The sequence below is a fragment of the Pseudomonas sp. AAC genome (assembly GCF_000725445.1).
Classification (GTDB): domain Bacteria; phylum Pseudomonadota; class Gammaproteobacteria; order Pseudomonadales; family Pseudomonadaceae; genus Pseudomonas; species Pseudomonas citronellolis.
In genome coordinates this window covers 339,643-397,313 of sequence record NZ_KL647095.1, presented here as the reverse complement: position 1 = coordinate 397,313, position 57,671 = coordinate 339,643, and the positions used below count along the sequence as shown (strand labels likewise).

At 67.7% G+C, this 57,671-nt stretch carries 46 protein-coding genes (2 of these 46 only partly in view); 18 read left to right on the top strand and 28 right to left on the bottom strand.

What is annotated here, in order from left to right:
* Positions 1 to 78: the beginning of a 23S rRNA (adenine(2030)-N(6))-methyltransferase RlmJ gene (locus FG99_RS07360; protein ID WP_043268490.1), read on the bottom strand. 771 nt of this gene lie to the left of the window's left edge; the window shows 78 of its 849 coding nt (coding positions 1-78); the start codon lies at positions 76 to 78; its stop codon lies off the left edge, out of view.
* A gap of 133 nt (positions 79 to 211) precedes the next feature.
* Between FG99_RS07360 and FG99_RS07355 the strand changes: the two genes are divergently transcribed.
* The 8 genes from FG99_RS07355 to FG99_RS07320 all read left to right on the top strand — a co-directional run bounded on the left by FG99_RS07355 (position 212) and on the right by FG99_RS07320 (position 12,898).
* Positions 212 to 2,029 (top strand): acyl-CoA dehydrogenase, encoded by a 1,818-nt coding sequence (locus tag FG99_RS07355; RefSeq protein WP_043268488.1) that lies wholly within the window; start codon positions 212 to 214, stop codon positions 2,027 to 2,029.
* A 581-nt stretch (positions 2,030 to 2,610) separates the two neighbouring features.
* On the top strand, positions 2,611 to 4,353 hold the full coding sequence (locus tag FG99_RS07350; protein ID WP_009613606.1) for a potassium/proton antiporter: 1,743 nt from the start codon (positions 2,611 to 2,613) through the stop codon (positions 4,351 to 4,353).
* Positions 4,354 to 4,485: 132 nt separating this feature from the next.
* Entirely contained in the window at positions 4,486 to 7,854 is a 3,369-nt protein-coding gene (mscK, locus tag FG99_RS07345) for a mechanosensitive channel MscK (protein WP_043268486.1), read from the top strand.
* Positions 7,855 to 7,917: 63 nt separating this feature from the next.
* Positions 7,918 to 9,378, top strand: coding sequence for a protein adenylyltransferase SelO (gene selO / locus FG99_RS07340; protein ID WP_043269114.1), 1,461 nt, complete (start codon positions 7,918 to 7,920; stop codon positions 9,376 to 9,378).
* A 321-nt stretch (positions 9,379 to 9,699) separates the two neighbouring features.
* A complete protein-coding gene (locus FG99_RS07335; protein ID WP_009613618.1) occupies positions 9,700 to 10,977 on the top strand; it encodes a bifunctional O-acetylhomoserine aminocarboxypropyltransferase/cysteine synthase in 1,278 nt (425 codons plus the stop codon).
* A 52-nt stretch (positions 10,978 to 11,029) separates the two neighbouring features.
* Positions 11,030 to 11,464, top strand: coding sequence for a thioredoxin TrxC (gene trxC / locus FG99_RS07330; protein WP_043268484.1), 435 nt, complete (start codon positions 11,030 to 11,032; stop codon positions 11,462 to 11,464).
* 104 nt (positions 11,465 to 11,568) lie between these two features.
* Positions 11,569 to 12,012, top strand: a complete 444-nt coding sequence (locus tag FG99_RS07325) for a PaaI family thioesterase (protein ID WP_043268482.1) — start codon at positions 11,569 to 11,571, stop codon at positions 12,010 to 12,012.
* Positions 12,013 to 12,088: 76 nt separating this feature from the next.
* A complete protein-coding gene (locus tag FG99_RS07320) occupies positions 12,089 to 12,898 on the top strand; it encodes a universal stress protein (protein WP_043268480.1) in 810 nt (269 codons plus the stop codon).
* A 53-nt stretch (positions 12,899 to 12,951) separates the two neighbouring features.
* Here the strand turns inward: FG99_RS07320 and FG99_RS07315 are convergent, their stop codons facing one another.
* Both FG99_RS07315 and FG99_RS07310 read right to left on the bottom strand, forming a co-directional pair.
* Positions 12,952 to 13,719 (bottom strand): ParA family protein, encoded by a 768-nt coding sequence (locus tag FG99_RS07315; RefSeq protein ID WP_009613622.1) that lies wholly within the window; start codon positions 13,717 to 13,719, stop codon positions 12,952 to 12,954.
* 89 nt (positions 13,720 to 13,808) lie between these two features.
* On the bottom strand, positions 13,809 to 14,702 hold the full coding sequence (locus tag FG99_RS07310; protein ID WP_043268478.1) for a LysR family transcriptional regulator: 894 nt from the start codon (positions 14,700 to 14,702) through the stop codon (positions 13,809 to 13,811).
* Positions 14,703 to 14,885: 183 nt separating this feature from the next.
* Between FG99_RS07310 and FG99_RS07305 the strand changes: the two genes are divergently transcribed.
* Both FG99_RS07305 and gabP read left to right on the top strand, forming a co-directional pair.
* Entirely contained in the window at positions 14,886 to 16,208 is a 1,323-nt protein-coding gene (locus tag FG99_RS07305) for an MFS transporter (protein ID WP_009613624.1), read from the top strand.
* Between the two features lie 262 nt (positions 16,209 to 16,470).
* A complete protein-coding gene (gene gabP, locus FG99_RS07300) occupies positions 16,471 to 17,865 on the top strand; it encodes a GABA permease (RefSeq protein WP_043268476.1) in 1,395 nt (464 codons plus the stop codon).
* Positions 17,866 to 18,178: 313 nt separating this feature from the next.
* On the opposite strand, the gene hemE is transcribed toward gabP, so the two are convergent.
* The 11 genes from hemE to FG99_RS07245 all read right to left on the bottom strand — a co-directional run bounded on the left by hemE (position 18,179) and on the right by FG99_RS07245 (position 33,990).
* Positions 18,179 to 19,243, bottom strand: coding sequence for a uroporphyrinogen decarboxylase (hemE, locus tag FG99_RS07295; RefSeq protein WP_043268474.1), 1,065 nt, complete (start codon positions 19,241 to 19,243; stop codon positions 18,179 to 18,181).
* Between the two features lie 286 nt (positions 19,244 to 19,529).
* A complete protein-coding gene (locus FG99_RS07290) occupies positions 19,530 to 20,948 on the bottom strand; it encodes an FAD-dependent oxidoreductase (RefSeq protein WP_009613630.1) in 1,419 nt (472 codons plus the stop codon).
* A gap of 27 nt (positions 20,949 to 20,975) precedes the next feature.
* Complete coding sequence (gene gltB / locus FG99_RS07285) at positions 20,976 to 25,421, bottom strand: glutamate synthase large subunit (RefSeq protein WP_043268472.1); 4,446 nt, start codon at positions 25,419 to 25,421, stop codon at positions 20,976 to 20,978.
* A 219-nt stretch (positions 25,422 to 25,640) separates the two neighbouring features.
* Entirely contained in the window at positions 25,641 to 27,317 is a 1,677-nt protein-coding gene (locus tag FG99_RS07280; RefSeq protein ID WP_043268470.1) for an AAA family ATPase, read from the bottom strand.
* 6 nt (positions 27,318 to 27,323) lie between these two features.
* Positions 27,324 to 28,430, bottom strand: coding sequence for a 3-dehydroquinate synthase (gene aroB, locus FG99_RS07275; RefSeq protein ID WP_009613636.1), 1,107 nt, complete (start codon positions 28,428 to 28,430; stop codon positions 27,324 to 27,326).
* A gap of 51 nt (positions 28,431 to 28,481) precedes the next feature.
* The gene (gene aroK, locus FG99_RS07270) at positions 28,482 to 29,000 is read right to left on the bottom strand and encodes a shikimate kinase AroK (protein ID WP_024128057.1); all 519 of its coding nucleotides are present in this window, start codon (positions 28,998 to 29,000) and stop codon (positions 28,482 to 28,484) included.
* An 8-nt stretch (positions 29,001 to 29,008) separates the two neighbouring features.
* Entirely contained in the window at positions 29,009 to 31,096 is a 2,088-nt protein-coding gene (gene pilQ / locus FG99_RS07265) for a type IV pilus secretin PilQ (protein WP_024128058.1), read from the bottom strand.
* Positions 31,097 to 31,152: 56 nt separating this feature from the next.
* On the bottom strand, positions 31,153 to 31,677 hold the full coding sequence (gene pilP, locus FG99_RS07260) for a type 4a pilus biogenesis lipoprotein PilP (protein ID WP_009613643.1): 525 nt from the start codon (positions 31,675 to 31,677) through the stop codon (positions 31,153 to 31,155).
* On the bottom strand, positions 31,674 to 32,330 hold the full coding sequence (pilO, locus tag FG99_RS07255; RefSeq protein WP_009613645.1) for a type 4a pilus biogenesis protein PilO: 657 nt from the start codon (positions 32,328 to 32,330) through the stop codon (positions 31,674 to 31,676). Before pilO ends, pilP begins: the two co-directional genes overlap by 4 nt.
* Positions 32,327 to 32,926, bottom strand: coding sequence for a type 4a pilus biogenesis protein PilN (pilN, locus tag FG99_RS07250; protein WP_009613648.1), 600 nt, complete (start codon positions 32,924 to 32,926; stop codon positions 32,327 to 32,329). The genes pilO and pilN overlap by 4 nt, the downstream gene beginning before the upstream one ends.
* The gene (locus tag FG99_RS07245; RefSeq protein WP_009613650.1) at positions 32,926 to 33,990 is read right to left on the bottom strand and encodes a pilus assembly protein PilM; all 1,065 of its coding nucleotides are present in this window, start codon (positions 33,988 to 33,990) and stop codon (positions 32,926 to 32,928) included. The genes pilN and FG99_RS07245 overlap by 1 nt, the downstream gene beginning before the upstream one ends.
* 185 nt (positions 33,991 to 34,175) lie before the next feature.
* Between FG99_RS07245 and FG99_RS07240 the strand changes: the two genes are divergently transcribed.
* The gene (locus tag FG99_RS07240) at positions 34,176 to 36,608 is read left to right on the top strand and encodes a penicillin-binding protein 1A (protein ID WP_043268466.1); all 2,433 of its coding nucleotides are present in this window, start codon (positions 34,176 to 34,178) and stop codon (positions 36,606 to 36,608) included.
* Between the two features lie 505 nt (positions 36,609 to 37,113).
* On the opposite strand, the gene FG99_RS07235 is transcribed toward FG99_RS07240, so the two are convergent.
* From FG99_RS07235 to tkt, 8 genes are all read right to left on the bottom strand, one after another.
* Positions 37,114 to 37,605: a M48 metallopeptidase family protein gene (locus FG99_RS07235; RefSeq protein ID WP_043268464.1), complete on the bottom strand. Its 492-nt coding sequence runs from the start codon at positions 37,603 to 37,605 to the stop codon at positions 37,114 to 37,116.
* Between the two features lie 61 nt (positions 37,606 to 37,666).
* Positions 37,667 to 38,437, bottom strand: a complete 771-nt coding sequence (locus FG99_RS07230) for a class I SAM-dependent methyltransferase (protein WP_043268462.1) — start codon at positions 38,435 to 38,437, stop codon at positions 37,667 to 37,669.
* 42 nt (positions 38,438 to 38,479) lie between these two features.
* Positions 38,480 to 38,902, bottom strand: coding sequence for a hypothetical protein (locus FG99_RS07225; protein WP_043268460.1), 423 nt, complete (start codon positions 38,900 to 38,902; stop codon positions 38,480 to 38,482).
* A gap of 67 nt (positions 38,903 to 38,969) precedes the next feature.
* Complete coding sequence (gene fba, locus FG99_RS07220; RefSeq protein ID WP_009613660.1) at positions 38,970 to 40,034, bottom strand: class II fructose-bisphosphate aldolase; 1,065 nt, start codon at positions 40,032 to 40,034, stop codon at positions 38,970 to 38,972.
* A 93-nt stretch (positions 40,035 to 40,127) separates the two neighbouring features.
* Positions 40,128 to 40,469, bottom strand: coding sequence for an MliC family protein (locus FG99_RS07215; protein WP_043268458.1), 342 nt, complete (start codon positions 40,467 to 40,469; stop codon positions 40,128 to 40,130).
* Between the two features lie 105 nt (positions 40,470 to 40,574).
* Positions 40,575 to 41,738 (bottom strand): phosphoglycerate kinase, encoded by a 1,164-nt coding sequence (locus FG99_RS07210; RefSeq protein ID WP_043268456.1) that lies wholly within the window; start codon positions 41,736 to 41,738, stop codon positions 40,575 to 40,577.
* A gap of 27 nt (positions 41,739 to 41,765) precedes the next feature.
* On the bottom strand, positions 41,766 to 42,812 hold the full coding sequence (epd, locus tag FG99_RS07205; protein ID WP_043268454.1) for an erythrose-4-phosphate dehydrogenase: 1,047 nt from the start codon (positions 42,810 to 42,812) through the stop codon (positions 41,766 to 41,768).
* Between the two features lie 111 nt (positions 42,813 to 42,923).
* Entirely contained in the window at positions 42,924 to 44,921 is a 1,998-nt protein-coding gene (tkt, locus tag FG99_RS07200) for a transketolase (protein ID WP_009613669.1), read from the bottom strand.
* Between the two features lie 302 nt (positions 44,922 to 45,223).
* On the opposite strand from tkt, the gene FG99_RS07195 reads away from it, so the two are divergent.
* The 3 genes from FG99_RS07195 (at position 45,224) to ligB (ending at position 49,766) form a co-directional block, all read left to right on the top strand.
* A complete protein-coding gene (locus tag FG99_RS07195; RefSeq protein WP_024128059.1) occupies positions 45,224 to 46,225 on the top strand; it encodes an ArsR/SmtB family transcription factor in 1,002 nt (333 codons plus the stop codon).
* Positions 46,226 to 46,241: 16 nt separating this feature from the next.
* Positions 46,242 to 47,432, top strand: coding sequence for a methionine adenosyltransferase (metK, locus tag FG99_RS07190; protein WP_043268452.1), 1,191 nt, complete (start codon positions 46,242 to 46,244; stop codon positions 47,430 to 47,432).
* Between the two features lie 669 nt (positions 47,433 to 48,101).
* Positions 48,102 to 49,766, top strand: a complete 1,665-nt coding sequence (gene ligB / locus FG99_RS07185; protein ID WP_043268449.1) for an NAD-dependent DNA ligase LigB — start codon at positions 48,102 to 48,104, stop codon at positions 49,764 to 49,766.
* A 4-nt stretch (positions 49,767 to 49,770) separates the two neighbouring features.
* Here the strand turns inward: ligB and FG99_RS07180 are convergent, their stop codons facing one another.
* Positions 49,771 to 51,072 carry a ferredoxin reductase family protein gene (locus FG99_RS07180; RefSeq protein ID WP_043268447.1) on the bottom strand — a complete coding sequence of 434 codons (1,302 nt, stop codon included), beginning with the start codon at positions 51,070 to 51,072 and terminating at the stop codon, positions 49,771 to 49,773.
* A gap of 170 nt (positions 51,073 to 51,242) precedes the next feature.
* Between FG99_RS07180 and FG99_RS07175 the strand changes: the two genes are divergently transcribed.
* Positions 51,243 to 51,986, top strand: coding sequence for a metallophosphoesterase (locus FG99_RS07175; protein ID WP_043268444.1), 744 nt, complete (start codon positions 51,243 to 51,245; stop codon positions 51,984 to 51,986).
* Here the strand turns inward: FG99_RS07175 and FG99_RS07170 are convergent.
* Positions 51,965 to 52,954, bottom strand: a complete 990-nt coding sequence (locus tag FG99_RS07170; RefSeq protein ID WP_043268442.1) for a CE1 family esterase — start codon at positions 52,952 to 52,954, stop codon at positions 51,965 to 51,967. The genes FG99_RS07175 and FG99_RS07170 overlap by 22 nt on opposite strands.
* A 149-nt stretch (positions 52,955 to 53,103) precedes the next feature.
* Here FG99_RS07170 and FG99_RS07165 point away from each other — a divergent pair, with 149 nt between their 5' ends.
* On the top strand, positions 53,104 to 53,490 hold the full coding sequence (locus tag FG99_RS07165; RefSeq protein WP_043268440.1) for a DUF1090 domain-containing protein: 387 nt from the start codon (positions 53,104 to 53,106) through the stop codon (positions 53,488 to 53,490).
* 331 nt (positions 53,491 to 53,821) lie between these two features.
* Here the strand turns inward: FG99_RS07165 and FG99_RS07160 are convergent, their stop codons facing one another.
* From FG99_RS07160 to FG99_RS07150, 3 genes are all read right to left on the bottom strand, one after another.
* Entirely contained in the window at positions 53,822 to 54,280 is a 459-nt protein-coding gene (locus FG99_RS07160; protein WP_043268438.1) for a c-type cytochrome, read from the bottom strand.
* A 131-nt stretch (positions 54,281 to 54,411) separates the two neighbouring features.
* A complete protein-coding gene (locus FG99_RS07155) occupies positions 54,412 to 54,798 on the bottom strand; it encodes an MAPEG family protein (protein WP_009613679.1) in 387 nt (128 codons plus the stop codon).
* Positions 54,799 to 54,917: 119 nt separating this feature from the next.
* Positions 54,918 to 55,748 carry an EamA family transporter gene (locus tag FG99_RS07150; protein ID WP_043268436.1) on the bottom strand — a complete coding sequence of 277 codons (831 nt, stop codon included), beginning with the start codon at positions 55,746 to 55,748 and terminating at the stop codon, positions 54,918 to 54,920.
* 154 nt (positions 55,749 to 55,902) lie between these two features.
* On the opposite strand from FG99_RS07150, the gene FG99_RS07145 reads away from it, so the two are divergent.
* Both FG99_RS07145 and FG99_RS07140 read left to right on the top strand, forming a co-directional pair.
* A complete protein-coding gene (locus tag FG99_RS07145) occupies positions 55,903 to 56,517 on the top strand; it encodes a LemA family protein (protein ID WP_009613681.1) in 615 nt (204 codons plus the stop codon).
* A gap of 2 nt (positions 56,518 to 56,519) precedes the next feature.
* Entirely contained in the window at positions 56,520 to 57,410 is an 891-nt protein-coding gene (locus FG99_RS07140; RefSeq protein WP_232244718.1) for a TPM domain-containing protein, read from the top strand.
* 3 nt (positions 57,411 to 57,413) lie between these two features.
* On the opposite strand, the gene FG99_RS07135 is transcribed toward FG99_RS07140, so the two are convergent.
* Positions 57,414 to 57,671, bottom strand: partial view of an ABC transporter ATP-binding protein gene (locus tag FG99_RS07135; RefSeq protein ID WP_043268432.1) — the 3' portion only. 519 nt of this gene lie beyond the right edge of the window; 258 of the gene's 777 nt are visible here — the last part of the coding sequence; its start codon lies off the right edge, out of view; it ends in the stop codon at positions 57,414 to 57,416.

Genomic DNA, 57,671 nt, shown 5'->3' with positions numbered 1-57,671 from the left:
GGCGAAGATCCGCGACAGCACCAGGTGCTTGAGAACGTCGGCGTGGTTGCCGGCGTGGTAGGCGTGACGGTAGTTCATGAACGGCAGACTCCTTGAAGGCGTGCAGTTTAGCTGCACCGGCATTGTTTTAGGCCTTTATCACGCTCATGGATGTTGCTGTGCCTGCTTCATTCACCAGACTAGACTGCGGCCATTCCCCTGGAGGCCGACCATGTCCGAGACCCTGCTCAGCTCCCGCAACCTCGCCTTCGAGCTCTACGAAGTGCTCGACGCCGAGGCCCTGACCCAGCGCGAACGTTTCGCCGACCACAACCGCGAGACCTTCGACGCCGCCCTGGCCACTGCCCGCGGCATCGCCGAGGAGCTGTTCGCCCCGCACAACCGCAAGAACGACGAGCACGAGCCGCAGTACGTGGACGGCGCCGCGGTGCTGATCCCCGAGGTCAAGCCGGCGGTGGACGCCTTCAACGAAGCCGGCTTCCAGAATGCCTCGCGCAGCTTCGAACAGGGTGGCATGCAGTTGCCGCACCTGCTGTCGCGCGCCTGCTTCGCGCACTTCCAGTCGGCCAACATCGCCACCTCGTCATACCCGATGCTGAGCATGGGCTCCAGCCACCTGATCGAGTCCTTCGGCGACGAGGAGCAGAAGCGCCTGTTCCTGCAGCCGATGATCGAAGGCCGCTTCTTCGGCACCATGGCCCTGACCGAGCCCCACGCCGGCTCGTCCCTGGCCGACATCCGCACCCGCGCCGAACCCCACGCCGACGGCAGCTACCGCATCCGCGGCAACAAGATCTTCATCTCCGGCGGCGACCATCCCCTTTCGGAAAACATAGTCCACATGGTGCTGGCCAAGCTGCCGGATGCGCCGCCCGGGGTGAAGGGCATCTCGCTGTTCATCGTGCCCAAGTTCCTGGTGAACCCGGACGGCAGCCTCGGCAAGCGCAACGACGTGGCCCTGGCCGGGCTGTTCCACAAGATGGGCTGGCGCGGTACCACCTCCACCGCGCTGAACTTCGGCGACAACGGCGACTGCGTCGGCTACCTGGTGGGCAAGCCGCACCACGGCCTGGCCTACATGTTCCAGATGATGAACGAGGCGCGCATCGGCGTCGGCATGGGCGCCATCATGCTCGGCTACGCCGGCTACCTGTACTCCCTGGAATACGCCCGCGAGCGCCCCCAGGGCCGCCCGGTGGACGCCAAGGACCCGACCTCGGCGCAGGTGTCGATCATCGAGCACGCCGACGTCAAGCGCATGCTGCTGACGCAGAAGGCCTACGTCGAGGGCGCCTTCGACCTCGGCCTGTACGCCGCGCGCCTGGTGGACGACTGCGAGACGCTGCCCACCGAGGAGGCGCGCAAGCAGGCCCACGAGCTACTCGACCTGCTCACCCCGATCGTCAAGTCCTGGCCCTCGGAGTTCTGCCTGAAGGCCAACGAGCTGGCCATCCAGATTCTCGGCGGCCACGGCTACACCCGCGAATACCCGGTGGAGCAGTACTACCGCGACAACCGCCTGAACCCCATCCACGAAGGCACCCACGGCATCCAGTCGCTGGACCTGCTGGGCCGCAAGCTCAGCCAGAACGGCGGCGCCGGCCTCAAGCAACTGACGCGCCTGATCCACCAGGCCTGCGAACGCGCCCGGACGTACCCGTCGCTGGACGCCCTGCGCCAGCCGCTGGAGCAACTGCTGGCGCGCCTGTCGGAAGTGACCCTGGCGCTGCTTGGCGACCTGATGCAGGGCAAGGTGGCCCAGGGCCTGGCCAACTCGGCGCTGTACCTGAAGGCGTTCGGCCACACCGTCATCGGCTGGCGCTGGCTGGAACAGGCGATCCGCGCCGAGGAAGGCCTGGCCCTGCTCCACAACGGCGGGGGCAACCCCGCCGACGAGGACTTCTACCGAGGCAAGCTGCAGGCGGCGCGCTACTTCCTGACCTGGGAAGTGCCGTCCTGCCACCACGAGCTGGCCCTGCTCGAAGCCCGCGACGACACCTGTTCCAGCATGCGGGACGCCTGGTTCTAGTCCCGCCTGCCCCTTCCAGCCCCGGTCACGTCCGGGGCTTTTTTATGGGCCAAACCCTGGCGACACAGGCTGTGTGAAAACCTCCGGATCGGTCCAGCTGGTTAAAAAACAACCTGGATTTCGCGTTTCTACGCGGATTCTGGGTTGGCTGAATAGCCAAGCCTTTTCAGATTTCACGTAGGAACGCACTCTTCGAAGAGCCGCTCGGGTTTTCACACAGCCTGGACAGGCTGCCTTTCGTAGGAGCGAGCTTGCTCGCGAACGGAGTATCCCGGTTGCAACGGTGTGCCGGGTTGGGCTCCGCCCCTCTCCCCAACCCTCTCCCTGAAGGGAGAGGGGGCCGTTCGGCATGCGTGGGAAGCCAGGTGTCATCCTGGAGCCTTCGGCGGTTCGCGAGCAAGCTCGCTCCTACAGGGGGATCCGGCATCGGGGAAAAGCCCTCTGAAAGCTCGCTGAAAGGCACTGCAATTAGCCTTTGACAGCCTTGCAAATCCGCAGGTTAGAATCCCTTGGCATGCGGCCTGCATCCTTCCCGTCAACGCCGCCGCTTCCCCCCTCGCCCCGCCAGGAGATCCGCCGCCTTGGATGCCGTCTCGATCAACACCTATTTCCTGGTGGGCGCGGTGCTGGTGGGCATGAGCATCCTGGTCAGCTCGCTGTCCTCGCGCCTGGGCATCCCGATCCTGGTCATCTTCCTCGCCGTGGGCATGGTCGCCGGCACCGACGGCCCCGGCGGCATCGGCTTCTCCAACTACCCCATGGCCTACCTGGTGGGCAACCTGGCGCTGGCGGTGATCCTCCTCGACGGCGGCCTGCGCACCCGCGTGGCGAGCTTCCGCGTGGCGCTCTGGCCGGCGCTGTCGCTGGCCACGGTGGGCGTGCTGATCACCGCCGGGCTCACCGGCCTGGCCGCCGCCTGGCTGTTCAAGCTGAGCTGGATGGAAGGCCTGCTGATCGGCGCCATCGTCGGCTCCACCGACGCCGCGGCGGTGTTCTCCCTGCTCGGCGGCAAGGGCCTGAACGAGCGGGTCACCGCCAGCCTGGAAATCGAGTCGGGCAGCAACGACCCCATGGCGGTGTTCCTCACCGTCACCCTGATCGACATGCTCGCCCACGGCCAGAGCGAGATGAGCTGGAGCTTCCTGGCCCACTTCCTGCGCGAGTTCGGCATCGGCGCCGTGCTCGGCCTGGGCGGCGGCTGGCTGCTGCTGCAGATGATCAACCGCATGCAGCTGGCCAGCGGCCTCTACCCGCTGCTGGCGATCAGCGGCGGCCTGCTGATCTTCGCCCTGTCCAACGCCGTGCACGGCAGTGGCATCCTGGCCATCTACCTGTGCGGCCTGGTGCTGGGCAACCAGCCGATCCGCTCGCGCCACGGCATCCTGCACATGCTCGACGGCATGGCCTGGCTGGCGCAGATCGGCATGTTCCTGGTCCTCGGCCTGCTGGTCACGCCCCACGACCTCTGGCCCATCGCCCTGCCGGCCCTGGGCCTGGCGCTGTGGATGATCCTCTTCGCCCGGCCGCTGTCGGTGCTGGTGGGCCTGGCGCCGTTCCGCGCCTTCCATGGCCGCGAGAAGGTGTTCATCGCCTGGGTCGGCCTGCGCGGCGCGGTGCCGATCATCCTCGCGGTGTTCCCGCTGATGGCCGGGCTGCCCAACGCCCAGCTGTTCTTCAACGTGGCCTTCTTCATCGTGCTGATCTCGCTGCTGGTGCAGGGCACCAGCCTGCCCTGGGCCGCCAAGCTATTGCGCGTGGTGGTGCCGCCGGACCCGGCGCCGATCTCCCGCGCCGGCCTGGAAGTGCACCCGACCAGCGAGTGGGAGCTGTTCGTCTACCACCTGAGCAAGGAAAAGTGGTGCATAGGCGCGGCCCTGCGCGAGCTGAAGATGCCCGAGGGCACCCGCATCGCCGCGCTGTTCCGCGGCACCCAGCTGCTGCACCCCTCCGGCAGCACCATCCTGGAGGCCGACGACATCCTCTGCGTGATCGGCCACGAGCACGACCTGTCGGCCCTCGGCAAGCTGTTCAGCCAGGCCCCGGACCGCGGCCTGGGCGCGCGCTTCTTCGGCGACTTCGTGCTGGAGGGCGACGCCCAGCTCTCGGCGGTGGCCTCGCTCTACGGCCTCAAGCTCGACGGCGTCGACGGCGAGCAGAACCTCGGCCGCTTCATCGCCCAGCAGATCGGCGGCCAGGCGATCATCGGCGACCAGGTGGAGTGGAACGGCCTGACCTGGACCGTGGCCGCCCTGGACGGGAACAAGATCCGCAAGGTGGGGGTCAAATTCCCCGAAGGTCGCCCGGGCCCCGGGTTGTTCCTCTGACAGACCACCTCCACGGACGCTAGCCAAGCCAGCCCACGCCCCCTCCGCGGCGGCGCGTCGGCCGTGCCTTGCCGGCGCCGCACCGGGCGCACTACCCTCACTGCAACCTACCGAGAGCCGCTGACCGCGACCATGCAATCCCTGCGCACCCTGCTCGCCGCCGCCCTGCTCGGCGGCTGCCTCGCCGTCCTGCCCGCGCACGCCGAGGACAGCAACCAGCCACCGTCCGCCGAAACCGTCCAGCAAAGCCTCGACGGCCTGGCCGAGCGCAAGCTCGCCGACGCCGATGCCAAGGCCACCAAGGCCAGCCTCGAGCGCACCCTGAAGCTGCTCGGCGCCCGCGACGACAGCGAGAAGCAGTTGGCCGAGCTGAAGGCCAGCCTGAGCGACGCCCCCCGGCAGATACTGGAGAACCAGCGCGCCCTGGCGCGCCTGAAGGGCAGCGGCGAGAAGCCGGCGGCCCAGCGCTACGCCGGGGAGAACGTCAGCCGCCTGGAAATGCTGCTCAACGACCGCTCCACCCAACTGGCCGACTGGCAGAAGCAGCTGACCGAGGCGAAGAGCCAGTACATCACCGCGCAGACCCGCCCGGAACGCGCCCAGTCCGACATCAGCAACGCCCAGGCGCGCCTGCTGGAGATCGGCAACATCCTCAAGGCCGGCAAGGAGACCGGCAAGACGCTGGCCCCCGAGCGGCGCAACGAACTGCTCGCCGAACAGGCCGCGCTCAACGCGCAGATCCAGCTGCTGCGCCAGCAACTGGCCGGCAACAATCTGCTGCAGGACCTGGCCAGCAGCCAGCAGGACCTGCTGGGCGAGCAGGTCACCCGCGCCGAGCGCGAGACCCTCGAACTGCAGGCCATGATCAGCGGCATGCGCCGCGAGCAGTCGGAGAAGACCGTCGCCGAGCTGGCCCGCGACGGCAGCCAGGGCGCCGGCAGCGACAGCCTGCTGAGCCAGGAGAACGCCGAGAACCTGCGCCTGTCCGACTACCTGCTGCGCACCACCGACCGCCTCAACGTGCTGACGCGGCGCAACCTCGAGGCCAAGCAGCACCTGGACAGCCTGACCCAGCTCGACCAGACCCTCGACCAGCAGATCAACGTGCTGCGCGGCAGCCTGCTGCTGTCCAAGGTGCTCTACCAGCAGAAGCAGTCGCTGCCGAAGATCAAGACCGACCAGGAACTGGCCGACGAGATCGCCGACCTGCGCCTGTACCAGTTCGAGCTGAACCAGAAGCGCGACGAACTGGCCAACCCGCAGCAGTACATCGACGACCTGCTCGCCCAGCAGCCCCAGGAAGCCGTGACCCCGCAGCTGCGCAAGGACCTGTCCACCCTGGTGGACACCCGCAGCGAGCTGATGGAGCGCCTCAACCACGAGCTCAACGCCGTGCTCAACGAGGCCATCACCCTGCAGCTGAACCAGAAGCAGCTCAAGGACACCAGCGACAACCTGCGCGCCACCCTCGACGAGCAGATGTTCTGGATTCCCAGCAACCGCCCGCTGGACCTGTCCTGGTTCAAGATGACCCCGACGCTGCTGCAGCACCAGCTCTCCGAGGTGCCCTGGGGCTCGGCGGTGGTCGAGCTGGGCGAGGGCCTGATCGACCGCCCGCTGCTGTTCCTGCCGCTGTTGCTGCTGATCGCCGGGCTGCTGTGGAAACGCCGCTACCTCTACGACAAGCTCGCCTCGATCAACGACGACATCGGCCACTTCAAGCGCGACAGCCAGGCGCACACGCCGCTGGCCCTGCTGCTGGCGCTGCTGCTGGCGCTGCCCGGCACCCTGACCCTGGCCATCGCCGGCCTGGCCCTGATGCTCGACGCCCGCGGGCAGAACGCCACCCTGGGCGCCGCGCTGCTGCAGATGGCCGAGGTCTGGCTGGTGTTCTACGCCGCGCACCGCATCCTCAGCCCCGGCGGCATCGCCGAGCGGCACTTCCACTGGAGCCAGGCCCAGGTGCGCTTCAGCAGCAAGCTGATCCGCCGCCTCGGCGTGGTGGTCATGGCCCTGGCCGCGGTGGTCACGGTGGCCGAGCGCCAGCCCGGCAGCCTGGCCGACGACGTCATCGGCATCGCCGTGGTGCTCAGCGGCTTCGCGGTGATGACCTGGCTGATGGCGCGCATGCTCTTCGCCAGCCCCAGCACCAGCCGGCCGTCGGCGGTGAAGATGGTGGTCGGCGTGCTCTTCACCGCGCTGCCGGTGCTGCTCTTCGTCGCCGTGTGCTTCGGCTACTACTACACCGCCCTGCGCCTGAGCGACCGGCTGATCGACACCCTGTTCCTGCTCATGGTCTGGGTGGTGATCGAGGCCACCTTCGTCCGCGGCCTCAGCGTGGCGGCGCGACGCCTGGCCTACCAGCGCGCCCAGGCCAAGCGGCAGAACCCGCCGAAGGAAGGCGTCGACGGCAACGAGACCGCGGAGGAGCCGACCCTGGGCATCGAGCAGATCAACGAGCAGTCCCTGCGCCTGATCCGCCTGGGCCTGCTGATCGGCTTCGTGGTGGCGCTGTACTGGGTCTGGGCCGACCTGATCAGCGTCGCCGCCTACCTGGACAACGTCACCCTCTACCAGTACACCGGCGGCAGCGGCGACAGCGCCACCAGCCTGCCGATCAGCCTCGGCGACGTGCTCATGGCGCTGGTCATCGCCGCGGTGACCGTGGCCCTGGCGCGCAACCTGCCGGGCCTGCTGGAAGTGCTGGTGCTGCAGCGCCTGACCCTGGCCCAGGGCAGCGCCTACGCCATCACCACCCTGCTGTCCTACGCCATCAGTGGCGTCGGCATCGTCAGCGCGCTGTCCACCCTGGGCGTCAGCTGGGACAAGCTGCAGTGGCTGGTGGCGGCGCTCTCGGTGGGCCTGGGCTTCGGCCTGCAGGCGATCTTCTCCAACTTCGTCTCCGGCCTGATCATCCTCTTCGAGCGCCCGGTGCGCATCGGCGACACCGTGACCATCGGCAACCTGTCCGGCACCGTCAGCCGCATCCGCATTCGCGCCACCACCATCACCGACTTCGACCGCAAGGAAATCATCGTCCCCAACCAAACCTTCATCACCGGGCAGTTGATCAACTGGTCGCTGAGCGACACCGTGACCCGCGTGACCATCAAGATCGGCCTGGCCTACGAAAGCGACCTGGCCCTGGCGCGCAAGCTCATGCTCGAAGCCGCCCGCGGCAACCCGCGGGTGCTGCGCGACCCCGAGCCGTCGCTGTACTTCCTGGCCATCAGCGCCAGCACCTTCGACTACGAGCTGCGCTTCCACGTGCGCGAGCTGGGCGACCGCAACCCGGCGGTGGACGAACTGCTCACCGCCATCGCCCTGAGCTTCCGCGAGCACGGCGTGGACATGGCCTTCAACCAGCTGGACGTGTTCGTCAAGAACGGCGAGGGCAAGGAAATCCACCTGGCGCAGAACGTCACCCAGTTGCCCCTGGCGCTGCCCGGCGCGCCGCTGAAGGACCAGGACCCGCCGCTGCCGCCCGGCAGCAAGCCCTGAGTCTGGACGGCTCCGGACAAGTCCGAGCACAATGCTCGGACTTACCGGAGCCCGCCCGTGACCGTGAAACAGCTCGACGAACTGACCTTCGACAACCGCTTCGCCCGCCTGGGCGACGCCTTCTCCACCGAAGTCCTGCCCGACCCCATCGCCGAGCCGCGCCTGGTGGTGGCCAGCCCCGCCGCGATGGCGCTGCTCGACCTCGACCCGGCGGTGGCCGGGGAACCGGTGTTCGCCGAAATCTTCTCCGGGCACAAGCTCTGGTCCGAGGCCGAGCCGCGGGCGATGGTCTACTCCGGCCACCAGTTCGGCGCCTACAATCCGCGCCTGGGCGACGGCCGCGGCCTGCTGCTGGGCGAGGTGGTCAACGACGCCGGCCAGCACTGGGACCTGCACCTCAAAGGCGCCGGGCAGACGCCCTACTCGCGCATGGGCGACGGCCGCGCGGTGCTGCGCAGCTCGATCCGCGAATTCCTCGCCAGCGAATACCTGCACGCCCTGGGCATCCCCAGCAGCCGCGCGCTCTGCGTCACCGGCTCGGACACCCCGGTGTGGCGCGAGACCAGGGAAAGCGCCGCCATGCTGCTGCGCCTGGCGCCCAGCCACGTGCGCTTCGGCCACTTCGAGTACTTCTACTACACCCAGCAGCACGACAAGCTGAAGGAACTGGGCGACTTCGTCCTGGCCAACCACTTCCCCGAGTGCCTGGAGCAGCCGCAACCCTACGCCGCGTTCTTCCGCGCCGTGGTGGAAAGCAACGCCGAACTCATCGCCCACTGGCAGGCCTACGGCTTCTGCCACGGGGTGATGAACACCGACAACATGTCGATCCTCGGCATCACCTTCGACTACGGCCCCTACGCCTTCCTCGACGACTTCGACGCCAAGCACATCTGCAACCATTCCGACGACGCCGGGCGCTACAGCTTCAACAACCAGGTGCCCATCGCCCACTGGAACCTGGCGGCCCTGGCCCAGGCGCTGACGCCCTTCGTCGAGGTGGACGAACTGCGCGAGGCCCTCGGCCTGTTCCTGCCGCTGTACCAGGCCCACTACCTGGACCTGATGCGCCGCCGCCTGGGCTTCACCACCGCGGAGGACGGCGACCTGGACCTGGTGCAGCGCCTGCTGCAGGCCATGCAGAGCGGCGCGGTGGACTACAGCCTATTCTTCCGCCGCCTCGGCGAGCAGGCGCCGGAACAGGCGCTGGCGCAGGTCCGCGAAGACTTCGTCGACCTCGCCGGCTTCGACGCCTGGGCCGCCGACTACCGCGCCCGCGCCGAACGCGAGGGCGGCAGCCAGGACGACCGCCGCGCCCGCATGCACGCGGTAAACCCGCTGTACGTGCTGCGCAACTACCTGGCCCAGGAAGCCATCGCCGCCGCCGAACAGGGCGACTACTCGGTGGTGCGCGAGCTGCACGAGACGCTCAGCAAGCCCTTCGAGGAACAGCCCGGACGCGAGGCCTTCACCCGCCGCCCGCCGGACTGGGGACGTCACCTGGAGATCAGTTGCTCCTCCTGAGAACCTGTTTACGATCTGCTGCGCGTCGGCATAACTGCGTTAAAAACAGGCGAGCGATGCTCATTTAGCGAACTAAACTGCGCTCTCTCGCCTGTTTGACTCGCTGCGCTCGCCCTTCGGGCCAGCCTTCGGCTGTTACTCCCGTTGGTCGTTGCGCCTTGTTCTGCTCTAGCTCGCGAGATCGTAAACAGGTTCTGAGGCGGTTATAAGCTCAGGCGAAATCGTTCTGGCGCCGCCCCGCGGGCATTGCTCCCGGTCATTGACCGGTCGGGGCGCCGCTCGCATCCTCAGGGCTTTCTGCCCACCAAGGATGCTCGAACAATGAAACTGGAAACCCTGGCGATCCACGCCGGCTACAGCCCCGACCCGACCACCAAGGCGGTGGCCGTGCCGATCTACCAGACCACCTCCTACGCCTTCGACGACACCCAGCACGGCGCCGACCTGTTCGACCTGAAGGTGGCCGGCAACATCTACACGCGGATCATGAACCCCACCAACGACGTGCTGGAGCAGCGCGTCGCCGCCCTGGAAGGCGGCGTGGGCGCGCTGGCCGTGGCCTCGGGCATGGCCGCCATCACCTACGCCATCCAGACCGTGGCCGAGGCCGGCGACAACATCGTCTCGGTGGCCAAGCTCTACGGCGGCACCTACAACCTGCTGGCCCACACCCTGCCGCGCTTCGGCATCCAGACGCGCTTCGCGCCCCACGATGACGTGGCCGCGCTGGAAGCGCTGATCGACGAGCGCACCAAGGCGGTGTTCTGCGAGTCCATTGGCAACCCGGCAGGCAACATCGTCGACCTCCAGGCCCTGGCCGACGCCGCGCACCGCCACGGCGTGCCGCTGATCGTCGACAACACCGTGGCCACGCCCATCCTCTGCCGGCCCTTCGAGCACGGCGCGGACATAGTCGTGCATTCGCTGACCAAGTACATCGGCGGCCACGGCACCAGCATCGGCGGCATCGTGGTCGACTCCGGCAAGTTCCCCTGGGCGCAGCACAAGGAACGCTTCCCGCTGCTCAACACCCCGGACCCGTCCTACCACGGCGTGACCTACACCGAAGCCTTCGGCCCGGCCGCGTTCATCGGCCGCTGCCGCGTGGTGCCGCTGCGCAACACCGGCGCGGCGCTATCGCCGTTCAATGCCTTCCTCATCCTCCAGGGCCTGGAAACCCTGGCCTTGCGCATGGAGCGCCACTGCGACAACGCGCTCAAGGTCGCCCACTACCTGGAGCAGCACCCGCAGGTGGCCTGGGTGAAATACGCCGGCCTGCCGGAGCACCCCGAGCACGCCCTGGCCAAGCGCTACATGGACGGCAAGCCGGCCTCGATCCTGTCCTTCGGCATCCAGGGCGGCGCCGAGGCCGGCGCGCGCTTCATCGACGCGCTGAAGCTGGTGGTGCGCCTGGTCAACATCGGCGACGCCAAGTCGCTGGCCTGCCACCCGGCCAGCACCACCCATCGCCAGCTCAACGCCGAGGAACTGGCCCGCGCCGGGGTGAGCCAGGACATGGTGCGGCTGTCCATCGGCATCGAGCACAGCGACGACATCATCGCCGACCTCGAACAGGCCCTGGCCGCCGCCGCGGCTTGATATCCGCCGGACGCGGCTCCAGATTGGGGAGATCCCCTTCCGGAGCCGCGCCATGACCGACCCCCTGCTGACTCCCTGCCCCCACTGCGGCGGCCTGAACCGCCTGCCGGCAGCGCGCCTGGACGACCATCCGCGCTGCGGGCGCTGCAAGCACGAGGTGCTGCCGGGCAAGCCCTTCGCCGTCGACGAAGCCGGCTTCGCCGCCCAGCTCAAGGGCGACCTGCCGCTGCTGCTGGACGTCTGGGCCGACTGGTGTGGCCCGTGCAAGGCCTTCGCGCCGACCTTCGAGCAGGCCGCCGCGCGGCTTTCCGGGCGCTGCCGCCTGGCCAAGCTGGACAGCGAAGCCAACCAGCGCCTGGCCGGGCAACTGGGCATCCGCTCCATCCCCAGCCTGATCCTCTTCAAGGACGGCCGCGAAGTGGCGCGCCAGAGCGGCGCCCTGCCGCTGCCGCAGCTGCTCGACTGGCTGGCCCGCCAGGGCCTGTGAGGCGCCGCGACCGCTTCGGTCAGCGCGCCTGAGCGAAGCGGTCATTGCCCGCCGCGGCAGGGCGGCTAGGCTTGCCTGGACAGAACAAGAAGCGGAGCCGCCCGATGTCCTTTCCCGTCGAATTCGTCCGCCAGATGACCGAAGAGCACATCGCCTTCGTCAAGCGCTGCGGGCTCAAGGCCGAAATCCTCGAACGCGGCCACGTGCGCCTGCGCATGCCGCTGCACGGCAACGAGAATCACCTGGGCAACATGTACGCCGGCGCCCTCTTCACCCTCGCCGAGCTGCCCGGCGGCGTCATCACCCTGACCAGCTTCGACAGCCACCGCTTCTACCCCATCGTCAAGGAAGCCGGCCTGCGCTTTCGCCGCCCGGCGGCCAGCGACGTGCTGGTGGAGGCCCGCCTGGACGAGGCCGAGCTCAAGCGCATCGCCGAGGAGGCCACGCTCAACGGCAAGGCCGAGTACGTGCTGGAGCTGCAGCTCAAGGACGTCCACGGCGAGGTGGTCGCGGAAAGCCGCGCCGTCTATCAGCTGCGCAGCCGTTGATCCGCGGCCCTTGCGCTGCGTCAACATGGGCGCGCACGGCTGGGCCAGAGTGGTGGGACCGCCGGAGGATCCCACCATGCCCAAGCACATCCTGGTCGCCCACGACCTCAGCGTCGAAGCCGACGTCGCCGTGCGCCGCGCCGCGCAACTGGCCGCCGAGCACGATGCCCGCGTCAGCCTGCTGCATGTCATCGAACAGCCCCTGGGCGCGCCGCTGCTGGCCAGGGCCCGGCAGAGCGCCGTCGCCGCGCTGCAGGACAGCGCCCGCAGCGCCGGCCTGACGGATTACCAGCCGCTGGTCGCCGAGGGCCGCCCGGCCAGCGTGATAGCCGCCACGGCGCAGGAGCTGCAGGCGGACCTGCTGGTCACCGGCACTCACCGCCAGGCGCTGGTGGAGCGTTTCGAAGGCACCACCTTGGAACAGATCCTGCGCTGCAGCCGGGTGCCCGCCCTGCTGGTGACCGACTCGCAGCTGCGCCCCTACCAGCGGGCGCTCAGCGCCCTGGACTTCTCCGTCGGCGCCTGCCACGCCTGGCGCAGCGCCTGCGCCTGGCTGGCGCCGGGCGGCGAACTGCTGGCCCTGCATGCCTACGACGCCGGCAACGACCCCGCCCGGCTGCGCGAACGCCTGGACGAGCAACGCCAGCTGCTGGAACAGCTGATTCACGACGAGAGCCAGCAGGTGGGCGGCCCGCTGCCGCAACTCGAGTGCCTGGTGAGTTCGATGGGGGTTCGCGAAGCGCTGGACCACAGCCTGGCCGACTGGCAGCCGCAGCTACTGGTGCTCGGCAGCCGCGGGCGCGGCGCGCTACAGCAGGCCCTGCTGGGCAGCACGGCGCGCTACTACCTGCGCCGGCCGCCCTGCGACCTGCTGGTCAGTGCCTGAATAGAGCAGCTGTAAGCTTCAGGCTTCAGGCTTCAGGCTTCAGGCTTCAGGCTTCAGGCTTCAAGCAGACCGTGCAGTTCGACGAACTGCTGGGTCAGCTTGTGGCGGGGGTCGAGGTAGATCAGCGGGGTGCAGGCCTGGTGCGACTCGCGCATCTTCACCGAGCTCATCAGGTACACCGGCAGCACCGGCATTTCCTCTTCCACCAGTTCGTCGAGCAGTTGCTGCGGCAGGCTGGCGCGCGGCTGGAACTGGTTGACCACGATGCCCTCCACTTCCAGGTCCTCGTTGTGGTCCTCCTTCAGCTCCTCGATCTCGCGCAGCAGGCCGTACAGCGCCTGGCGGGAGAAGCTGTCGCAGTCGAAGGGGATCAGGCAGCGGTCGGCGGCGATCAGCGCGGATACCGTGTAGAAGTTCAGCGCCGGCGGGGTGTCCAGGTAGATGCGGTCGTAGTCCTCGGCCAGCTCGTCGAGCAGTTTGCGCAGCTTGTTGATCTTGTGCTTGGCCTCGAGCTTGGGCTGCAGGTCGGCCAGCTCGGCGGTGGCGGTCACCACATGGAGGTTGTCGAACGGCGTCTCGTAGATATCCACCTTGCCCTTGCGGGCGAAGGGGCCGCCGGAAAGGCTCTGCTTGAAGAAATCGGCGATGCCCATGGGCACGTCGTCGCCGGTCAGGCCGGTGAGGTAGTGGGTGGAATTGCCCTGGGCATCCAGGTCCACCAGCAGCGTGCGGTAGCCCTCGGCGGCGCTCACGGCGGCCAGGTTGCAGGCAATGCTCGACTTGCCGACCCCGCCCTTCTGATTGAAAACCACGCGACGCATGAGCACCCCTCCAAGCCGTTCAAGTGACAGCGGATTCTATGCAATGCCCATGACGAGGGCGAGCACTTGCGCATGCCGTCGGGCGGCGCCTAGGCCGCCGCGCCGCGGGTGACCAGCTCGATGAAGGCCAGCGCCGCCGGGGACCTCTCGCTGCGCCGCCGCACCAGCCATACCGAGCTGGTCGCGCCAGGGTCCAGCAGGGTGCGGTAGACCACCCCGTCCACCCGCGTGCGGCGGAACGAGCCTGGCAGCATGGAAACCCCCAGGCCCGCCGCCACCAGGCCGATGATGGTCATGGCCTCGCCGGCCTCCTGGCTGATGCGCGGGGTGAAGCCGGCCTGCCGCGCCAGCGCCTGCAACTGGTCGTACAGCCCGGTGCCGTAGCTGCGCGGGAAGAACACGAAGGACTCCTCGGCCAGCGCCGCCAGCTCCAGGCCCTCCAGCGAATCGCGGGCCAGCGGGTGGTCGGCGCGCAGCACCGCCACCAGCGGTTCGCTGAACAGCTCCACCGCCTCCAGCGAGGCCGGCAGCTGGAAGGAGCGGATCACCCCGACCTGCAGGCGCTCTTCCTGCAGCGCTTCGACGATCTGCCGGCTGCTCATCTCCTGCAGGTCCAGGTGCACTTCCGGGTAGGCCTGGCGGAAGGCGTGGATGCTGCGCGGGATGGCCGAGGTGAAGGGCGCCGAGGCGGTGAAGCCGATGCGCAGCTCGCCCAGTTCGCCCTGGTGCGCGCGGCGCGCCAGCAGCACCGCGCGGTCGACCTGGGCCAACACCTGGCGTGCCTCGTCGAGGAACAGCCGGCCGGCTTCGGTCAGCGCCACCCGACGGTTGGTGCGCTCCAGCAGGCGCGCGCCTATCTCCTCCTCCAGCGCCTGGATCTGCTGGCTCAGCGGCGGCTGGGAGATGCCCAGGGCCTCGGCGGCGCGGCCGAAATGCAGTTCCTCGGCGACGGCGATGAAGTAACGCAGGTGGCGCAGCTCCATGGGAACTCCGAATGAGTCGAATTACATATCAAACGTGTCGATCAATATATTGGAAATAATAAAAGCCCTTCCTTATCCTTGTCACACAAGCCCAATAACGACTTTCCACTTTCTGCCAGCCTGGCTGCGCGGGCTGATTTCGCTCGCCGCGAGGCACACCCCTTTCCAGAATCGAGGTGAGTTGTGAGTCACTCTGCCGTGCGGGCTTCGTCGGATTCCGAACCCGCCTTGCTGCAGGCCGCCGAGGCGGCCAACCAGGCGCTGGCCGGCGCCGTGAACGACATCGAGAGCTACATCGAGAAAGGCACCCCGGCCTTCATGCGCACCTCTTTGGCGCTGTTCTCCGGCGGCTTCGCCACCTTCGCCCTGCTCTACTGCGTGCAGCCGATGATGCCGGTGCTGTCGCAGACCTTCGCCCTCAGCGCCGCGCAGAGCAGCCTGGTGCTGTCCATCGCGACCATCATGATGGCCCTCGGCCTGCTGGTCACCGGGCCGATTTCCGACGCCATCGGGCGCAAGCCGATCATGGTCGCCTCGCTGGCCTTCGCCGCCCTCTTCACCCTGGCCAGCGCGGTGATGCCGACCTGGCACGGCGTGCTGGCCATGCGCGCGCTGGTCGGGCTGTCGCTCAGCGGCCTGGCGGCGGTGGGCATGACCTACCTGAGCGAGGAGATCCACCCGCAGCACATCGGCCTGTCCATGGGGCTGTACATCGGCGGCAACGCCATCGGCGGCATGAGCGGGCGGCTGATCACCGGCGTGCTGGTGGACTTCATGTCCTGGCACGCGGCCATCGCCATCCTCGGCGGCCTGGCCCTGGTGGCGGCCGTGGTGTTCTGGCGCATCCTCCCGGAGTCGCGCAACTTCCGCCCCACCCCGCTGAACCTCCGGCAACTGGCCGACGGCTTCGCCTCGCACCTGCGCGACGCCGGCCTGCCCTGGCTGTTCCTCGAGGGCTTCCTGCTGATGGGCGCCTTCGTCACCCTGTTCAACTACATCGGCTACCGCCTGCTGGCCGATCCGTACCACCTCAGCCAGGCCGTGGTCGGCGTGCTCTCGCTGGTGTACCTGGTGGGCATTTACAGCTCCGCCTGGGTCGGCTCGCTGGCCGACCGCCTGGGCCGGCGCAAGGTGCTCTGGGCGGTGATAGTGCTGATGCTCAGCGGCCTGCTGCTGACCCTGCTGCCGGCGCTGCCGCTGATAGTCGCGGGCATGCTGCTGTTCACCTTCGGCTTCTTCGCCGCGCACTCGGTGGCCAGCAGCTGGATCGGCCGCCGCGCGCTCAAGGCCAAGGGCCAGGCCTCGTCGCTGTACCTGTTCAGCTATTACCTGGGCTCCAGCGTGGCCGGCACCACCGGCGGGGTGTTCTGGCACCACTTCGGCTGGACCGGCGTCGGCCTGTTCATCGCCGCGCTGCTGAGCATCGCCGTGCTGGTGGCGTTGCACCTGGCGCGTCTGGCAGTGTTACCGCGCACCCTTCCCGCGCTGAGCACCCCGCACAACTGAGTAATTTCTACACACTCAGTTTCGATTCTGTCGGCGACAGATATGCCAGTGTCGCCTCTGGATATGACATTCCCATGATCGCGACGCCCCTATCTCGGGGCGTCGTGGCACTTCTACCCAACTTTTTTCGCGCCTACGACCAAGGTCGTAACAAAATGTGGCGCGCATCTTGCGTTCAGGAAAAGGAACACCTCGTTGGATTATCAAAACGGCTTCGGCTGCGCAGGACGCATTTCCTTCCTTTTCTCGCTGTAGGTAACGCATGAGCAGTACCCCATCCGCCGGTCTGGCCCAGGGCCTGAAGAACCGCCACGTCACCATGTTGTCCATCGCCGGGGCCATCGGCGCCGGCCTCTTCGTCGGCTCCGGCCACGCCATCGCCGAAGCCGGCCCGGGTGTCATGGTCTCCTACTTGGTCGCCGGCCTGCTGGTGGTCCTGGTCATGCGCATGCTGGCCGAGATGGCCGTCGCGCAGCCGGACAGCGGCTCCTTCTCCACCTACGCCGACCGCGCCATCGGCCACTGGGCCGGGTTCACCATCGGCTGGCTGTACTGGTGGTTCTGGGTCCTGGTGATCCCGCTGGAGGCCAACGCCGCCGCCGCCATCATCCACGCCTGGATCCCCGGCGCGCCGATCTGGGTCCTGGCCTTCGTGATCACCGCGGCGCTGACCGTGACCAACCTGTTCAGCGTGAAGAACTACGGTGAGTTCGAGTTCTGGCTGGCACTGATCAAGGTCGGCTCGATCATCGCCTTCCTGGTCATGGGTTGCGCGGCCATCTTCGGCGTCTCGCCGAACCCCGAGGTCAGCGGCATCAGCCACCTGTACGCCGAGGGCGGCTTCCTGCCCAAGGGCTGGGGCGCCGTGCTGGCGGCCCTGCTGACCACCATGTTCTCCTTCATGGGCTCGGAGATCGTCACCATCGCCGCCACCGAGTCCAAGGACCCGGCGCAGCAGATCACCCGCGCCACCAACTCGGTGATCTGGCGGATCGCGCTGTTCTACCTGCTGTCGATCCTGATCGTGGTCTGCCTGGTGCCGTGGAACGACCCGCGCCTGGTGAGCATGGGCTCCTACCAGACCGTGCTGGAGCACCTGCACGTGCCCTACGCCAAGCTGATCGTCGACATCATCGTCCTGGTCTCGGTGACCAGCTGCCTGAACTCGGCGCTCTACACCGCCTCGCGGATGATGTACTCGCTGAGCAAGCGCGGCGACGCCCCGCGCATCGCCCAGGCGACCAGCGCCAGCCGCACCCCGGTGTATGCCGTGCTGCTGTCCACCGCCATGGCCTTCCTGTGCACCTTCGCCAACTACCTGGCCCCGGCCGAAGTGTTCAACTTCCTGCTGGCCAGCTCCGGCGCCATCGCCCTCCTGGTGTACCTGGTGATCGCCATCTCGCAACTGAACATGCGCAAGAAGCTGCTCGCCCAAGGCCACCAGCTGACGTTGAAGATGTGGCTGTTCCCCTGGCTGACCTGGGCGGTGATCCTGTTCATCGCCGGCGCCCTGGTAACCATGATGATCCGCCCGGACCACCGCATGGAGGTGGTCGCCACCGCCCTGCTGACCATCGTGGTCGTGTGCTCCGGCCTGCTGGTCTCGAACCGTCGCAAAGCCCAGCGCGCCGCCGGCTACGCGGCCGACGCCGCCTGACGCGCAGCGCCATGAAAAAGCCCCGCCATTCAGGCTGTGTGAAAACCTCCGGATCGGTCCAGCTGGTTAAAAAACAACCTGGATTTCGCGTTTCTACGCGGATTCTGGGTTGGCTGAATAGCCAAGCCTTTTCAGATTTCACGTAGGAACGCACTCTTCGAAGAGCCGCTCGGGTTTTCACACAGCCTGCATTGGCGGGGCTTTTTCGTTGGGTGCATGTTTTGTAGGAGCGCGCCCTGCGCGCGAATCGCGGGCAGGGCCCGCTCCTACAGGTTGGCACCGAATTTCCCGACCATGCCCGCAGGGCGAAGCGTCAGTGATACTGCGCCGACAGCTCGTGCACCGCCTCGAAGAAGGCGCCGGCGTGGGCCGGGTCGACTTCCGGGGTGATGCCGTGGCCGAGGTTGAACACGTGGCCGCTGCCCTGGCCGTAGGCGCCGAGGATGCGCGCCACTTCGCGGCGGATGGCTTCCGGGTTGGCGTAGAGCACCGACGGGTCCATGTTGCCCTGCAGCGCCACCTTGTCGCCGACGCGGGCGCGGGCGCTGCCGATGTCGCAGGTCCAGTCCAGGCCCAGCGCTTCGGCGCCGGTGGCGGCCATGGATTCCAACCACAAGCCGCCGCCCTTGGTGAAGAGGATCACCGGCACCTGGCGGCCGTCGTGCTCGCGGATCAGGCCGTCGACGATCTTCTTCATGTAGGCCAGGGAGAATTCCTGGTAGGCCGCCGCCGACAGGCTGCCGCCCCAGGAGTCGAAGATCTGCACGGCCTGGGCGCCGGCGCGGATCTGCCCGTTGAGGTAGCTGGTCACCGACTGCGCCAGCTTGTCGAGCAGCGCGTGCATGGCCTGCGGGTTGTCGTAGAGCATCGCCTTGGATTTGCGGAAGTCCCTGCTGGAGCCGCCCTCGACCATGTAGGTGGCGAGGGTCCAGGGGCTGCCGGAGAAACCGATCAGCGGCACCCGGCCGTTCAGCTCGCGGCGGATGGTGCGCACCGCGTCCATGACGTAGCCCAGGTCCTTTTCCGGATCGGGGATCGGCAGCGCTTCGATGTCGGCCAGGCTGGAGACCACCTTCTTGAAGCGCGGGCCCTCGCCGCTCTCGAAGAACAGACCCTGGCCCATGGCGTCGGGGATGGTGAGGATGTCGGAGAAGAGGATCGCCGCGTCCAGCTGCGGATAGCGGTCCAGCGGCTGCAGGGTCACCTCGCAGGCCAGCTGCGGGTTCATGCACAGGCTCATGAAGTCCCCGGCCTTGGCGCGGGTGGCGCGGTATTCCGGAAGATAGCGGCCGGCCTGGCGCATCATCCACACGGGGGTAACGTCGACGGGCTGCTTGAGCAGGGCACGGAGGAAGCGATCGTTCTTCAGGGCAGTCATGGCGGCATCCGGCAAAAAAGTGCGGGCATTTTCGCAAAGCCCAAAGCAAAAGGCACGGCGGGGGCCGTGCCTTTTGTCCATCGCGGCATTCTGCCGCAGCGCCATACATCTTTTGCAGGAGCGCGCCCTGCGCGCGATTCGCGGGCAGGGCCCGCTACAGGGGCAGGGTTCGCAGTCGTAGGATGGGTTGAGCGAAGCGATACCCATCACCCCACGGCCGCATGGGTTTCGCAAAGCTCAACCCATCCTACGAAAAGCGCCTCGGCGCAGCCGGCAAGACAGCCAATCAGACGCCGAGGTAGTCGAGGATGCCTTCGGCGGCCGTGCGGCCTTCGAAAATCGCCGTCACCACCAGGTCGGAACCGCGGACCATGTCGCCGCCGGCGAAGATCTTCGGGTTGCTGGTCTGGTGCTTGAACTGCGCGGCGGCCGGGGCGATGACGCGGCCCTGGCTGTCGATCTCGACCTGGTGCTGCTCGAACCAGGGCGCCGGGCTCGGGCGGAAGCCGAAGGCGATCAGCACGGCTTCGGCCGGGATGATCTCCTCGGAGCCCGGGATCGGCTCGGGGCTGCGGCGGCCACGGGCGTCCGGTTCGCCGAGACGGGTCTCGACCACCTTCACGCCTTCCACCTTGTCCTCGCCGACGATGGCGATGGGCTGGCGGTTGAAGAGGAACTTCACGCCCTCTTCCTTGGCGTTCTTCACCTCTTTGCGCGAACCGGGCATGTTCTCTTCGTCGCGGCGATAGGCGCAGGTCACGCTCTTGGCGCCCTGGCGGATGGAGGTGCGGTTGCAGTCCATCGCGGTGTCGCCGCCGCCCAGGACCACCACGCGCTTGCCCTTCATGTCGACGAAGTCCTCGGGGGACTTCTCGAAGCCGAGGTTGCGGTTCACGTTGGCGATCAGGAAGTCCAGCGCATCGTGCACGCCGGGCAGGTCCTCGCCGGGGAAGCCACCCTTCATGTAGGTGTAGGTGCCCATGCCCATGAACACGGCATCGTACTCATCGAGCAGCTGCTCCATGGTCACGTCCTTGCCGATCTCGGTGTTCAGGCGGAACTCGATGCCCATGCCGGTGAAGACTTCGCGGCGGCGCGACAGCACGTGCTTCTCCAGCTTGAACTCGGGGATGCCGAAGGTCAGCAGGCCACCGATTTCCGGGTTGCGGTCGTACACCACCGGGGTCACGCCGTTGCGCACCAGCACGTCGGCGCAGCCCAGGCCGGCCGGGCCGGCGCCTATCACCGCGACGCGCTTGCCGGTGGGCTTGACCTTGGACATGTCCGGGCGCCAACCCATGGCGAAGGCGGTGTCGGTGATGTATTTCTCCACCGAGCCGATGGTCACCGCGCCGAAACCGTCGTTGAGGGTGCAGGCACCCTCGCAGAGGCGGTCCTGCGGGCACACCCGGCCGCAGACTTCCGGCAGGGTGTTGGTCTGGTGCGACAGCTCGGCGGCGGCCAGGATGTTGCCTTCGGAAACCAGCTTCAGCCAGTTGGGGATGAAGTTGTGGACCGGGCACTTCCACTCGCAGTACGGGTTGCCGCAGCCCAGGCAGCGATGGGCCTGGTCAGCCGCCTGCTGCGGCTTGAACAGGTCGTAGATTTCCACGAACTCGCGCTTGCGCTGGCGCAGCAGTTTCTTCTTCGGATCCTTGCGCCCGACTTCGATGAACTGGAAGTCATTGTTGAGACGTTCAGACATTTCAAGACCTCTTCAGACTTCAGGCGCTTATTGCGGGTTGGCACGGGTGCTGGTCAGCAGGGAACCGAGGCTCGCGGCCTTCGGTTTCACCAGCCAGAACCGACGCAGGTAGTCGTCGAGGTTCTCCAGCAGGTTCGCACCCCACTCGCTAGCCGTTTCCTCGACATATTCCACCAGGACCTTGCGCAGGTGACTGCGCTGGGCCTCCATCGCCTCGCCGCTGATCCGCTGGATTTCCACCAGCTCATGGTTCACGCGGTCGACGAAGGTGTTGTCCATGTCCAGGACGTAGGCGAAGCCCCCGGTCATGCCGGAGCCGAAGTTGTAGCCGGTCTTGCCCAGTACGCAGACGAAGCCGCCGGTCATGTACTCGCAGCAGTGGTCGCCAGTGCCTTCCACCACCGCGTGGGCGCCGGAGTTGCGCACGCCGAAACGCTCGCCCGCGGTGCCGGCGGCGAACAGCTTGCCGCCGGTGGCGCCGTACAGGCAGGTGTTGCCGACGATGGCCGACTCCTGGGTCTTGAACGGGCTGCCCTTGGGCGGGGTCACCACCAGCTTGCCGCCGGTCATGCCCTTGCCGACGTAGTCGTTGGCGTCGCCTTCCAGGTACAGGTGCAGGCCGCCGGCGTTCCACACGCCGAAGCTCTGCCCCGCGGTACCCTTGAAGCGGAAGGTGATCGGCGCCTTGGCCATGCCCTGGTTGCCGTGCACCCGGGCGATCTCGCCGGACACGCGCGCGCCGATGGAACGGTCGCAGTTGCAGATGTCCAGCTCGTACTCGCCGCCCTTGGCGCCTTGGATGGCGCCGCGGGCCAGCTCGACCATCTTCTCGGCCAGCAGGCCCTGGTCGAACGGCGGGTTCTTCTCGACCTCGCAGAACTGCGGCTTCTCGGCCGGGATCAGGTCGCTGCCCAGCAGCGGGGTGAGGTCGAGATTGCCCTGCTTGGCGGTTTCGCCGGGGAGGATTTCCAGCAGGTCGGTACGGCCGATCAGCTCGGCGAGGCTGCGCACGCCCAGCTTGGCCAGCCATTCGCGGGTCTCGCTGGCGATGAAGGTGAAGAAGTTCGTCACCATCTCGACCGTGCCGATGAAGTGGTCCTTGCGCAGCTTGTCGTTCTGGGTGGCCACGCCGGTGGCGCAGTTGTTCAGGTGGCAGATGCGCAGGTACTTGCAGCCCAGGGCGATCATCGGCGCGGTGCCGAAGCCGAAGCTCTCGGCGCCGAGTATGGCCGCCTTGATCACGTCCAGACCGGTCTTCAGGCCGCCGTCGGTCTGCACGCGGACCTTGCCGCGCAGGTCGTTGCCGCGCAGGGTCTGGTGTGCCTCGGCCAGGCCCAGCTCCCAAGGCGAACCGGCGTACTTGATGGAGGTGATCGGCGAAGCACCGGTACCGCCGTCGTAGCCGGAGATGGTGATCAGGTCGGCATAGGCCTTGGCCACGCCGGCGGCGATGGTGCCCACGCCCGGCTCGGAGACCAGTTTCACCGACACCAGCGCCTGCGGGTTGACCTGCTTGAGGTCGAAGATCAGCTGCGCCAGGTCCTCGATGGAGTAGATGTCGTGGTGCGGCGGCGGCGAGATCAGCGTCACGCCGGGCACCGCGTAGCGCAGGCGGGCGATCAGGCCGTTGACCTTGCCGCCGGGCAGCTGGCCGCCCTCGCCGGGCTTGGCGCCCTGGGCCACCTTGATCTGCAGGACCTCGGCGTTGACCAGGTATTCCGGGGTCACGCCGAAGCGGCCGGTGGCCACCTGCTTGATCTTCGAGCTCTTCAGCGTGCCGTAGCGCGCCGGGTCCTCGCCGCCCTCACCGGAGTTGGAGCGCCCGCCGAGGCGGTTCATGGCTTCGGCCAGGGCCTCGTGGGCTTCCGGCGACAGCGCGCCGAGGGAGATGCCGGCGGCGTCGAAGCGCTTGAAGATCGACTCCAGCGGCTCGATTTCGTCGAGGCTCAGCGGCTGCGCGGCGGTCTTCACCTGCAGCAGGTCGCGGAGCATCGACACCGGGCGCTTGTCCACCAGCGCGGTGTATTCCTTGAATTTCTCGTAGTCGCCCTGCTGCACGGCGGCCTGCAGGGTGTTGACCACGTCCGGGTTGTAGGCGTGGTACTCGCCGCCGTAGACGAACTTCAGCAGGCCGCCCTGCTGGATCGGCTTGCGGTTGTTCCAGGCATCAAAGGCCAGCAGCTTCTGCTCGTTTTCCAGGTCGAGGAAACGCGCACCCTGGATGCGGCTGGGCACGCCCGGGAAGCACAGGCCGGTGACCTCGTCGGACAGGCCGATGGCTTCGAACAGCTGGGCGCCGCGGTAGGAGGCGATGGTGGAGATGCCCATCTTCGACAGGATCTTCATCAGGCCCTTGGAGATGCCCTTGCGGTAGTACTTGAACACCTCGTAGAGGTCGCCCAGCACTTCGCCGGTGCGGATCAGGTCGGCCAGCACCTCGTAGGCGAGGAACGGGTAGACCGCCGAGGCACCGAAGCCCACCAGCACCGCGAAGTGGTGCGGGTCGCGGGCGGTGGCGGTTTCCACCAGGATGTTGGAGTCGCAGCGCAGGCCGGTCTGCACCAGGCGGTGGTGCACGGCGCCGACGGCCAGGGCCGCGTGCACCGGCAGCTTGCCGGGGGCGATGTGGCGGTCGGAGAGCACCAGCAGCACCTTGCCGGCGCGCACGGCTTCCTCGGCCTGGTCGGCGATGTTGCGCACGGCCGCTTCCAGGCCGATGGACTCGTCGTAGTTCAGGTCGATATGGTGGCGGTCGAAGCCCGGGCGCTCCAGGTTCATCAGGCTGCGCCACTTCGCCGGGGAGATCACCGGGGTGGTCAGGATGGCCTGGTTGGCGTGGTGCGGCGACTCTTCGAAGATATTCTGCTCGACGCCCAGGCAGGTTTCCAGGGACATCACGATCGCTTCGCGCAGCGGGTCGATCGGCGGGTTGGTGACCTGGGCGAAGACCTGGCGGAAGTAGTCGTAGGGCGAGCGGATGCGCTTGGACAGCACCGCCATCGGGGTGTCGTCGCCCATCGAGCCGACCGCTTCCTGGCCCTGCTCGGCCAGCGGGCGCAGCACCTGGTCACGCTCCTCGAAGGTGACCTGGAACATCTTCATGTACTGCTTGAGCTGGTCGCTGTCGTAGCTGGCCACGCCCTGGTCGTCTTCCAGGGTCGCCTGGATGCGCAGCGCGCGCTGGCGCAGCCACTGCTTGTACGGGTGGCGCGACTTCAGGCGGTTGTCGATGTCCTCGGTCTGCAGCAGTTGGCCGGTCTCGGTGTCCACCGCGAGGATCTGCCCCGGGCCGACGCGGCCCTTGGCCAGCACGTCCTCGGCCTTGTAGTCCCACACGCCGATTTCCGAGGCCAGGGTGATGTAGCCGTTCCTGGTGGTGACCCAGCGCGCCGGGCGCAGGCCGTTGCGGTCGAGCAGGCAGACGGCGTAGCGGCCGTCGGTCAGCACCACGCCGGCGGGGCCGTCCCACGGCTCCATGTGCAGCGAGTTGAATTCATAGAACGCGCGCAGGTCGGCGTCCATGGTCTCGACGTTCTGCCAGGCCGGCGGAATGATCATGCGCAGGCCGCGGAACATGTCCATGCCGCCGGTGACCATCAGCTCGAGCATGTTGTCCATGCTCGAGGAGTCCGAACCCACGCGGTTGACCAGCGGACCGAGCTCGTCGAGGTTCGGCATGAACTCGTTGACGAACTTGCTGCGCCGGGCCTGGGCCCAGTTGCGGTTGCCGGTGATGGTGTTGATCTCGCCGTTGTGCGCCAGCAGGCGGAACGGCTGGGCCAGCGGCCACTTCGGCAGGGTGTTGGTGGAGAAGCGCTGATGGAAGACGCAGATGGCGGTCTTCAGGCGCTCGTCGGAAAGGTCCGGATAGAAGGCGGCGAGGTCCGCCGGCATCATCAGGCCCTTATAGATGATGGTCTTGTGCGAGAAGCTGCAGACGTAATGGTCGGCGTCGGCGGCGTTGGCCACCGAGGAGCGCCGACGGGCGCAGAACAGCTTCACGGCGAAGTCCTGGTCGGACAGGCCTTCGCCGCCGACGAACACCTGCTCGATCTGCGGCAGGCGCTCCAGGGCCAGGCGGCCGAGCACGCTGGTGTCGATCGGCACCTTGCGCCAGCCGACCAGCTGCAGGCCTTCGGCCTCGATCTCGCGGTTCATGTTCGCGCGAGCGGCCTCGGCCTTCACCGGGTCCTGGTTGAAGAAGACCATGCCCACCGCGTACTGGGCGGGCAGATCGGTCGCGAATTCGGCCTTGGCCACCGCCCGCAGGAACTCGTCGGGCTTCTGGATCAGCAACCCGCAGCCGTCCCCGGTCTTCCCGTCCGCGTTGATCCCACCTCGGTGGGTCATGCAGGTCAGTGCTTCGATGGCGGTTTGCAGAAGTTCGTGGCTTGGCTCGCCCTGCATATGGGCGATCAGGCCGAATCCGCAGTTATCCTTGAACGTCTCAGGATGGTACAGACCTGCTTTCATAGGGAACTCTCACCGGCAAAACTTTTTTAATTCAGCGACTTCGCCTGTCTTCTCGCTCAAGCGGCAAGTTTCCGACAGGCAAAGGGAGGCCATTGTACATAGGTACAAGGCGCCTCACAAATTTTTGGCGAGAGGCTGAAACTGGATGTCGCATTCCTGAAAGAAAAAACCCGCCAGTCGTGCTTGTGACTGGCGGGTTTTCATTTTTGCGACAGCGCGTCAGCGGGCGCTGGCGATTTCCTGCTGGATGCTGGCGAAGGTGCGCGGCCAGGGTTTGCCGCCCTGGGCCTTGGCCGACAGGCTCTTCACCGCGGCCACGGCGGCGGCGCGGCTGGGGAAGCTGCCGTAGGTCACCACGTAGAAGGGCTTGCCCTGCAGGGTCTTGCGGAAGTAGCGGTACTCGCCGCCGCCCTGCTTGCTGATGTAGGCCTTGGCGCTGGCCTCGGAGCCAGTGCCCAGCACCTGCACAGCATAATTCCCCGCGGGCTGCGAGCGATACCACTGGCTACCGGCACCACCGGCGGCGGCGCTGGCCTTGGCCGGGGCCGCAGGCTTGCTCGGCGCAGCCTTGGCCACGGCCTTGGGTTCTGCCGGCTTGGCCGCGGGCTTGGCGACCGGTTTCACCGGCTCGGCCTTGGCCACCGGTTTGCTGACCGGGGCCGGGGCAGGCGTCGAAACCACCGGCTGCGCCGGAGCGCTCGCCACGCTCGGCGCCGGCGGCACCGGGTTCAGCGGTTGCGGCGCGCTCTTGCCGGCCAGCGGCGCGAGCGGCGGTGCGGAGGTGGTCACGGTCGGCGGCACGCCAGGCGCGGGCATGGCGCCTTCGTCGGCGTCTTCCTGGCCACCGGCCTGGGCCATGGGCTCGCGGATGACCGGCTGGGCCTCGCCCACCAGCGGCAGCGGCACCGGCTGGTTGGAACCGGCGAACTCCACCGAGGGACCGGAGCCCGAGGCCGGCGCCTGGGCGGCGCCCGGCTGCGCGGCGGAACCCATCGGCAACTGCGCGGAAGCCTGGGTGGCGGCGCTATCCGGCTTGCTGGTGCGGCCCTGCATGAACCAGGCGGCGACCACGCCGATGGCGACCACGCCGAGGATCAGCAGATGTTTCTTCGGCAGGCGCAGACTGGCGCCAGGAGCGGCCTTGCGGGCGCCGCCACGGTCGGCCAGCATCGCCTCGATCAGGGCGTCGCGGGCCACCTGGTTGATCGAGCCCGGCCAGCCGCCGGACTGCTCGTGGATGTCGGCCAGCAGGTCGTCGGAAATCAGCTCCGCGCCCTGCCCTGCGCCTTCCAGGCGCTGCGCCAGGTATTCGCGGGTCTCTTCCTCGCTGTAGGGCTGCAGTTCGATGGCGTGGAAGCGCTCCTCGCCCTCGGACAGCGCCTCCAGCCGCGACAGCAGCTCGGGCTCGCCGAACAGGAACACGTGCAGGCGCGCCTCGCTGTTGCCGGCGGCCAGCAACAGCAGCACTTCCAGGGCGCCGTCACGCAGTTGCTCGGCATCGTCCACCAGCAGGTAGACGTCCTGCCCGGTGATCGCCAGCTGGGCGACCTTGGCCAGGATGGCCTCGATGCTCACCTGGGTGATGCCCAGGCCCTGGGCCAGCTGGCGCATCAGGGTGGCTTCGTCGGCCGCCGAACGGCCGGAGATCACCACGCTGGACACCGCATCCTTGTTGGTGCTGGCCACCAGGGCCTGGCGCAGCAGCGTCTTGCCGCTGCCCAGGGGGCCGGTCACCGCCAGCAGCAGGTGGCTGTAGCGCGCCAGGTGGTGCAGTTGGCCCAGCACCGGCTTGCGCTGTGCCGGGAAGAACTTGAAGCCAGGAACCCGCGGAGCGAAGGGGTCGTGGCTGAACTGGTAGTGGGCCAGGAAGGCCTCATCGGCATGCAAGCTGGACATGGGACCTCAATGTTCTCCTAACTGATCGACCAGGGCCTGGTAATCAGTACGCAGGGTTTCTTCCAGAATCTCACGAGGGAAGTCCGCAGTGACCACCGCATCCCCCAGCCCTTTCAGCAATACGAGGCGCAGACGGCCGTCGAGCACTTTCTTGTCCACCGCCATGTGCTCGAGGAAGTCCCCGGCGCTCATTTCCTTCGGCGGCACCACCGGCAGTTTCGCCCGCTGCAGCAGACGCACGCCACGATCACGCTCGGCGGCGGTCAGCCAGCCCAACAGATGCGACATCTGCAGTGCCATCACGGTTCCCGCACCCACGGCTTCGCCGTGCAGCCAGACGCCATAGCCCATGTGGGTCTCGATGGCGTGGCCGAAGGTGTGGCCGAGGTTCAGGGTGGCGCGCACCCCGGATTCCCGTTCGTCGGCGCCCACCACCCGGGCCTTGGCCGCGCAGGAGCGCTCGATGGCTTCGGCCAGCGCGGCGGAGTCGAGCGCCAGCAGCGCGTCGACGTTGTCTTCCAGCCAGGCGAGGAAAGGCTCGTCGCAGATCAGGCCGTACTTGATGACCTCTGCCAGGCCGGCGGACAGCTCGCGCGCCGGCAGCGTTCCCAGCGAGGCGGCATCGATCACCACCGCCTGCGGCTGGTAGAAGGCGCCGATCATGTTCTTGCCCAGCGGGTGGTTGATACCGGTCTTGCCGCCCACCGAGGAATCCACCTGGGACAGCAGGGTGGTCGGCACCTGGATGAAATCGACACCGCGCTGGTAGCAGGCCGCGGCGAAGCCGGTCATGTCGCCGACCACGCCGCCGCCAAGGGCGATCAGGGTGGTCTTGCGGTCATGCCGCGCCTGCAGCAGGGCATCGAAGATCAATTGCAGGGTTTCCCACTGCTTGTACGCCTCGCCATCGGGCAGGACCACGGCGATCTGCGCGTAGTCGGCCAGCGTCTTCTGCAGGCGCGCCAGGTACAGCGGCGCGATGGTCTCGTTGGTGACGATGGCGACCTGCCGCCCGCGGATGTGGGGCGCGAAATGACGCGGATCGTCCAGCAGCCCTTCGCCGATGTGGATCGGGTAGCTGCGGTCGCCGAGATCGACAGTGAGTGTGCGCATGAAGCCCCCAGACAGGAAAGGGCACTAGGATAACGCAGAACCGCGCGCCCTTTAATGGCGCTCCAGCCTGCGCAGGCGATCGAGTATCTCCAGCACCACCAGGCGCGGTGGCCGCTCGTCGGTTTCCACCACCACGTCGGCGATCTCCCGGTACAACGGATCGCGCAGGGCCATGAGGTCGCGCAGAATCTGCCCCGGGTTGGGCTTCTGCAGCAGCGGCCGGTTCCTGTCGCGGGCGGTGCGGGCGATCTGCTGGTCGACCGAGGCGTGCAGGTAGACCACCTTGCCGCCGGCCTTGAGCGCGGCGCGGTTGGCCTCGCGCAGCACGGCGCCGCCACCGGTGGCGATCACCACGCCGTCGCCGTCGCAGAGCTCGGCGAGCATGGCGCTTTCCCGCTCACGAAAGCCAGCCTCCCCCTCGACGTCGAAGATCCAGGGGATGTTGGCTCCGCAGCGCTGTTCGATCTCCTTGTCGGAGTCCTTGAAGTCGAGGTGCAGCTCTTTGGCAAGAAGACGCCCGATGGTGCTCTTTCCAGCACCCATCGGGCCTACCAGAATCAAATTGGGCACGGCATTGATCAACGATCGATGGCAATGGCCTGATTATTCATGATCCGGGGAGTGAGGAAAACCAGAAGCTCGTTCTTGGTGTCCGTCACATAGTCGTTCTTGAACAGGCGGCCGACGACCGGTACGTCGCCGAGGAACGGGACCTTGGAGGTGGTCTTGGTCTGGGTGTTGGAGAACACCCCGCCGATGACGATGGTTTCACCGTCGTTGACCAGCACCTTGGCGTTGACCTCGTTCTTCTTGATCGGCGGCACGCCGAGCAGCGCGTTCTGGTAGTCGGGCTCGTCCTTGTTCACCTTGACCTGCATGATGATGCGGTTGTCCGGGGTGATCTGCGGAGTGACCTCCAGGGACAGCGCGGCCTCCTTGAAGGACACCGAGGTGGCGCCGCTGGAGCTGGCTTCCTGGTAGGGAATCTCCGAGCCCTTGAGGATCTTCGCGGTTTCCTTGTCCGAGGTGACCACCTTCGGCTGCGACACCACTTCGCCGTTGCCGGTCTTCTCCATGGCGTTGAGCTGCAGGTCCAGGGTGGTGTTGTCGGTGACGAAGCCGATGCCGATGCCGGAGGTCGGGGACGCGGTGCTGACGCCCAGATCGACGAAGGTATTGCTCGTGCTGTTGGCGCCACCGGTGATGTTGAAGTTGCCGCGATTATTCAGCGAACCACCCCACTGCACCCCCAGTTCCTTGGTGTAGTCGACGCTGGCCTCGACGATGCGCGCCTCGATCATCACCTGGCGTACCGGGATGTCCAGCTGCGAGACGATGCGTCGCAGCTCGTCCAGGCGGTCCTGGGTCTGGTAGGCGATGATGGCGTTGGTGCGGTCGTCGACGGTGATGGAGCCACGGTTGTCGGTGCCGGCGGCAGGCTGGGCGCCCGGGCCGGAACTGGTGCCGGTCACGGACTGGAACAGCTTGGCGATGTCGGAGGCCTTGGCGTAGTTCACCTGGATCAGCTCGCGGCGCAGGGGCGCCAGTTCGGCGATCTGCTTCTGCGCTTCCAGCTCCTGGCGCTCGCGCGCGGCGATCTCGTCGGCCGGCGCCACCAGCAGGACGTTGCCGACCTTGCGCTTGTCCAGGCCCTTGGTCTTGAGCACCAGGTCCAGCGCCTGGTCCCAGGGCACGTTCTGCAGGCGCAGGGTGATGTTGCCCTGCACGGTGTCCGAGGCCACCAGGTTCAGGTCGGTGAAGTCGGCGATCAGCTGCAGCACCGAGCGCACGTCGATGTCCTGGAAGTTCAGCGACAGCTTCTCGCCGGTGTAGGCGAAGCTGTCCTTCTTGCGCTTCTCGGCCTCGTTGGCGGTCATCGGCTTGATGCTGACGGTCATGCGGTTGTCGGTCTGGAACACCAGGTAGTCGTACAGGCCGCTGGGCTCGATGACGATGCTGGCCTTGTCGCCGGCCGCCGAGGCGTTGACGAACTGCACCGGGGTGGCGAAGTCCTTCACGTCCAGGCGCACGCGCAGGCTGTCGGGCAGTTGGGTGCGCGGGAAGTCCAGGCGGATCTTGCCGCCCTGCTCCTGGATGTCCGGGCTGACGCTCGGGTCGGACAGGTCGATGACCACATTGCCCTCGCCCTGCTCGCCGCGCTGGAAGTCGATGTTGCGGATCGCCTTGCCCACCGGCACGTAGGGCTTGGGCTGCGCCGGGCGAGGCGCCGCGGCATAGGCCGGGGCCGCGCTCGGCGCGGAGCTGGCCGCCGCGGCGGGCGCGCCGCCACCCTGGCCGACCAGGATGATCAGGTCGTTGCCCTGGGCGCGGGTGGAATACGGCACCAGGGTGGTCAGGTTGATGATCAGGCGGGTGCGGTCCTTGGCCTCGACCACGGTCAGGCTGCGCGCGTTGCCCACGCCCAGCTCGCGGTTCTTGCTGCCCAGCTTGTTCTGCACGCCCGGCAGGTCCAGGGCGATGCGCGCCGGCTGCTCGATGGTGTAGCCACGCGGCGCGGCCACCGGCTCGTCGAAGCCCAGCTTGAGCTCCACGCGATCCCCCGGCAGCGAGGCCACGTCGACGCGCTGCAGGTTGGCGGCGAGCAGGCTCGGCGCGAAAAGGCCGGCCAACAGGGCAAAGCCCAGGCGGGTCATAGTTCTGTTCATCGTCGTCTGTATCCGTCGTGCAGACAGCAGTTTGTTATCCATGGTCATCCCCGCCCTTAGGAGCGCTCCTTGAGAGTCAGGCTGCGCGGACGTTCGAGCCAGCCACCCTCACCATCAGGAACGATCTCGACTACATCGATCTTGCCTTCGCTGATGGAAACGATCTTCCCATCGTTGCGCCCCAGATAATCCCCCACCTTGACCCGGTGCACCCCTCCTGCACCGCGGACCAGGGCGAACGTACCCTCCTGGTTGGACAGTGTCCCCACCATCTCGAAGGTCTCGATGTTGAAACCTTCGAGGAACTGCTTGACCCGCGTTTCGTCGGGTTTGACCACCTTGGAGCCCTTCTGCTTGATCGCCAGGTCGATCTTCACCGGCGGCTGGAACGGGCTGCGCAGGGACGAGGCGTTGTAGGTGAAGGCCTCGTAGGGCTGGAACTTGGGCAGCGGCTCGATGGAGCCCTTGGGCCGCGCACGGACTTCGTCCATGTACGCCTGCAGGTCGGCGAAATCGCCCCCCGAACCGCAACCATTCAGACTCAACAGCAACAGGCCACACAGCATCAGGCGCTTGTTCATTTCTTCGCCCCCGCCTTGTTGGCCGCCGGCTTGGCCTGCACGCCCTTGTCGTTGTAGCGGTAGGTCTTGGCCACGATGGTCATGCGCAGCTTGGTGGTACTGTCCGCACTCACGGGTTTGATCTCGAAGTCGTGCAGGGTGACGATCCGCGGCAGGCTGGCCACGCCGCTGACGAAGGTCGCCAGGTCGTGGTAGCCGCCGACCACGCTGATCTGTATCGGCAGCTCGATGTAGAACTGCTGGGTGACTTCCGGCAGCAGCTTGATTTCCTCGAACTCCAGGCCGCTGCCCAGGCCGGTGCGGGTGATGTCCTCGAGCAGCCCGGGCACCTCGGTGTCGCTGGGCAGCTGGCGCAGCAGCGCGCCGAAGGACTCTTCCATCTCCTTCATCTGGTTCTTGTAGGCTTCCAGGTTGGCCGCCTGGAAGGCCTTGGTGCCGAACTGCTGCTTGAGCGTCTCCTCCTCGGCCCGGCGCTGGTCCAGCTCGCCTTGCAGGTCCTTGAGGTGGAACTGGTAGCCGAGCACCAGCACCAGCACCATCAGCAGCGCGCCGGCGATCACCTTGGCCGCGGCGGGCCAGGAACCGACGTTGTTGAAGTCCAGCTCGTTGATGTCGATCTTGCGCAGGCTTTGCAGGGAATCGGCCAGACTCATTTCTTGGCTCCTTGCGCGACTGTCTTCTTCTCCTGCTCCTTGACCTTCTCGCCAGGCTGCGTCTGCTGCACGGTGAGCTGGAAGGTGTTGGCCTGGTCGACGGCGCCCTGGGTGACCGCCTTGACCTCGGTGAGGTTGGGCGAGGTCAGCCAGTCGGAGGCGTCCAGGTTGCGCATCAGGTTGGACACGCGGTTGTTGGACTCGGCGGCGCCGGCGATGGCGATGGTGTGGCCGTTCATCTTCAGGCCGGTGTAGTACACGCCATCGGGCAGGGTGCGCACCAGTTGGTCGAAGACGCGCCCGATGATCGGCCGGTTGCCCTGCAGGTCCTGGATGATCTTCATCCGCTCCAGCAATTGCTGGCGGCGCGTCTTCAGCTCGCTGATCTCCTTGATGCGGGCGTCCAGCACGGCGATTTCCTTGCGCAGGAAGTCGTTGCGCGCGCTCTGGTTCTCGATCGCCGAGCTGAAGTACTGGTCACCGAGGAACACCAGGCCGCCGGACACCAGCAGCACGCCGCCCAGGGCAACCAGGAAGCGCTGCTTGCGCTCCTCGCGCAGCTGCTCCCGCCATGGCAGTAGGTTGATGCGTGCCATCAGTCGAAACTCCTCATCGCCAGACCGCAGGCAATCATCAGCGCCGGCGCATCACTGGCCAGCGCGCCGGCATTCACCTTGTTGCTCAGCACCATGTCGGCGAAGGGGTTGGCCACCAGCGTCGGGGTGCCGATCTTCTGCTGGATGAGCCGGTCCAGGTCGGGAATGGAAGCCGTGCCGCCGGCGAGCAGGATGTAGTCGACGTCGTTGAACTGGCCAGCGGCGAAGAAGAACTGCAGCGAACGCGAGACCTGCTGCACCACCGCATCCTTGAACGGTTGCAACACTTCGCTGTCGTAGTCATCCGGAAGACCGCCCTGCTTCTTGGCGAGGCCGGCTTCTTCCACCGACAGGCCATAGCGGCGCTGGATCTCCTCGGTGAGCTGGCGCCCGCCGAACAGCTGTTCGCGGGTATAGATGGTGCGGCCGTGGTGCAAGACGCTGAGGGTGGTCATGGTGGCGCCGATGTCGACCACCGCGACGGTCAGCTCGTCGGCGTTGCCGCCCAGCTGGTCGCCGAGCAGGCCGAAGGCGCGCTCCAGCGCGTAGGCCTCGACGTCCACCACCTTGGCAGTGAGCCCGGCCAGGGCCAGCGCGGCCTCGCGCACCTCGACGTTCTCCTTGCGGCAGGCCGCCAGCAGCACGTCGACGCGCTCGGCGTTGCGCGCGGATACGCCCTGGACCTCGAAGTCGATGGCGACTTCCTCCAGGGGATAGGGAATGTACTGGTCGGCTTCGATCTTGAGCTGGTTCTCCAGCTCGTCTTCGGAAAGACCGCCGTCCATCTCGATGGTCTTGGTGATGACCGCCGAGCCGGCGACCGCCACGGCAGCCGTCTTCACGCCGGTGCGCGCCTTGGCGACCACCCGCGACAGCGCCTGGCCGACCCCCTCCAGTTCGGCGATGTTCTTCTCGACCACCGAGTTCGGCGGGAGCGGCTCTACGGCGTAGGCCTCTACCTTGTAGCGCCCGCCCGAACGGCTCAACTCGAGGAGTTTGACCGAAGTCGAACTGATGTCGATCCCCAGCAGTGTGTTCGCTTTCTTAGTGAAGAGCCCTAGCACGACTGATTTCCTATCAGCATCCGAGACTTACGGACGATTTATGTTTTTTGACATTAGATACCAGACTTGACACCCGCGCAAATAGCTCGCTGGCAAAAAAACTGCTTATAATGTGATCAGCTTTTCCCTTTTCGCCGCGCCGTTCGCTTAACTCTCTCTTTTCCCTGGAAATCCAAGACCTGCCAATGCGCCTGCTGAAGTTTCTGTGGTGGACTTGCGTCACCCTTTTTTGTGGAGTGCTGCTCGGTTTAAGTGGCGCCTACCTGTACCTGAGCCCCAGCCTGCCTTCGGTCGACGCCCTGCGCAACGTGCAGCTGCAGATTCCGTTGCGGGTTTATAGCAGTGATAACAAATTGATAGCAGAGTTCGGTGAAATGCGCCGCACTCCTATCCGCTTCGCTGACATCCCGCCGGATTTCATTCACGCCCTTCTGTCGGCCGAGGACGACAATTTCGCCAATCATTATGGCGTGGACGTGAAGAGCCTTATGCGCGCTGCCGCGCAATTATTGTCGACCGGTCACATCCAGACCGGCGGCAGCACCATCACCATGCAGGTGGCGAAGAACTACTTCCTCACCAACGAGCGCAGCTTCTCGCGCAAGATCACCGAGATCCTCCTGGCCCTGCAGATCGAGCGCGAGCTGACCAAGGACGAGATCCTCGAGCTGTACGTCAACAAGATCTACCTCGGCAACCGCGCCTACGGCATCGAGGCCGCCGCCCAGGTTTACTACGGCAAGTCGATCAAGGACCTGAGCCTGGCGCAGATGGCGATGATCGCCGGCCTGCCCAAGGCGCCCTCGCGCTACAACCCGCTGGCCAACGTGGCGCGCAGCATGGAGCGGCGCAACTGGATCCTCGAGCGGATGAACAAGCTCGGCTTCATCGACCAGGCCCGCTACCAGGAAGCCGTCGCCGAGCCGGTGGGCGCCTCCTACCACGTGGCGAGCCCGGAACTGGCGGCCCCGTACATCGCCGAGATGGCCCGCGCCGAAATGGTCGGCCGCTACGGCGGCAACGCCTACACCGAGGGCTACCGGGTCTACACCACGGTGCGCAGCGACCTGCAGCAGTACGCCAACGACGCCCTGCGCGAAGGCCTCCAGGAATACGACCAGCGCCACGGCTACCGCGGCCCCGAGGCGCGCATGCCGGGCAAGTCGCTGGATGCCTGGCGCCTGGCGGTGGCCCAGCAGCGCCCGATTGGCGGCCTGGAGCCGGCCATCGTCACCCGCGTGGAGAAGAGCGGCGTGATGGTCGTCACCCGTGACGGCAAGGACGACACCATCAGTTGGGACAACATGAAGTGGGCCCGCCCCTTCCTCAGCAGCAACAGCATGGGCCCGGCGCCGCGCCAGCCCGGCGACGTGCTGCAGCCCGGCGACCTGATCCGCGTGCAGCGCAAGGACGACGGCGCCCTGCGCCTGACCCAGGTGCCGGCGGCGCAGAGCGCGCTGGTCTCGCTGAACCCGGACAACGGCGCCATCATGGCCCTGGTCGGCGGCTTCTCCTTCGAGCAGAGCAGCTACAACCGCGCCGTCCAGGCCAAGCGCCAGCCCGGCTCCAGCTTCAAACCGTTCATCTACAGCTGCGCGCTGGACAACGGCTTCACCGCCGCCAGCCTGGTCAACGATGCGCCCATCGTGTTCGTCGACGAGTACCTGGACAAGGTCTGGCGGCCGAAGAACGACACCAACACCTTCCTCGGCCCCATCCCGCTGCGCGAGGCGCTGTACAAGTCGCGCAACATGGTCTCGATCCGCACCCTGCAGGCCCTGGGCGTGGAGCGCGCGCGCCAGTACATCAGCCGCTTCGGCTTCGATGCCCAGGAACTGCCGCCGAACCTGTCCATGGCGCTGGGCACCGCGAACCTGACGCCCCTGGAGATCGCCGGCGCCTGGAGCACCTTCGCCAACGGCGGCTACAAGATCAGCCCCTACGTGGTCGACCGCATCGAAAGCCGCGACGGCCAGGTGCTGTACCAGGCCAACCCGCCCAGCGTGCCGGTGGAGGACAACCCGCAGGTCGCCGACAAGGAGGCCGCGCAGCCCGTCGCCGCGCCGGCGGAGGACAACGACCCGGCCCATGCCAGGACCACCATCGAGCCGACCCCGGCCGAGCGCATCATCGACGCCCGCACCGCCTACATCATGACCAGCATGCTGCAGGACGTGATCAAGCGCGGCACCGGTCGCCGCGCCCTGGCCCTCAAGCGCGACGACCTGGCGGGCAAGACCGGCACCACCAACGACTCCAAGGACGCCTGGTTCTCCGGCTTCAACGCCGACTACATGACCACCGTGTGGGTCGGCTTCGACCAGCCGGAAAGCCTCGGCCGCCGCGAGTTCGGCGGCAACGTGGCGCTGCCGATCTGGATGCGCTACATGGGTGCGGCGCTCAAGGACAAGCCCTCGCACACGCTGCCCGAGCCCTCCGGCCTGGTCAGCCTGCGCATCGACCCGCTCAGCGGCCGCGCCGCGCCGCCGGGCACGCCGGGCGCCTACTTCGAGCTGTTCAAGAGCGAAGACACCCCGCCGCCCATGAGCGAACTGGGCAGCGGCGCGCCAGGCACGCCGCTGCCGGCCGACGAAGGCGCGCCGATGGATCTGTTCTGATCGCCTGCGCTGGCTTTACGGGAACGCCGTCCCCCTGAGGGGGGACGGCGTTTTTCGTAGGGGGCTCTTTTAGGAGGTCGGTGCTCACCTGGGGCTTCGGTGCTATGGCTTGGCGCCGTTCCCTCTCCCTAACCCTCTCCCTGAAGGGAGAGGGGACCGTTCCGTGTGAAGCGTTAGTTCGACGCTCGCCGGAAATAGCGGACTTGCGGGGTGACTCAGAACTAACCGGCAGCACCGTACGGCTCCCTCTCCCTTCAGGGAGAGGGCTGGGGAGAGGGTGCGAAGGTGAGCCAGTACACCGAAGCCGCAGGTGATCCACCTTACGTCCGCGACGATTTTTCCCCCAAATGGGAAAAAATTCCGAAAAGACTGATGGCAATATGCCAAATCTTTTGATTACTCTCCGGATGCGGCGGGGGAAGGCTCCTGTGCGGTCGACCCCCATCCGATCGCCGGGAGCTTCCCGCGGCAACCCGGCCTCCGTGGCGCGCAAGGCGCCGGAAGTTCAGTCCAGTTCGCGCCAGGTCAGGTAGACACGCAGGTCGAATTCCAGTTGGTGATAGCCCGGCAGCATGTATTCGCAGAGCTGGTAGAAGGCCTTGTTGTGGTCGCGCTCGCGCAGGTGCGCCAGTTCGTGCACCAGGATCATCCTGAGGAATTCCGGTGCCGCGTCCTTGAACAGCGAGGCCACGCGGATTTCCTTCTTCGCCTTCAGCTTGCCGCCCTGCACCCGCGAGATCGCGGTGTTCAGCCCCAGGGCGCGCTGCACCACGTCCAGCTTGCTGTCGTAGAGCACCTTGTCCACCGCCGGCGCGTTGCGCATGTGCTCCTGCTTGAGCTGCATGGCATAGGCGTACAGCGCCTTGTCGCTCTGCACCTCGTGGCGCCCGGGGTAGCGGCGCTGCAGGTAGTCGCCCAGGCGATCCTCGGCGATCAACTGGCGGACCTGGTCCTGCAGCTGTTGCGGGTAGGCCTGGAGGTAGCGGAGCGGTTGCATGAAGGTCGGTTCGCGGTGACGGGGCGCGCAGTCTAGCCGATCCGCGCGCCCCTTCGCAGGCTCAGTCCAGCACCACCGCCGAATAGGCCTCGGTGCGGTAGGGGAAGGCCACCTCGGCCTGGCCCTTGAGCGCCGGGTGGGTGGCGATCAGTTCCTGCAGGCGCTGCTCGACCCGCGCCTTCTGCTCCGCCGGCAACGCGGCGATGAAGCTGATCGACAGCGTCCGCGCCACTATCACCTGCTCCGGCGGGCCGACGTGGCGGTAGCTGAATTCGCGCAACTGCAGCGGGCCGAAGGGCGCGTCGGCAAAGGCCCGGCGCCATTCGCCGGTGTGGAAGCGCGGGGTGCTGCCCTCGTAGGGCGCGACTATGTGGGTCAGCTCGGCGACCCAGTCCACCCGCTCGTCGCGCACGTTCCATACCAGCCCCAGGTGGCCGCGCGGGCGCAGCACGCGATGGATCTCGCGCAGCGCCTCGGGCTTGGCGAACCAGTGGAAGGCCTGGGCGCAGAGCACCGCGTCCAGGCTGGCGTCGGCCAGCGGCATGCCCTGGGCGGTGCCTTCCAGCACACGCACGTCGGGCAGCTCCTCGTGCAGGCGTTCGCGCATGGCCGCCACCGGCTCGATGGCGGTCACTTCGGCGCCGGTGCGCAGCAGCAGGCGGGTGAACTTGCCGGTGCCGGCGCCGAGGTCGGCCACCTTGCTGCCGGCCTTGATGCCGAGGCTGCCGTCGAGCCAGCCGAGCAGCTCGTCGGGGTATTCGGGGCGCCCGTGGGCGTAGGTCTGGGCTTCCTGGCCGAAGCCCTGCTGGGCGCTGGCGTGGACGCTATCCATGGACGGCTCTCCTGTACGGTGTCGCCCTCCGGTATAGCACACTCAGCGCAGCCGGCAGGCCTTGCCTTCCAGGTAGTCGCGGTAGCAGGCGAGCAGCCTGGCCTCGCTGATCCGGCAGCGCTTCTGCCGGCACTGGCTGTGGAACTCGAAGCGCCCGCCGTCGGGCTCGGCCAGTTGGATGCGCAGCGCCGGCCAGCCCTTGTTCGGCGCCTTCTCCGGGGTACTCAGCAGGCGGCCTTCGCTGACCACCAGGGGCGCGCCGGCCGCGGCGTAGTCGAAGACGAACAGCAGCGAGCGCGAGGTCTTCAGCGTGCACTCGGTGTGGCTCAGGCAGTTCTGCGCATCCACCGGCAGGTCGACCGCCGGCGCTCGCGGCGCGGGGGCTGCGGCGGGCGCGGGCGTGCCGGGCGGCTGCGCAGCACAACCGGCGAGCAGGAACATCAACAGGGGAACGAGCCAACGCATGGCGGACTCCGGGGCGTGGATACGAAAGAGCCCCGCCGGGGCGGGGCTCTTCAGGGGCGGGGCCGGATCAGTTGATCTTCGGCTCCAGTTCGCCCTTGGCGTAGCGCTGGAACATGGCTTCCAGGGAGATCGGCTTGATCTTGGAGGCGTGGCCGGCGGTGCCGAAGGCTTCGTAGCGGGCGATGCACACGTCGCGCATGGCTTCGATGGTCTTGGCGAAGTACTTGCGCGGGTCGAACTCGCTCTTGTTCTGCGCCAGGAAGCGACGGATGGCGCCGGTGGAGGCCAGGCGCAGGTCGGTGTCGATGTTCACCTTGCGCACGCCGTACTTGATGCCTTCGACGATTTCTTCTACCGGAACGCCGTAGGTTTCCGGGATTTCGCCGCCGAATTCGTTGATGATCGCCAGCCAGTCCTGCGGCACCGAAGAGGAGCCGTGCATCACCAGGTGGGTGCCCGGGATGCGCGCGTGGATCGCCTTGATGCGGTCGATGGCGAGGATGTCGCCGGTCGGCGGCTTGGTGAACTTGTAGGCGCCGTGGCTGGTGCCGATGGCGATGGCCAGGGCGTCGACCTTGGTTTTCTTGACGAAGTCGGCGGCTTCTTCCGGGTCGGTCAGCAGCTGGCTATGGTCCAGCACGCCTTCGGCGCCGACGCCGTCTTCCTCGCCGGCCATGCCGGTTTCCAGGGAGCCCAGGCAGCCCAGCTCACCTTCCACGGAGACGCCGCAGGCATGGGCGAAGGCCACGGTCTGCTGGGTCACGCGGACGTTGTATTCGTAGTCGGCCGGGGTCTTGCCGTCTTCCTTCAGCGAGCCGTCCATCATCACCGAGCTGAAGCCCAGCTGGATGGAGCGCTGGCACACGTCGGGGCTGGTGCCATGGTCCTGGTGCATGCACACCGGGATGTGCGGGAATTCCTCGATGGCCGCCAGGATCAGGTGGCGCAGGAAGGGCGCGCCGGCGTATTTGCGGGCGCCGGCCGAGGCCTGCACGATCACCGGGGAATCGGTCTTGTCGGCCGCTTCCATGATGGCGCGCATCTGCTCGAGGTTGTTGACGTTGAAAGCCGGGACGCCGTAGCCGAACTCGGCGGCGTGGTCCAGCATTTGGCGCATGCTGATGAGTGCCATGTTTTCACTTCTCCCAGGAAGTTGGGCTCGTTCTATGGTTCGACAGCCTGCCGCAGGGGCAGGCCGCATTCAAGTCTGTTGCGCCGCGCGGTGCTAGCGTGCGCGGCAGCCGCGGCCGATCAGGTCGTTGCTTTCCACCCAGTAGATCAGCCCCTGCTCGCCGGTGATGCTGAAACCGACCAGTCCGTCACTATAGAAAGCACCGGACCCGCCGGGTTCCTCCTCCAGGTGATGGACGACGTCGTCCTCGCCCAGGCGCAGGTCCACCACCGACGAGCGGGCGCCTTCGACGTAGCGCCAGATCACCACGGCGCCGCTGTCGCAGGTCCAGTGGTTCCAGCCGCCTTTGGCGGTGCCGGCGCCGCTTCCCGCGGGGTGGCTGGAGCAACCGGCCAGCAGGGCGCCCAGGGCCAGGGCGGCGAGGTAACGCTTCATCGGGCAATTCTCCCTCTCACGGCGATGCCGTATGTCCATTCAGCCCCGCGCCGCGCCGGCGCCCCGGTTCAGGGGTATTTCACCGGGGGTCGGACGCCGCCAGGCTCACTGCTTGGCGCGTTGCTCCAACACTTCCACGGCCGGCAGGACCTTGCCTTCGACGAACTCGAGGAAGGCGCCGCCACCGGTGGAAATGTAGGAGATCCGCTCGGCCACGCCATACTTGTCGATGGCCGCCAGGGTGTCGCCGCCGCCGGCGATGGAGAACGCCGGGCTCTCGGCGATGGCCAGGGCCAGGGTCTTGGTGCCTTCGCCGAACTGGTCGAACTCGAAGACGCCCACCGGGCCGTTCCACAGGATGGTCTTCGACGACTTCAGCAGCTCGGCGAACTGCGCGGCGGTCTGCGGGCCGATGTCGAGGATCATGTCGTCGTCGGCGACGTCGGCGATGGCCTTGACGGTGGCGGCGGCGCTTTCGGCGAACTCCTTGGCCACCACGACGTCGACCGGCAGCGGCACGCTGACCTTGGCCGCGATGGCCTTGGCGGTGTCGACCAGGTCGGCCTCGTACAGCGACTTGCCGACCTTGTAGCCGGCCGCGGCGAGGAAGGTGTTGGCGATGCCGCCGCCGACGATCAGCTGGTCGCAGATCTGCGCCAGGCTGTTGAGCACGTCGAGCTTGGTGGAAACCTTGGAGCCGGCGACGATGGCCGCCATCGGCCGCGCCGGGTTGCCCAGGGCCGTGCCCAGGGCGTCCAGCTCGGCGGCCAGCAGCGGGCCGGCCGCGGCGACCTTGGCGAACTTGGCCACGCCGTGGGTCGAGCCCTCGGCGCGGTGGGCGGTGCCGAAGGCGTCCATGACGAACACATCGCACAGCGCGGCGTACTTCTGCGCCAGCTCGTCGGCGTTCTTCTTCTCGCCCTTGTTGAAGCGCACGTTCTCGAACAGCACCAGCTCGCCCGGCTTGACCTCGACGCCGTCGAGGTAGTCGCGCACCAGCGGCACGTCGCGGCCCAGGGCCTTGCTCAGGTAGTCGGCGACCGGCTTGAGGCTGTTCTCCTCGGAGAACTCGCCCTCGGTGGGGCGGCCCAGGTGCGAGCAGACCATCACCGCCGCGCCCTTCTCCAGGGCCAGCTTGATGGTGGGCAGCGAGGCCAGGATGCGGGCGTCGCTCTTCACCACGCCGTCCTTCACCGGCACGTTGAGGTCCTCGCGGATCAGCACGCGCTTACCTTGGAGGTCGAGGTCGGTCATCTTCAAAACGGTCATGACATCAGTCCTGTCTGGGCTGGTTGTTTAACGTTCACTGGCGGCGACCCGCAGGAAGTGCCCCGCGGTGTCGAGCATGCGGTTGGCGAAGCCCCACTCGTTGTCGAACCAGGCCAGCAGGTTCACCAGGCGCGGCCCGGAAACGCGGGTCTGGCTGCCGTCGACGATCGCCGAGTGCGGGTCGTGGTTGAAGTCGCAACTGGCGTGGGGCAGCTCGGTGTAGTCCAGCAGGCCCTTGAGCGGCCCGCTGCCGGCGGCCTCGCGCAGCACCCTGTTGATTTCCGCGGCGGAAGTGTCGCGGGAAACCTGCAGGGTGATGTCCAGGGCCGAGACGTTCACCGTCGGCACCCGGATGGCTTTGGCCTGGATTCGCCCGGCAAGTTCCGGGAGCAGGCGCTCGATGCCCCGCGCCAGCCCCGTGGACACCGGGATCACCGACTGGAAGGCCGAGCGCGTGCGGCGCAAGTCTTCGTGGTGGTAGGCGTCGATCACCGGCTGGTCGTTCATCGCCGAGTGGATGGTGGTGATCGAGACGTACTCGATGCCCACGGCCTCGTTCAGCAGCTTGAGCAGCGGCACGCTGCAGTTGGTGGTGCAGGAGGCGTTGGAGACCAGCTTCTCGGCGCCGGACAGCTGTTGCTGGTTGATGCCGAAGACCACGGTGGCGTCGACGTCGGCCTCGCTGGCCATGGGCTGGGAGAACAGCACCCGCGGCGCGCCGGCGGCGAGGAAGCGCTGGCCATCGGCGCGGCTGTGGTAGACGCCGGAGCACTCCAGCACCAGGTCGACGTCCAGCGCCGCCCAGTCGATGGCCTCGGGCTCGGCCTGGCGCAGCACCTTCACGCAGTCGCCGCCGACGTGCAGGCAGCCGTCGGCCACGCTCACCTCGCCGGGGAAGCGGCCATGGGTGGAGTCGAAGCGGGTCAGGTATTCCAGGCTCGGCAGGTCGGCCAGGTCGTTCAGCGCGACGATGGAAAAGCCGGCCTTCGCGCCGCGCTCGTGCAGGGCGCGGAACACGCAGCGGCCGATGCGGCCGTAGCCATTGAGGGCGACACGGTAAGGGCGTTTGGGCATAAGCCTTCGGAAGCCGAAAGCGGGAAGCTGGAAGCTGGAAGCCGAGAGCAAAAGCAGCCAGGGGCATGCTTGCGCTTCAAGCTTCCAGCTTCAGGCTTCCAGCTATCAGACTCAGTCCTCCAACAATTCCTGGGCAGTGGAGAGAACGTTTTCGACGGTAAAGCCGAAGTGCTCGAACAGCGCCGGCGCCGGGGCCGACTCGCCGAAGGTGGTCATGCCGATCACGCGGCCTTCCAGGCCCACGTACTTGTACCAGTAGTCGGCGTGGGCGGCCTCGATGGCGATGCGCGCGCCGACCTGCACCGGCAGCACGGCCTGCTTGTAGCCGGCGTCCTGCTGCTCGAAGACGCTGGTGGAGGGCATGGAGACCACGCGCACCTGGCGGCCTTCGGCGCTGAGCTTGTCGTAGGCCTGCACGGCCAGGCCGACTTCCGAGCCGGTGGCGATCAGGATCAGCTCCGGCTCGCCGGCGCAGTCCTTGAGCACGTAGCCGCCGCGGGCGACGTTGGCCAGCTGCTCGGCGTCGCGCGCCTGGTGCGGCAGGTTCTGGCGGCTGAAGATCAGCGCCGAGGGACCGTCGTTGCGCTCGATGGCGTACTTCCAGGCCACCGCGGACTCGACCGCGTCGGCCGGGCGCCAGGTGTCCAGGTTCGGCGTCAGGCGCAGGCTGGCCAGCTGCTCGATGGGCTGGTGGGTCGGGCCGTCCTCGCCCAGGCCGATGGAGTCGTGGGTGAACACGTAGAGCACGCGCTGCTTCATCAGGGCGGACATGCGCACCGCGTTGCGGGCGTATTCCATGAAGATCAGGAAGGTCGCGCCGTAGGGGATGAAGCCGCCGTGCAGGGCCACGCCGTTCATGATGGCGCTCATGCCGAACTCGCGCACGCCGTAGAACACGTAGTTGCCCGAGGCGTCGCTGGGGGTCACGCCCTTGCAGCCCTTCCACAGGGTCAGGTTGGAACCGGCCAGGTCGGCGGAGCCGCCGAGCAGTTCCGGCAGCAGCGGGCCGAAGGCGTTCAGTGCGTTCTGGCTGGCCTTGCGGCTGGCGATGGTCTCGCCCTTGGCGGCGACTTCGGCGACGTAGGCCGCGGCCTGCTCGGCGAAGTCGGCCGGCAGTTCGCCCTTGACGCGGCGCTGGAACTCGGCGGCCAGCTCCGGGTGCGCAGCCTGGTAGGCGGCGAAGCGCTGGTTCCACTCGGCCTCGCGGGCGGCGCCGGCTTCCTTGGCGTCCCACTCGGCGTAGATCTCGGCGGGGACTTCGAACGGGCCGTGGTTCCAGCCCAGGGCGGCGCGGGTGGCGACGATCTCGTCATTGCCCAGCGGCGCGCCGTGGCACTCTTCCTTGCCCTGCTTGTTGGGCGAGCCGAAGCCGATCACGGTCTTGCAGCAGATCAGCGTCGGCGCGTCGCTCTTGCGTGCGGTCTCGATGGCGGTCTTGATCTCGTCGGCGTCGTGGCCGTCGACGTTGCGGATCACCTGCCAGCCGTAGGCTTCGAAGCGCTTCGGGGTGTCGTCGGTGAACCAGCCGTGGACCTCGCCGTCGATGGAGATGCCGTTGTCGTCGTAGAAGGCGATCAGCTTGTTCAGGCGCAGGGTGCCGGCCAGGGAGGCGACCTCGTGGGAGATGCCTTCCATCATGCAGCCGTCGCCGAGGAAGGCGTAGGTGTAGTGGTCGACGATGCCATGGCCTTCGCGGTTGAACTGCGCGGCCAGCACCTTCTCCGCCAGGGCCATGCCCACGGCGTTGGCGATGCCCTGGCCGAGCGGGCCGGTGGTGGTCTCCACGCCCGCGGTGTAGCCGTACTCCGGGTGGCCCGGGGTGCGCGAGTTGAGCTGGCGGAAGTTCTTCAGGTCCTCGATGCCCAGGTCGTAGCCGGTCAGGTGCAGCAGCGAGTAGATCAGCATCGAGCCGTGGCCGTTGGACAGCACGAAGCGGTCGCGGTCGGCCCACTGCGGGTTGCCCGGGTTGTGCTTGAGGTAGTCGCGCCAGAGCACTTCGGCGATGTCCGCCATCCCCATGGGGGCGCCTGGGTGGCCGCTGTTGGCTTTCTGCACGGCATCCATGCTCAGTGCGCGGATGGCATTGGCTCGCTCACGACGGCTGGGCATCGCTGAATCTCCTGCGGGGGCTGCTTCGATTGATCGAAGGGATGAAAAAAGGCGGCCATTTTCGCCCAGCCGGCCATCGCGGGGCAATGACAATCGGGCCGCAGGCTACAGGCGGCAGGTTTCTGGCGCGAGCCGCCTTTGGCAGGAGCGAGCCTGCTCGCGAACAAGCGCAGTGCCAGGCCGGTTCGCGAGCAAGCTCGCTCCTACAGTCCTGGCATTGCCGCTACCTTCCGCCTCCAATATCAAAACTTTTTGATACAGCCGTTGCCAGCATCCTCCCGGAGCTCTAGACTCCGCCCCCTATGAGCCTGCGCATGCCCCTGATCCGCCACGATGCCTGCGACGAGCTGGCCGCGCTGTGCAAGGCCGGCGGCGACCCGCTGCGGCTGAACGTGCTGCGGGTGCTGGCCAACGATTCGTTCGGCGTGCTGGAGCTGGCGCAGATCTTCGCCATCCGCCAGTCGGGCATGAGCCACCACCTGAAGGTGCTGGCCCAGGCCGGCCTGGTGGCGACGCGCCGCGAAGGCAACGCGATCTTCTACCGCCGCGCCCTGCCCCAGGCCGACAGCCTCGGCGGCAAGCTGCACGGGGCGCTGCTGGCGGAAGTGGACGAGCTGGCGCTGCCGGCCGAGGTGGACGCCCGCGTCGCCGCGGTGCACGCCCAGCGCGCCGCGGTGAGCCGCGACTACTTCGCCCGCAGCGCGGAGAAGTTTCAGGCCACGCAGGACCTGATCGCGGGGCTGCCGCAATACCGTGAAAGCGTTCTGGCGCTGCTCGACGCACTGAGCTTCGCCCCCGGCGCCACGGCGCTGGAAGTCGGCCCCGGCGACGGCGGGTTCCTCCCCGAGCTGGCCCGGCGTTTCGCGCGGGTGACCGCGCTGGACAACAGCGTGGCCATGCTCGACCTGGCCCGCCGGCGCTGCCTGGAGGCAGGGCTGACGAACGTGCGGCTGGACCTGGCCGACGCCCTGCAGGATGCCGCCGAACCGGCCGACTGCGTGGTGCTGAACATGGTGCTGCACCATTTCGCGGCGCCCGCCGAGGCCCTGCGCCAGCTGGCGCGCCTGGTGAAGCCGGGCGGCAGCCTGCTGGTGACCGAACTGTGCAGCCACGACCAGAGCTGGGCCCGCGAAGCCTGCGGGGACCTCTGGCTGGGGTTCGAACAGGAAGACCTGGCCCTTTGGGCCGATGCCGCGGGGCTCGCCCCCGGCGAGAGCTTGTACATTGGTTTACGTAATGGCTTTCAGATCCAGGTGCGGCATTTCGCCAAGCCGGATTCGCGAAGCGTCCTCACCCACCGGTAAAGACAGGAACCGTTAGATGAGCGAATACTCGATTTTCACCTCCGAATCCGTATCCGAAGGCCATCCGGACAAGATCGCCGACCAGATCTCCGACGCGGTGCTGGACGCCATCATCGCCAAGGACAAGTACGCCCGCGTGGCCTGCGAGACCCTGGTGAAGACCGGCGTCGCCATCATCGCCGGCGAAGTCACCACCTCGGCCTGGGTCGACCTCGAAGACCTGGTGCGCAAGGTCATCATCGACATCGGCTACAACAGCTCCGACGTCGGCTTCGACGGCGCCACCTGCGGCGTGCTGAACATCATCGGCAAGCAGTCGGTGGACATCAACCAGGGCGTCGACCGCGCCAAGCCCGAAGACCAGGGCGCCGGCGACCAGGGCCTGATGTTCGGCTACGCCAGCAACGAGACCGACGTGCTGATGCCGGCGCCGATCTGCTTCTCCCACCGCCTGGTCGAGCGCCAGGCCGAAGCACGCAAGTCCGGCCTGCTGCCGTGGCTGCGCCCGGACGCCAAGAGCCAGGTCACCTGCCGCTATGAAGGCGGCAAGGTAGTGGGTATCGACGCCATCGTGCTGTCCACCCAGCACAACCCGGACGTCTCCTACGCCGACCTGCGCGAAGGCGTGATGGAACTGATCATCAAGCACGTGCTGCCGGCCGAGCTGCTGCACAAGGACACCCAGTTCCACATCAACCCGACCGGCAACTTCGTCATCGGCGGGCCGGTGGGCGACTGCGGCCTGACCGGGCGCAAGATCATCGTCGACTCCTACGGCGGCATGGCCCGCCACGGCGGCGGCGCCTTCTCCGGCAAGGACCCGTCCAAGGTCGACCGTTCGGCTGCCTACGCCGGCCGCTACGTGGCCAAGAACATCGTCGCCGCCGGCCTGGCCGAGCGTTGCGAGATCCAGGTGTCCTACGCCATCGGCGTGGCCCAGCCGACCTCCATCTCGGTGAACACCTTCGGCACCGGCAAGATCAGCGACGAGAAGATCGTCCAGCTGGTTCGCGAGCACTTCGACCTGCGTCCGTACGCGATCACCAAGATGCTCGACCTGCTGCATCCGATGTACCAGCCGACCGCGGCCTATGGTCACTTCGGCCGCAACCCGTACGAGCTGACCTACGGTGACGAGACCTTCACCGCCTTCACCTGGGAGCGCACCGACAAGGCCGCCGCCCTGCGTGACGCGGCTGGCCTGTAAGGTCCGTCCGACGGAACAGCCCTGCTCCGGCGGGCTGTTCACGGTAAGAAAGAATGCCGTTTCTCTGTCTGGGGGAAACGGCATTTTTCGTATGGGATGGGCCATGGCTTCGCGCACGCATCCTGTCCTTCGCTCCGACCTCGATCCCATCGCGGACAGAGTCTCCTACCGCATGAGCGAGCATGGCTTTTCGTAGGATGGTGTTGAGCGAAGCGATACCCATCAGCGCAACCGCATGGGTTTCGCAAGCTCAACCCATCCTACGTAAAGCAGCTCGGCGCAGTCGGTGAGACAGTTGCTCCTACGACCGAGTCTCCCTGACACCCATGATCGCTCACCTGGCGTACAGCCGAGTCCGTAGGATGGTGTTGAGCGAAGCGATACCCATCAGCGCAACCGCATGGGTTTCGCAGGCTCAACCCATCCTACGTAAAGCAGCTCGGCGCAGTCGGTGAGACAGTTGCTCCGACGATTCAGGGAAGCTTGGGCGTAGGAGCGGACTCTGTCCGCGATTGGATTCACCGTTTGGCGTGAAGTGAAATCACGACGGTCCCTGAATCCTGTTCGCGATGGCGCCGCATCCCGGAAGCCTCCCACACTCCACCCGGCCCCTTCGCGGCGGCGGCGCACCTAGTCTGGAACCCCCTCCAGGCGCAAGGAAGCCCGCCGATGAAAGCCCTGCTCGCCTCAGCCCTGCTGCTCCTCCCCAGCCTCTCCCTGGCCTGCCCCGACTGGCCCGAACAGCGCGCCCGCGAAGAGCTGCTGGGCCTGCGCCAGCAACTGGAAGCCTGGGACCAGGCCTACCACCAGCGCGGCGAAAGCCCGATCGCCGACGAACTCTACGACCAGGCCCGGCAACGCTTCAGCCTTTGGCGCGGCTGTTATCCACATCTCGCCGTCGAACCGCCCCCGCTGCTGCCGGCCAGCCGCGGCAAGCTGCGCCACCCCGCCGCCCATACCGGCCTGGACAAGGCCGCCGACGCCGGCGAAGTCCGCCAGTGGATGGCCGGGCGCGAGGACCTCTGGGTGCAGCCCAAGGTCGATGGCGTGGCCGTGACGCTGGTCTACCAGGACGGCGAACTGGTCCAGGCCATCAGCCGTGGCGACGGCATCCATGGCCAGGACTGGACCGACAACGCCCGCCGCCTGCCGGCCGTGCCGCAACGTCTGCCCGCCACGGGGCGGCTGGTGTTGCAGGGCGAACTCTACTGGCGCCTGCCGGGCCACGTGCAGGTACAAAGGGGCGGCCTCGGCGCCCGCGGCAAGGTCGCCGGACTGATGGCGCGCAGCGAACCGGGCGAACAGGTTTCGCAGGTCGGCCTGTTCGTCTGGGAATTGCCCCACGGTCCCCAAAGCATGGCGCAACGCCTGGAGCGCCTGAGAGCGCTGGGCCTTGCGGACAGCGCAGCCCTGACGCTGCCGGTGACGGACTTCGAGGACGCCCAGCGCCAGCGCGAGCACTGGTACCGCAGCCCCCTGCCCTTCGCCAGCGACGGCATCGTCCTCCGCCAGGGCTCGCGCCCCGCCGCGAAGGCCTGGCAGGCCGGTGGCGCCAGCTGGGCGCTGGCCTGGAAATACCCCTACCGCCAGGCCCTGGCCGAGGTGCGCCGGGTGCATTTCCGCATCGGCCGCACCGGACGGGTGACGCCGCTGCTGGAGCTGCAGCCGGTGACCCTGGACGAGCGCCGCATCGCCCAGGTCAGCCTCGGCTCGACGCGGCGCTGGCAGGCCCTGGACATCCGCCCCGGCGACCAGGTGGCCATCGCTCTGGCCGGCCTGACCATCCCGCGGCTGGAAAGCGTGGTCTGGCGCTCGCCGCAGCGCCTTGCGGTAGAGCCTCCGGAGTCCGGGCGCTACCACTCGCTCAGCTGCTGGCGGGCAACGCCCGGCTGCGAGGAACAGTTCCTCGCCCGTCTCGCCTGGCTGGGCGGCGAACAGGGTTTGGCCTTGGAAGGCGTGGGACCGGGCACCTGGCAGGCACTGCTGGAAGCCGGCCAGCTCGCCGGCCTGCTCGACTGGCTGGAATTGCCGCCGGAAGCCCTGCGCCAACTGCCGGGCTTCGCCGAGCACAGTGGCGAACGCCTGCACGCCCAGTTCCGCGCCGCGCGGCAACGTCCCTTCCAGCACTGGTTGCGGGCGCTGGGCGTGCCCCAGGTCGACAGCCTGCCGGCCACCGAAGGTTGGGCCGAACTGAGCGCCCGGCAGGCCAGCGACTGGCGCCAGCTGCCGGGCGTCGGGCCGGTCCGGGCCCGGCAACTGCAGGCCTTCTTCGCCGACCACGAGGTGCATCGCCTGGGCGCCCAGCTCGCCGCGGCCGGGGTAGCCGGCTTCTGAGCCCTCAGCGCAGGCGGAAGGCTTCCTGGTGGAAATTGCGCGCCGGCATGCCGCGCCGGCCGAGGTCGCGCCGCAGCAGGTCGGCCAGGCCCTGCGGGCCGCAGAACCACAGGCTCGGCCAGCGACCGGAGGCGTCCGGCGCCATGCTCAGGTCGTCACCGCGCAGGTAGCCCTCTTCGGCGCTGTAGTGGACCTTCAGCGCCACGCTGGGCAGGCCGTCGCACAGCTCGCGCAGGCGCCCGGCGTAGATGGCGTCGGCGGGGCTGCGCACGCAGTAGTGCAGTTCCACTTCCGGCGCATCGGCCGGGTGCTGCTGCAGCGCCTCCAGCCAGGCCAGGAAGGGCGTGATGCCGATGCCGCCGGCGATCCACACCTGGCGCTCGCCGCCGCGGCGGAAATCGAAGCAGCCATAGGGCCCCTCGACCTTGACCGCATCGCCCGGCGCCAGAGAGTCCTGCAGGCGCCGGGTGTAGTCGCCCAGGGCCTTGATGCTGAAGCGCACCTCGCCGTTGCCCTGGTCGGCGCTGGAAATGCTGAAGGGATGTTGCCCCTCCAGGCGGTCGCAGGTGAGGAAGGCGAACTGCCCGGCCTTGTGCCGCCAGTTGCGGCCGAGCCGGCAGGTGACTTCCAGCATGCGCTCGCCGGGCCGCGCTACCGCCACCACCACGCCCTGGTGCGTGCGCCGCCGGCCGATGCGCCCGCTCAGGGCGATCAGCGCGCACACCGAGCCCAGCGCCGCGCACAGCGCCAGCAGCCAGCCCAGCGGCTGCGCCCAGTAGCCGGCTGGCGCCAGCACCACGCCATGGAAGGCCAGCACCAGGTAGACCAGCGCCAGCGCTTTGTGCACGTAGCGCCACAGGTGGTAGGGGAAGCGCTGCCAGAGCGTCAGCACCAGCATGGCGGCGAGCAACCAGGCCGACCACTCGCCCAGCTCCTTGGCCGAGCCGCGGAAGACCTCGAGGAAGGTCTCCACCCGCGGCCCCTTCGCCGGCTTGGCGACGAATTTCGCCAGCAGCGGCCCGCCCAGCTCCAGCAGGTAGTGCAGCAGGCCCAGGCTGATGGCCAGGATGCCCGCCCAGCGGTGCACCCGGTACATGCGGTCGAGCCCGCCCAGCGGCCGCTCCAGCCAGGCCGGGCGTACCGCCAGGAGCATGATCAGCGACATCAGCGCGAAGGCGACGACGCCGCTCAGCAGGATGGCCTGCTTGCGCAGGACCCAGATATCGAAAGTGGCCGGCGGATCGAGCGCGAGCGCCAGCCCGAACGCCGCCAACATGGTGGCGATGACGATGCCTACGAACTTCATATGGCCTCCCTGGTTGCGAGCCTGGTCCGAGACTGGGCGCGCGGCCTTAATCATCCCTGAAGCTCGTATGGGAATTTTCCGCTGTTCGGCCTTGCCATGACCCAGGTCAAGCGCTGGGCAAGGCCGCGGGCGTGCCGCACAATGCCGGACCCGGCCAGGAGACAACCCGCATGCGTATCCGCGTCCTTTCCGACCTGCACCACGAGCACTTCGGCGGCCGCCGCGAGCTGCCCGCGGTGGACGCCGACCTGGTGGTGCTGGCCGGCGACATCCACGAGCACCTGCAGGGCCTGCACTGGGCCCGCGAAGCCTTCCCCGACACGCCGGTGGTCTACGTCGCCGGCAACCACGAGTTCTACAACGCCGACCTGCCGGAGCTGACCCAGGCCATGCGCAACCTGGCCCGCGCCCTGGACATCCACTTCCTGGAGAACGACGCGGTGGTCATCGATGGCGTGCGCATCCTCGGCGCCACCCTGTGGACGGACTTCCGGCTCTACGGCGAGGAAACCCTGCCGCTGACGCTGCAACGCGCGCTGCGCCTGATGCCCGATTTCAGCTGCATCGACTGGTTCACCGCGCCCTTCACCCCAGCGCTCAGCCAGCAACTGTTCCAGGCCTCGCGGGACTGGCTGGCGGCGCAGCTGGCCGAGCCCTTCGCCGGGCCGACCGTGGTGGTCACCCACCATGCGCCCAGCGCCCGCTCCATTCCGCCGCAATATGTCGGCGACAGCCTGTCGCCGGCCTTCGCCTCGGACCTGGAGCATCTGGTGCAGCAATGCGACCTGTGGCTGCACGGCCACGTGCACGACGCCCTGGACTACCGCATCGGCCGCGCCCGGGTGGTGGCCAACCCGGGCGGCTACCCGGGCGAGCAGGGCGGCTTCGACGCCTACGGCACCGTGGAAGTCTGAGCCACCGGCAACTGCTTGAAGAAGCGCCAGATCTCCGCCGGCCCGTCCAGCTCGGGGTCGGCCATGCCGAACAGGCGCGGCGGCCGATAGCCCGGCTGCGACAACAGATGGCCGCCGCCGTGCACGCTCACCAGTTCCACCGGCGGCATTCCCTCGCCCTGCCATTGCCAGCGCTCCGACCAGACCGGGCCGGGGCGCGTCAGCGGCTCGCGCTGCGCCGGCGCGCTGATGCCGTTGCGCCGCGCCAGCTCGCCGGCCGAAGCCTCGCTGGAGAGCACTTCGCCGCGGTCGCCGAAGCCGAACAGCTTCACCCGCCCGCCGCCGTAGGGGTTGATCGGGTCGCGCGTGCCGTTCATCAGCAGCGCCGCCACGGCCCGCTGCGACTCGCTGCAAGCGTCGTTCGCCGCGCTCGGCAGGCTGGCCGCCACCAGGGCGATCCCGGCCAGCGGCAGTTCGGACTCCGCGGCCATGCGCAGGGCCATCTGCCCGCCGTTGGAGTAGCCGGCGAAGAACACCCGCTGCGGGTCCACCTGGCGCTCGCGCTGAATCCGCCGCACCAGCCGGGTGAGGAAGGCCACATCGTCGATGTTGCGGGCGCGCGCGCTGTAGCTGGCCACCTTGCGGCAGTCGTTCCAGTGGCCCTCGAAGCCGTCCGGGTAGAGCACCAGGAAGCCGTCGCGGTCGGCCAGGGCGTCGAAGCCGAAGCCGCTGTCGCGGCGCATCAGCTGGCCGTTGCTGCGCGAGGCGTGCAGCACCACCAGCAGCGCCGGGTTCGGCACCAGGTTGGGCGGCACGTAGAGCACGTAGCCGCGGCGCAGGCCGCCGGCACGCAGGGAGCTGTCCTCGCTCACCCCGGTGAGCATCGGCGGGCGCAGTTGCTCGCCGGGCAGCAGGTACCAGGCGCCCACCAGCAGGGCCGCCAGCAACAGCAGGATCAGCGTCTGAACCAGGCGAATCGCGATACGCATCCAGCCTCCCCCGCTCCGCCCGACGGAGCGCGTTCAATGGATCGACCAGGCCGCGGACTGCCATGGGGCAACCCCCACGCGCGCGCTTAATGGCAAACTCTAGACGTTCGTCAGCATCGATATCTCATTTGGTAACGCAGGACCCAAGAATGTTCCGATCAATTACCCTCAGCCTCGCCGCACTGCTCTGCACCGGCGCCTTCGCCGCGCAACCCGAGCAGCCCCTGAGCGGCTGCGCCGCCAAGCAGGCGGCCATCGCCGGCAAGCTGGAAGAAGCCCGCGCCCGCGGCGACAAGGGCGCCATCGCCGGCCTGGAAACCGCCCTGGAAAAGGCCCGCACCTACTGCACCGACGGCAGCCTGACGCAAAAGCGCACCCAGCGCGTGCTGGACGCCGAGCGCGAAGTCAGCCAGCGCGAAAGCGACCTGCGCAAGGCCATGAACAAGGGCGACGCGGAAAAGATCGAGAAGCGCAAGGACAAGCTGGCCGAGGCCCGCGCGGAGCTGGAGCAGGCGAAGCGGGAGTTGGAGGAGTGAGCAGGGCTGGTTGCCTGACTGGCTACCTGTAGGAGCGAGCTTGCTCGCGAACGGTGCCTACCGGTAGCAACAGTGCTTGGGATAAGTCCGCCCCTCTCCCTAACCCTCTCCCTGAAGGGAGAGGGGACCGTTGGGCAGGGTTGGGGATTCTGGAGTCAGCCGGCAGCTCCGGTGGTTTCCAGCTGAAACCATTTCTTCTCTTGGCACGGACTAGCCCCCTCTCCCTTCAGGGAGAGGGCTGGGGAGAGGGAGCGGAGTCAAACCAAAACACCGAGGTCGCCTGGAAACGCTGTTCGCGAGCAAGCTCGCTCCAAAAAAAGCGGAGCCCCCGTCAGAGCGCCCTGAACTTCTTGTGGCAAGCCTCGCAGGCATCTTCCACCGCGGCCAGGTCCTTGCGCACGCCGTCGGCGGTCGGGGTGGCCTGGCGGGTGTTGGCCTCCAGCGCGGCGGCGGCCTGCTGGAAGGTCTTGGCGTCGGCCTGGAACTCCAGCTGGCGCTGCCACAGCTCGTCCCTGGCGCGGCTGTCGCCGCCCTCGTCGGTCGGCTTGCTGGTGGGGAAATACTGCCAGGGCTGGCCGGCCAGCTCGTTGAGCTTAACCGAGTCGGCGCGGAATTTCTCGGCGTCGAAGACCACGCGGCCGCGCAGCATGCCGCCCATGTCCTCGCTGGCGTGGAGCATCTGCTTGAAGATCGCCTGGCGCTTGGCCAGCGGGGAATTCGGATCGAGGCGGTGGCAACCGGCCAGGGCGGCACCGGCCAACAGCAGGACGAGCAGGGTCTTCAGCTTCATGAGCGGACTCTTGTAGGACAGGCCAGACACGGGAGCGGCGGATTATCCGCCGCTGCCCGGCATTGATCCAGAGCCCGCGCGCCCGCCTGCGGCCATCCGCCGCAGCGATGCGCGAACCGTTCAGCTGCGGTTCAGGCGGAGACCACAAAGAAGGCAGCGATCAGCGCCATGCCGACGAACCACACCAGCGAACGCAGCAGCGCCAGGTCGGCAAGGTAGAAGATCAGGTAGAGCAGACGGCTGGTCAGCCAGGCGATGGCCAGGGTATCGAGGGTCGCCGGCTCGGCGTTGCCCACCACGTAGGCCACCAGCACGGCGATGGCGAAGGCCGGGGTGACCTCGAAGCTGTTCAGCTGGAAGGCGTTGGCGCGCTTGCGGTAGCCCTCCAGGCCGGCCAGGAAGGTGCGCGGGTCGTGGTTCTGCCGGGGGCCGAAGCCGCCGCCGGTGAACTTGGCGATGCTGGTGCCCAGGTAGGGCAGGAAGATGGCGATCAGGATGCACCAGAAGGCGATGGGCATGAACGGAGGTCTCGTCGGCTGGGAAGTCGGCAGGTTGCCGCCAAGCATAGGCGAAGGTCAGTGGCCGGCGGGCGGATGCGTGCGCCAAAGCGGCCAATCTCGCGGCCTGTTCGCCAAGCTCAGAGTTTCATCACCAGCATCCCCGCCAGCACCAGGCTGCACGCCAGCAGGCGCGGCAGCCCGAAGGGCTCCTTGAGGAAGCGCATGCCGAACAGCACCACCAGCACCACGCTGGTCTCGCGCAGCGCCGCGGCCTCGGCCACCGAGCCCAGCTGCATGGCCCAGAGCACCAGGCCGTAGCTGGCCATCACGCAGATGCCGACGCTCAGGCCGAGCTTCCACTGCGTCTGCCAGAAGCGCGCGAAGGCGCGGGTGCGCGCGCCCAGGGCGAGCAGCGGGAAGGGCACGCCGGAGAGCAGCGTCAGCCACACCAGGTAGTCCAGCGGCTGCGGCCAGCGCTTCAGGGCGTGGCCGTCGGTCCAGGTGTAGCTGCCGATGCACAGGCCCATCAGCAGCACCACGGGGAAGGCGATCCAGGGCAGCCGCGAACCGCCGCCGCCCTTGAGCAGGAACAGCATGCCCAGCGGGATCAGCAGGATGCCGAGGACCTGCCGGTCGCTGAGCTGCTCGCCGCCCACCAGCAGCGTCAGCGCCAGCACCACCAGCGGCGACAGGCCGCGCATCAGCGGGTAGACCAGGCCGAGATCGCCGACCTTGTAGGCCTGGATCAGCAGCACCCGGTAGACCAGCTGCAGGGCCACGGCACTGCCCAGCCAGGGCCAGACCTCGGCCGGCGGCAGGCTGATCCAGGGCAGCAGGGCGAGGGCCACGAGCAGGCCGACGAGGTCCATGCAGGCCACCACCAGCAGGCGGTCGGCGCTGAATTTGACGAGGGTGTTCCAGGCCGCGTGGAGCACGGCGGCGAGCAGCACCAGGGCGGTGGCGAACAAGGCGGGGCTTCCTGGTATAGACCAGTTGCGATTCTAGCGCCTCGCTCCCCATGCCCGGCAAGCCTCGGAAAGGCCTGAAGTGCGCACGCGGCTGCGCACCGAGGGGCGTGACTGGTCTAGACTGGGGGTTTCGCGATCGCCAGAGTCCCCTGCCATGCCCCGAATGCTCAAGTTCCTGTGCTGCTACGTCCTCGTCTCCCTGCTCACCGGCTGCGGCTACAACGCCATGCAAGCCGGCGACGAGCAGGTCAAGGCGGCCTGGTCCGAAGTGCTCAACCAGTACCAGCGGCGCGCCGACCTGGTGCCCAACCTGGTCAACACCGTGAAAGGCTATGCCGCCCACGAGGCCGCCGTGCTCACCCAGGTCACCGAGGCCCGGGCCAGGGTCGGCAGCACCACCCTCAATGCCGACCAGCTCGGCGACGCGGCGGCCATGCAGCGCTTCCAGCAGGCCCAGGGCGAGCTCAGCTCGGCGCTCTCGCGGCTGCTGGTGGTCACCGAGAATTATCCACAGCTCAAGGCCGACGGCCTGTTCAAGGACCTGCTGACGCAGCTCGAAGGCACCGAGAACCGCATCACCGTGGCCCGCGGCCGCTACGTCAAGGCGGTGCAGGACTACAACGTGCTGATCCGCCAGTTCCCGCAGGTGATCACCGCGAAGATCTTCGGCTACCAGCCCAAGGCCAACTTCAGCGTGGAGAACGAGGCGGCCATCTCCACCGCGCCCAAGGTCGATTTCGGCACGCCGCAGCCGCAACCGGCGCAATGAGCATGCGCGCCTGGCTGCTGGCGCTGGCCCTGCTGTGCTGCGCGGGCCTGGCGCGGGCCGAGGTGGCCGTGCCGCAGCTGAGCGCGCGGGTCACCGACCTCACCGCCACCCTCGACGCCGAGCAGCGCGAGCGGCTGGAGCAGCAGTTGGCGGCGCTGGAGCAGCGCAAGGGCGCGCAACTGGCGGTGCTGATGATCCCCAGCACCGGCGAGGAGAGCATCGAGCAGTACGCGGTGCGCGCCTTCGAGCAGTGGAAGCTGGGCCGCAAGGGCGTGGACGACGGCGTGCTGCTGGTGGTGGCCAAGGACGACCGCGCCCTGCGCATCGAGGTCGGCTACGGCCTGGAAGGCGCCATCACCGACGTCCTGGCCGGGCGCATCATCCGCGAGCAGATAGTCCCGCACTTCCGCGAAGGCGACTTCGCCGGCGGCGTGCAGGCCGGGGTGGACAGCCTGGAGAAGCTGATCGACGGCGAGGCGCTGCCCGAGCCCCAGCAGGCTGCGCAGGGCGACGACCTGGGCCTGCCGGCCGGCAGCCTGCTGCCGCTGTTCGCCCTGCTGGCCGGCGTGCCGCTGCTGGGGCGCCTGCTGCCGCTGCCGTTCATGCGCCAGCGCAGCTTCGGCCGCTATGTGGTGTGCAGCGTGATCGTCGGGGTGCTGGCCGGCGTGCTCAGTCTGGTGCTGAGCTTCAGCTTCGCCGCGCTGGTCAACAACGGCGTCAGCGCCTTCGTCTTCGCCCTCATCGCCTACCCCTTCTTCCTGCTGCCGGCCGGCTTCTTCCGTGGCGGGCGCGGCGGCGGTTTCGGCGGGGGCGGCTTCGGTGGCCGGGGTGGCGGTGGCTTCGGCGGTGGCGGGGGTTCCAGCGGCGGTGGCGGGGCCTCCGGCCGCTGGTGAGCCTCAGAGCACCGCGGCGCCGGCCTCTTCCTCGCGGATCGAGCGCAGCACCTGGCGCTGCAGCTCGATGAACTCGGCGCTGCCGGCCATCTCCTCGCGGCGCGGGCGCGGCAGGTTCACGTCGAAGGTGGTCTTGATCCGCCCCGGGCCCAGGCCCATGACCACGATGCGGTCGGACAGGTAGACCGCCTCCTCGACGTCGTGGGTGACGAACATCACCGTCAGCCGGTGCGTCTCCCAGATGCGCGTGAGCAGCTCCTG

Bases quoted from the DNA above. Each gene is read 5' to 3' on its own strand.
- FG99_RS07320 (WP_043268480.1), top strand. From the start codon at position 12,089: ATGCCCAAGCACATCCTGGTCGCCCACGACCTCAGCGTCGAAGCCGAC.
- FG99_RS07165 (WP_043268440.1), top strand. From the start codon at position 53,104: ATGTTCCGATCAATTACCCTCAGCCTCGCCGCACTGCTCTGCACCGGC.
- FG99_RS07315 (WP_009613622.1), bottom strand. From the start codon at position 13,719: ATGCGTCGCGTGGTTTTCAATCAGAAGGGCGGGGTCGGCAAGTCGAGC.
- gltB (WP_043268472.1), bottom strand. From the start codon at position 25,421: ATGAAAGCAGGTCTGTACCATCCTGAGACGTTCAAGGATAACTGCGGA.
- tkt (WP_009613669.1), bottom strand. From the start codon at position 44,921: ATGCCCAGCCGTCGTGAGCGAGCCAATGCCATCCGCGCACTGAGCATG.
- hemE (WP_043268474.1), bottom strand. From the start codon at position 19,243: ATGACTGCCCTGAAGAACGATCGCTTCCTCCGTGCCCTGCTCAAGCAG.
- fba (WP_009613660.1), bottom strand. From the start codon at position 40,034: ATGGCACTCATCAGCATGCGCCAAATGCTGGACCACGCCGCCGAGTTC.
- FG99_RS07210 (WP_043268456.1), bottom strand. From the start codon at position 41,738: ATGACCGTTTTGAAGATGACCGACCTCGACCTCCAAGGTAAGCGCGTG.
- pilN (WP_009613648.1), bottom strand. From the start codon at position 32,926: ATGGCACGCATCAACCTACTGCCATGGCGGGAGCAGCTGCGCGAGGAG.
- FG99_RS07170 (WP_043268442.1), bottom strand. From the start codon at position 52,954: ATGCGTATCGCGATTCGCCTGGTTCAGACGCTGATCCTGCTGTTGCTG.
- FG99_RS07145 (WP_009613681.1), top strand. From the start codon at position 55,903: ATGCCCCGAATGCTCAAGTTCCTGTGCTGCTACGTCCTCGTCTCCCTG.
- FG99_RS07240 (WP_043268466.1), top strand. From the start codon at position 34,176: ATGCGCCTGCTGAAGTTTCTGTGGTGGACTTGCGTCACCCTTTTTTGT.
- pilO (WP_009613645.1), bottom strand. From the start codon at position 32,330: ATGAGTCTGGCCGATTCCCTGCAAAGCCTGCGCAAGATCGACATCAAC.
- FG99_RS07235 (WP_043268464.1), bottom strand. From the start codon at position 37,605: ATGCAACCGCTCCGCTACCTCCAGGCCTACCCGCAACAGCTGCAGGAC.
- gabP (WP_043268476.1), top strand. From the start codon at position 16,471: ATGAGCAGTACCCCATCCGCCGGTCTGGCCCAGGGCCTGAAGAACCGC.
- FG99_RS07180 (WP_043268447.1), bottom strand. From the start codon at position 51,072: ATGAAGTTCGTAGGCATCGTCATCGCCACCATGTTGGCGGCGTTCGGG.
- FG99_RS07290 (WP_009613630.1), bottom strand. From the start codon at position 20,948: ATGTCTGAACGTCTCAACAATGACTTCCAGTTCATCGAAGTCGGGCGC.
- FG99_RS07225 (WP_043268460.1), bottom strand. From the start codon at position 38,902: ATGCGTTGGCTCGTTCCCCTGTTGATGTTCCTGCTCGCCGGTTGTGCT.
- FG99_RS07325 (WP_043268482.1), top strand. From the start codon at position 11,569: ATGTCCTTTCCCGTCGAATTCGTCCGCCAGATGACCGAAGAGCACATC.
- ligB (WP_043268449.1), top strand. From the start codon at position 48,102: ATGAAAGCCCTGCTCGCCTCAGCCCTGCTGCTCCTCCCCAGCCTCTCC.
- FG99_RS07230 (WP_043268462.1), bottom strand. From the start codon at position 38,437: ATGGATAGCGTCCACGCCAGCGCCCAGCAGGGCTTCGGCCAGGAAGCC.
- pilQ (WP_024128058.1), bottom strand. From the start codon at position 31,096: ATGAACAGAACTATGACCCGCCTGGGCTTTGCCCTGTTGGCCGGCCTT.
- FG99_RS07355 (WP_043268488.1), top strand. From the start codon at position 212: ATGTCCGAGACCCTGCTCAGCTCCCGCAACCTCGCCTTCGAGCTCTAC.
- FG99_RS07195 (WP_024128059.1), top strand. From the start codon at position 45,224: ATGAGCCTGCGCATGCCCCTGATCCGCCACGATGCCTGCGACGAGCTG.
- FG99_RS07175 (WP_043268444.1), top strand. From the start codon at position 51,243: ATGCGTATCCGCGTCCTTTCCGACCTGCACCACGAGCACTTCGGCGGC.
- FG99_RS07310 (WP_043268478.1), bottom strand. From the start codon at position 14,702: ATGGAGCTGCGCCACCTGCGTTACTTCATCGCCGTCGCCGAGGAACTG.
- mscK (WP_043268486.1), top strand. From the start codon at position 4,486: ATGCAATCCCTGCGCACCCTGCTCGCCGCCGCCCTGCTCGGCGGCTGC.
- FG99_RS07215 (WP_043268458.1), bottom strand. From the start codon at position 40,469: ATGAAGCGTTACCTCGCCGCCCTGGCCCTGGGCGCCCTGCTGGCCGGT.
- FG99_RS07280 (WP_043268470.1), bottom strand. From the start codon at position 27,317: ATGTCCAGCTTGCATGCCGATGAGGCCTTCCTGGCCCACTACCAGTTC.
- FG99_RS07335 (WP_009613618.1), top strand. From the start codon at position 9,700: ATGAAACTGGAAACCCTGGCGATCCACGCCGGCTACAGCCCCGACCCG.
- FG99_RS07155 (WP_009613679.1), bottom strand. From the start codon at position 54,798: ATGCCCATCGCCTTCTGGTGCATCCTGATCGCCATCTTCCTGCCCTAC.
- metK (WP_043268452.1), top strand. From the start codon at position 46,242: ATGAGCGAATACTCGATTTTCACCTCCGAATCCGTATCCGAAGGCCAT.
- FG99_RS07140 (WP_232244718.1), top strand. From the start codon at position 56,520: ATGCGCGCCTGGCTGCTGGCGCTGGCCCTGCTGTGCTGCGCGGGCCTG.
- FG99_RS07160 (WP_043268438.1), bottom strand. From the start codon at position 54,280: ATGAAGCTGAAGACCCTGCTCGTCCTGCTGTTGGCCGGTGCCGCCCTG.
- trxC (WP_043268484.1), top strand. From the start codon at position 11,030: ATGACCGACCCCCTGCTGACTCCCTGCCCCCACTGCGGCGGCCTGAAC.
- pilP (WP_009613643.1), bottom strand. From the start codon at position 31,677: ATGAACAAGCGCCTGATGCTGTGTGGCCTGTTGCTGTTGAGTCTGAAT.
- aroB (WP_009613636.1), bottom strand. From the start codon at position 28,430: ATGCGCACACTCACTGTCGATCTCGGCGACCGCAGCTACCCGATCCAC.
- epd (WP_043268454.1), bottom strand. From the start codon at position 42,812: ATGCCCAAACGCCCTTACCGTGTCGCCCTCAATGGCTACGGCCGCATC.